The 57,671-nt window shown below is 27.4% G+C and carries 49 protein-coding genes, 2 pseudogenes and 1 riboswitch (1 of these 52 only partly in view); of the genes and pseudogenes, 41 read left to right on the top strand and 10 right to left on the bottom strand.

The window, feature by feature from the left end; genetic code table 11:
• A protein-coding gene (fusA, locus tag B5D11_RS08980; RefSeq protein WP_078682703.1) for an elongation factor G crosses the window boundary here: on the top strand, positions 1 to 1,821 show its 3' portion. 264 nt of this gene lie to the left of the window's left edge; only the last 1,821 of its 2,085 coding nucleotides appear in the window; the start codon falls outside the window, past its left edge; it ends in the stop codon at positions 1,819 to 1,821.
• A gap of 144 nt (positions 1,822 to 1,965) precedes the next feature.
• On the opposite strand, the gene rbr is transcribed toward fusA, so the two are convergent.
• Positions 1,966 to 2,553 carry a rubrerythrin gene (gene rbr, locus B5D11_RS08975; RefSeq protein WP_078682702.1) on the bottom strand — a complete coding sequence of 196 codons (588 nt, stop codon included), beginning with the start codon at positions 2,551 to 2,553 and terminating at the stop codon, positions 1,966 to 1,968.
• Positions 2,554 to 2,743: 190 nt separating this feature from the next.
• Between rbr and B5D11_RS08970 the strand changes: the two genes are divergently transcribed.
• A complete protein-coding gene (locus B5D11_RS08970; protein ID WP_078682701.1) occupies positions 2,744 to 2,998 on the top strand; it encodes a hypothetical protein in 255 nt (84 codons plus the stop codon).
• A gap of 123 nt (positions 2,999 to 3,121) precedes the next feature.
• Complete coding sequence (locus tag B5D11_RS08965; RefSeq protein ID WP_078682700.1) at positions 3,122 to 4,069, top strand: ROK family protein; 948 nt, start codon at positions 3,122 to 3,124, stop codon at positions 4,067 to 4,069.
• Between the two features lie 143 nt (positions 4,070 to 4,212).
• On the opposite strand, the gene B5D11_RS12980 is transcribed toward B5D11_RS08965, so the two are convergent.
• Positions 4,213 to 4,344 carry a hypothetical protein gene (locus tag B5D11_RS12980; RefSeq protein WP_278320347.1) on the bottom strand — a complete coding sequence of 44 codons (132 nt, stop codon included), beginning with the start codon at positions 4,342 to 4,344 and terminating at the stop codon, positions 4,213 to 4,215.
• Positions 4,345 to 4,541: 197 nt separating this feature from the next.
• On the opposite strand from B5D11_RS12980, the gene B5D11_RS08955 reads away from it, so the two are divergent.
• From B5D11_RS08955 to B5D11_RS08935, 5 genes are all read left to right on the top strand, one after another.
• Positions 4,542 to 5,693, top strand: a complete 1,152-nt coding sequence (locus B5D11_RS08955) for an amidohydrolase (RefSeq protein ID WP_078682699.1) — start codon at positions 4,542 to 4,544, stop codon at positions 5,691 to 5,693.
• A 130-nt stretch (positions 5,694 to 5,823) separates the two neighbouring features.
• Positions 5,824 to 5,935: riboswitch (SAM riboswitch) on the top strand.
• Between the two features lie 78 nt (positions 5,936 to 6,013).
• Positions 6,014 to 6,913 (top strand): methylenetetrahydrofolate reductase [NAD(P)H], encoded by a 900-nt coding sequence (metF, locus tag B5D11_RS08950; RefSeq protein ID WP_078682698.1) that lies wholly within the window; start codon positions 6,014 to 6,016, stop codon positions 6,911 to 6,913.
• A 19-nt stretch (positions 6,914 to 6,932) separates the two neighbouring features.
• Entirely contained in the window at positions 6,933 to 10,580 is a 3,648-nt protein-coding gene (metH, locus tag B5D11_RS08945) for a methionine synthase (protein WP_078682697.1), read from the top strand.
• 103 nt (positions 10,581 to 10,683) lie between these two features.
• Positions 10,684 to 11,676: an NADH:flavin oxidoreductase gene (locus B5D11_RS08940; protein ID WP_078682696.1), complete on the top strand. Its 993-nt coding sequence runs from the start codon at positions 10,684 to 10,686 to the stop codon at positions 11,674 to 11,676.
• Positions 11,677 to 11,848: 172 nt separating this feature from the next.
• Positions 11,849 to 13,168 (top strand): MFS transporter, encoded by a 1,320-nt coding sequence (locus tag B5D11_RS08935; RefSeq protein ID WP_078682695.1) that lies wholly within the window; start codon positions 11,849 to 11,851, stop codon positions 13,166 to 13,168.
• A gap of 118 nt (positions 13,169 to 13,286) precedes the next feature.
• On the opposite strand, the gene argC is transcribed toward B5D11_RS08935, so the two are convergent.
• Positions 13,287 to 14,324, bottom strand: coding sequence for an N-acetyl-gamma-glutamyl-phosphate reductase (argC, locus tag B5D11_RS08930; protein ID WP_078682694.1), 1,038 nt, complete (start codon positions 14,322 to 14,324; stop codon positions 13,287 to 13,289).
• A 139-nt stretch (positions 14,325 to 14,463) separates the two neighbouring features.
• On the opposite strand from argC, the gene argB reads away from it, so the two are divergent.
• The 13 genes and pseudogenes from argB (at position 14,464) to B5D11_RS08875 (ending at position 30,764) form a co-directional block, all read left to right on the top strand.
• Positions 14,464 to 15,357, top strand: coding sequence for an acetylglutamate kinase (gene argB, locus B5D11_RS08925; protein WP_078682693.1), 894 nt, complete (start codon positions 14,464 to 14,466; stop codon positions 15,355 to 15,357).
• Positions 15,339 to 16,508: an aspartate aminotransferase family protein gene (locus B5D11_RS08920; RefSeq protein ID WP_078682692.1), complete on the top strand. Its 1,170-nt coding sequence runs from the start codon at positions 15,339 to 15,341 to the stop codon at positions 16,506 to 16,508. Before argB ends, B5D11_RS08920 begins: the two co-directional genes overlap by 19 nt.
• Before the next feature lie 76 nt (positions 16,509 to 16,584).
• Complete coding sequence (locus B5D11_RS08915; protein ID WP_078682691.1) at positions 16,585 to 17,700, top strand: M20 metallopeptidase family protein; 1,116 nt, start codon at positions 16,585 to 16,587, stop codon at positions 17,698 to 17,700.
• 278 nt (positions 17,701 to 17,978) lie between these two features.
• Positions 17,979 to 19,193 carry an argininosuccinate synthase gene (locus B5D11_RS08910; RefSeq protein ID WP_078682690.1) on the top strand — a complete coding sequence of 405 codons (1,215 nt, stop codon included), beginning with the start codon at positions 17,979 to 17,981 and terminating at the stop codon, positions 19,191 to 19,193.
• A 48-nt stretch (positions 19,194 to 19,241) separates the two neighbouring features.
• The gene (gene argF / locus B5D11_RS08905; protein ID WP_078682689.1) at positions 19,242 to 20,240 is read left to right on the top strand and encodes an ornithine carbamoyltransferase; all 999 of its coding nucleotides are present in this window, start codon (positions 19,242 to 19,244) and stop codon (positions 20,238 to 20,240) included.
• Positions 20,241 to 20,281: 41 nt separating this feature from the next.
• A complete protein-coding gene (gene carA / locus B5D11_RS08900) occupies positions 20,282 to 21,355 on the top strand; it encodes a glutamine-hydrolyzing carbamoyl-phosphate synthase small subunit (RefSeq protein WP_078682688.1) in 1,074 nt (357 codons plus the stop codon).
• Positions 21,348 to 24,494 (top strand): annotated as a pseudogene (gene carB, locus B5D11_RS08895) (carbamoyl-phosphate synthase (glutamine-hydrolyzing) large subunit); the annotation flags it as partial. The gene carA and the pseudogene carB, both read left to right, overlap by 8 nt.
• Entirely contained in the window at positions 24,477 to 25,076 is a 600-nt protein-coding gene (locus B5D11_RS12975; RefSeq protein ID WP_278320348.1) for a GNAT family N-acetyltransferase, read from the top strand. The pseudogene carB and the gene B5D11_RS12975, both read left to right, overlap by 18 nt.
• Positions 25,077 to 25,522: 446 nt before the next feature.
• The gene (locus tag B5D11_RS12700; RefSeq protein ID WP_180376993.1) at positions 25,523 to 25,666 is read left to right on the top strand and encodes a hypothetical protein; all 144 of its coding nucleotides are present in this window, start codon (positions 25,523 to 25,525) and stop codon (positions 25,664 to 25,666) included.
• Between the two features lie 39 nt (positions 25,667 to 25,705).
• On the top strand, positions 25,706 to 27,799 hold the full coding sequence (locus B5D11_RS08890) for a hypothetical protein (RefSeq protein WP_078682686.1): 2,094 nt from the start codon (positions 25,706 to 25,708) through the stop codon (positions 27,797 to 27,799).
• A gap of 22 nt (positions 27,800 to 27,821) precedes the next feature.
• Complete coding sequence (locus tag B5D11_RS08885) at positions 27,822 to 28,259, top strand: ATP-binding cassette domain-containing protein (RefSeq protein ID WP_078682685.1); 438 nt, start codon at positions 27,822 to 27,824, stop codon at positions 28,257 to 28,259.
• Positions 28,256 to 28,909, top strand: coding sequence for a hypothetical protein (locus B5D11_RS08880; RefSeq protein ID WP_078682684.1), 654 nt, complete (start codon positions 28,256 to 28,258; stop codon positions 28,907 to 28,909). The genes B5D11_RS08885 and B5D11_RS08880 overlap by 4 nt, the downstream gene beginning before the upstream one ends.
• Positions 28,910 to 29,267: 358 nt before the next feature.
• Entirely contained in the window at positions 29,268 to 30,764 is a 1,497-nt protein-coding gene (locus B5D11_RS08875) for a L,D-transpeptidase family protein (protein WP_078682683.1), read from the top strand.
• 179 nt (positions 30,765 to 30,943) lie between these two features.
• Here B5D11_RS08875 and B5D11_RS08870 read toward each other — a convergent pair whose 3' ends face one another.
• Positions 30,944 to 32,224, bottom strand: coding sequence for a glycosyl hydrolase family 18 protein (locus B5D11_RS08870; RefSeq protein WP_078682682.1), 1,281 nt, complete (start codon positions 32,222 to 32,224; stop codon positions 30,944 to 30,946).
• 724 nt (positions 32,225 to 32,948) lie between these two features.
• On the opposite strand from B5D11_RS08870, the gene B5D11_RS08865 reads away from it, so the two are divergent.
• Both B5D11_RS08865 and B5D11_RS12835 read left to right on the top strand, forming a co-directional pair.
• The gene (locus B5D11_RS08865; protein ID WP_078682681.1) at positions 32,949 to 33,392 is read left to right on the top strand and encodes a cell wall hydrolase; all 444 of its coding nucleotides are present in this window, start codon (positions 32,949 to 32,951) and stop codon (positions 33,390 to 33,392) included.
• Positions 33,393 to 33,411: 19 nt separating this feature from the next.
• On the top strand, positions 33,412 to 33,879 hold the full coding sequence (locus B5D11_RS12835; protein ID WP_228201991.1) for a hypothetical protein: 468 nt from the start codon (positions 33,412 to 33,414) through the stop codon (positions 33,877 to 33,879).
• A gap of 97 nt (positions 33,880 to 33,976) precedes the next feature.
• Here B5D11_RS12835 and B5D11_RS08855 read toward each other — a convergent pair whose 3' ends face one another.
• Positions 33,977 to 34,453: a nitroreductase family protein gene (locus B5D11_RS08855; protein ID WP_078682680.1), complete on the bottom strand. Its 477-nt coding sequence runs from the start codon at positions 34,451 to 34,453 to the stop codon at positions 33,977 to 33,979.
• Between the two features lie 289 nt (positions 34,454 to 34,742).
• On the opposite strand from B5D11_RS08855, the gene B5D11_RS08850 reads away from it, so the two are divergent.
• Together B5D11_RS08850 and B5D11_RS08845 are read left to right on the top strand one after the other, a co-directional pair.
• Positions 34,743 to 35,033, top strand: coding sequence for a DUF503 domain-containing protein (locus tag B5D11_RS08850; protein WP_078682679.1), 291 nt, complete (start codon positions 34,743 to 34,745; stop codon positions 35,031 to 35,033).
• Between the two features lie 123 nt (positions 35,034 to 35,156).
• Positions 35,157 to 36,098 (top strand): CPBP family intramembrane glutamic endopeptidase, encoded by a 942-nt coding sequence (locus B5D11_RS08845; RefSeq protein WP_180376992.1) that lies wholly within the window; start codon positions 35,157 to 35,159, stop codon positions 36,096 to 36,098.
• Between the two features lie 413 nt (positions 36,099 to 36,511).
• Here B5D11_RS08845 and B5D11_RS08840 read toward each other — a convergent pair whose 3' ends face one another.
• Together B5D11_RS08840 and B5D11_RS08835 are read right to left on the bottom strand one after the other, a co-directional pair.
• Complete coding sequence (locus B5D11_RS08840; RefSeq protein ID WP_242942260.1) at positions 36,512 to 37,717, bottom strand: 3D domain-containing protein; 1,206 nt, start codon at positions 37,715 to 37,717, stop codon at positions 36,512 to 36,514.
• Between the two features lie 218 nt (positions 37,718 to 37,935).
• A complete protein-coding gene (locus B5D11_RS08835; RefSeq protein ID WP_078682677.1) occupies positions 37,936 to 38,850 on the bottom strand; it encodes a type II restriction endonuclease in 915 nt (304 codons plus the stop codon).
• 138 nt (positions 38,851 to 38,988) lie between these two features.
• Here B5D11_RS08835 and B5D11_RS08830 point away from each other — a divergent pair, with 138 nt between their 5' ends.
• From B5D11_RS08830 to msrA, 4 genes and pseudogenes are all read left to right on the top strand, one after another.
• Positions 38,989 to 39,705 (top strand): TRM11 family SAM-dependent methyltransferase, encoded by a 717-nt coding sequence (locus B5D11_RS08830; RefSeq protein ID WP_078682676.1) that lies wholly within the window; start codon positions 38,989 to 38,991, stop codon positions 39,703 to 39,705.
• A gap of 67 nt (positions 39,706 to 39,772) precedes the next feature.
• Positions 39,773 to 40,525 carry a DNA-methyltransferase gene (locus B5D11_RS08825; RefSeq protein WP_078682675.1) on the top strand — a complete coding sequence of 251 codons (753 nt, stop codon included), beginning with the start codon at positions 39,773 to 39,775 and terminating at the stop codon, positions 40,523 to 40,525.
• A gap of 12 nt (positions 40,526 to 40,537) precedes the next feature.
• The gene (locus B5D11_RS08820) at positions 40,538 to 41,461 is read left to right on the top strand and encodes a DNA adenine methylase (RefSeq protein WP_078682674.1); all 924 of its coding nucleotides are present in this window, start codon (positions 40,538 to 40,540) and stop codon (positions 41,459 to 41,461) included.
• A gap of 161 nt (positions 41,462 to 41,622) precedes the next feature.
• Positions 41,623 to 42,153 (top strand): annotated as a pseudogene (gene msrA / locus B5D11_RS08815) (peptide-methionine (S)-S-oxide reductase MsrA); the annotation flags it as partial.
• A gap of 201 nt (positions 42,154 to 42,354) precedes the next feature.
• On the opposite strand, the gene B5D11_RS08810 reads toward msrA, so the two are convergent.
• Entirely contained in the window at positions 42,355 to 44,268 is a 1,914-nt protein-coding gene (locus B5D11_RS08810) for a cell wall-binding repeat-containing protein (protein ID WP_078682672.1), read from the bottom strand.
• A gap of 244 nt (positions 44,269 to 44,512) precedes the next feature.
• On the opposite strand from B5D11_RS08810, the gene B5D11_RS08805 reads away from it, so the two are divergent.
• The 5 genes from B5D11_RS08805 (at position 44,513) to B5D11_RS08785 (ending at position 48,607) form a co-directional block, all read left to right on the top strand.
• The gene (locus B5D11_RS08805; protein WP_228201992.1) at positions 44,513 to 44,953 is read left to right on the top strand and encodes a putative ABC transporter permease; all 441 of its coding nucleotides are present in this window, start codon (positions 44,513 to 44,515) and stop codon (positions 44,951 to 44,953) included.
• Positions 44,954 to 45,088: 135 nt separating this feature from the next.
• Complete coding sequence (locus B5D11_RS08800) at positions 45,089 to 46,084, top strand: dipeptidase (RefSeq protein WP_078682670.1); 996 nt, start codon at positions 45,089 to 45,091, stop codon at positions 46,082 to 46,084.
• Between the two features lie 20 nt (positions 46,085 to 46,104).
• Positions 46,105 to 47,136: a threonine aldolase family protein gene (locus tag B5D11_RS08795; protein WP_078682669.1), complete on the top strand. Its 1,032-nt coding sequence runs from the start codon at positions 46,105 to 46,107 to the stop codon at positions 47,134 to 47,136.
• Between the two features lie 79 nt (positions 47,137 to 47,215).
• On the top strand, positions 47,216 to 47,791 hold the full coding sequence (locus B5D11_RS08790; RefSeq protein ID WP_078682668.1) for a LemA family protein: 576 nt from the start codon (positions 47,216 to 47,218) through the stop codon (positions 47,789 to 47,791).
• A 3-nt stretch (positions 47,792 to 47,794) separates the two neighbouring features.
• Complete coding sequence (locus B5D11_RS08785) at positions 47,795 to 48,607, top strand: TPM domain-containing protein (RefSeq protein ID WP_078682667.1); 813 nt, start codon at positions 47,795 to 47,797, stop codon at positions 48,605 to 48,607.
• A 57-nt stretch (positions 48,608 to 48,664) separates the two neighbouring features.
• Here B5D11_RS08785 and B5D11_RS08780 read toward each other — a convergent pair whose 3' ends face one another.
• Positions 48,665 to 49,615: a Na/Pi cotransporter family protein gene (locus B5D11_RS08780; RefSeq protein ID WP_078682666.1), complete on the bottom strand. Its 951-nt coding sequence runs from the start codon at positions 49,613 to 49,615 to the stop codon at positions 48,665 to 48,667.
• Positions 49,616 to 49,817: 202 nt separating this feature from the next.
• Between B5D11_RS08780 and B5D11_RS08775 the strand changes: the two genes are divergently transcribed.
• Together B5D11_RS08775 and B5D11_RS08770 are read left to right on the top strand one after the other, a co-directional pair.
• Positions 49,818 to 50,732, top strand: a complete 915-nt coding sequence (locus B5D11_RS08775) for an AEC family transporter (protein ID WP_078682665.1) — start codon at positions 49,818 to 49,820, stop codon at positions 50,730 to 50,732.
• Positions 50,733 to 50,849: 117 nt separating this feature from the next.
• Complete coding sequence (locus B5D11_RS08770) at positions 50,850 to 51,749, top strand: metallophosphoesterase (RefSeq protein ID WP_078682664.1); 900 nt, start codon at positions 50,850 to 50,852, stop codon at positions 51,747 to 51,749.
• A gap of 236 nt (positions 51,750 to 51,985) precedes the next feature.
• Here B5D11_RS08770 and B5D11_RS08765 read toward each other — a convergent pair whose 3' ends face one another.
• Positions 51,986 to 52,594, bottom strand: coding sequence for an NUDIX hydrolase (locus B5D11_RS08765; RefSeq protein WP_078682663.1), 609 nt, complete (start codon positions 52,592 to 52,594; stop codon positions 51,986 to 51,988).
• Positions 52,595 to 52,775: 181 nt separating this feature from the next.
• On the opposite strand from B5D11_RS08765, the gene B5D11_RS12695 reads away from it, so the two are divergent.
• The 5 genes from B5D11_RS12695 (at position 52,776) to aroA (ending at position 57,594) form a co-directional block, all read left to right on the top strand.
• Positions 52,776 to 52,916 (top strand): hypothetical protein, encoded by a 141-nt coding sequence (locus tag B5D11_RS12695; RefSeq protein WP_164850177.1) that lies wholly within the window; start codon positions 52,776 to 52,778, stop codon positions 52,914 to 52,916.
• A 446-nt stretch (positions 52,917 to 53,362) separates the two neighbouring features.
• Positions 53,363 to 54,376, top strand: coding sequence for a 3-deoxy-7-phosphoheptulonate synthase (gene aroF, locus B5D11_RS08760; protein ID WP_078682662.1), 1,014 nt, complete (start codon positions 53,363 to 53,365; stop codon positions 54,374 to 54,376).
• 8 nt (positions 54,377 to 54,384) lie between these two features.
• Complete coding sequence (locus tag B5D11_RS08755) at positions 54,385 to 55,248, top strand: prephenate dehydrogenase (RefSeq protein WP_347476866.1); 864 nt, start codon at positions 54,385 to 54,387, stop codon at positions 55,246 to 55,248.
• Between the two features lie 4 nt (positions 55,249 to 55,252).
• Complete coding sequence (aroB, locus tag B5D11_RS08750) at positions 55,253 to 56,320, top strand: 3-dehydroquinate synthase (protein ID WP_078682660.1); 1,068 nt, start codon at positions 55,253 to 55,255, stop codon at positions 56,318 to 56,320.
• Positions 56,321 to 56,334: 14 nt separating this feature from the next.
• A complete protein-coding gene (gene aroA, locus B5D11_RS08745) occupies positions 56,335 to 57,594 on the top strand; it encodes a 3-phosphoshikimate 1-carboxyvinyltransferase (RefSeq protein WP_078682659.1) in 1,260 nt (419 codons plus the stop codon).
• The last annotated feature ends 77 nt before the right edge of the window (positions 57,595 to 57,671 follow it).

Raw genomic sequence — 57,671 nt, 5'->3', positions numbered from 1 at the left:
GGAGAAATGATAGAAGGATTAAAAGCTGCAGATATAGCTTTAATTGCTGTATGTGGAGTATCTGGAATTCAAGTTGGGACTGAAAAAGCTTGGGATTATGTAAATAAGAATAAAATGCCTAGAGCATTTTTTATAAATAAATTAGATAGAGAAAATAGTAATTTTGAAAAAGTATTGGAGGATTTAAAAGAAAAGTTTGGTATATCTGTAGTACCTATTCAATATCCTATAGGGAGTGAAGAAAATTTCAAAGGTGTTGTAAACGTTATTTCAAGAAAAGCAAGAATATTTAATTCAAAAACTAACAAAATGTTAGAAGAAGATATTCCTTATGAAATTTTAGATAAAGTGGACCAATGTAAAAATATGATAATGGAAGCTGTAGCAGAAACAGATGAAGTTTTACTTGAAAAATATTTTAATGAAGGTGAGTTAAGCGATGAAGAAATTTATAAAGGTCTTATAAATGGTGCCTCAAAAGGAGAAATTGCACCAGTTATGTGTGGCAGTGCGTTAAAGGGAATAGGAATAGAAACTCTTTTAGAAGATATAGTTGAATGTTTTCCATCACCTAATAATATAGAATTGTTAAAAGCTAAAAATATAAAAAATAATAATGAAGTTGAAATTAAGATAGATGAGGCTGCTCCATTTTCAGCTTTTGTATTTAAAACTATAGCCGATCCATTTGTTGGGAAAATGTCTTTATTTAGAGTTATGAGTGGTAAAGCTAAAACTGATTCTATTGTATATAATTCTACAAAAGACAAGCAAGAAAAAATTGGAAGTATGTATTTTTTAAGAGGTAAATCACAGATACCTACTTCAGAAATAATAGCAGGTGATATAGGTGCTGTTGCTAAACTGCAATATACAAATACTGGAGATACTTTATGTGAAATGGCCTTACCTATTGCTTTTGAAAAAATTAATTTTCCAGAGCCTTCTATATCTATGGCTGTTATGCCTAAATCTAAAGGGGATGAAGATAAGCTTTCTTCAGGGCTTTTTAAACTTTTAGAAGAAGATCCTACTTTTAAAATTTCAAGAGATGTTGAAAATGCTGAAATGATAGTATCGGGTATTGGAGAAACCCATCTTGATATAATAGCAAGTAAATTAAAAAATAAATTTGGGGTAGATGTTATCCTTGAAAATCCTAAAATACCATATAGAGAAACTATAAAAAAGGCTGTGGATGTCCAAGGAAAGCATAAAAAGCAGTCTGGAGGACATGGACAATATGGAGATGTATGGATTAAATTTGAGCCAAGGGAAGATGAAGAAGATGACTTGCAATTTGTTGATGAAGTAGTAGGGGGAGTTGTACCTAGACAATATATACCTGCCGTTGAAAAAGGATTAAGAGAGTGTATTCAACATGGTGTTTTAGCTGGATATCCAGTTATTAGACTAAAAGCTACTCTTCATGATGGTTCTTTTCATCCTGTAGATTCATCTGAAATGGCATTTAAGGTAGCTGCTTCTCTTGCATACAAAAAAGGTCTTGCAGCGGCAAACCCTATATTACTTGAACCTATAATGCATGTGGAAGTACTTATACCGGATGAGTATATGGGAGATGTTATGGGAGATATAAATAAAAAAAGAGGAAGAGTGCTTGGTATGGAACCACAAAATGGATATCAAAAAATTATTGCTGAAGTTCCTATGGCAGAAATGATTAAATATGCTACTGACCTTAAATCTATGACTCAAGCAAGAGGAAGTTTTAAAATGAAATTTGAAAGATATGAAGAAGTTCCAGCTAATGAAGCTTTGAAAATAATAGAAAATGCTAAAAAGGACAAGGAAGAATAATAATATATTAAAACAATAAATTTTTAAGTGGACATATAAATATATTTAGATAAATTAAAAAACCATGCATATATTAGAAAAAATCTTTTTATGCATGGTTTTTATTTATAAAATTAAAGAAATATTAGATTTAAATTGTTGTTTTTAGAAATTATCAGCTAATAATTCAAAGTAACCTTGTGGATGTAAGCAAGCAGGACAAACTTTTGGAGCTTCTTCTCCTTCAAATATGTAACCGCAATTGCCGCATTTCCATAAAGTAGAAGTTTCTTTTTTAAATACTTTATCATTTTCTACATTAGATAATAACTTTCTATATCTATCTTCATGATGTTTTTCAACTTCTGCAATTTTTCTAAAAGCAATAGCTATTGTATCAAATCCTTCTTCTTCAGCAACATCAGCAAATTTTGGATATAAATCAGACCATTCTTCATTTTCTCCATTTGCAGCTGCAAGTAAATTTGTTTTTGTATCTCCAAGTGCAACAGGGAAATTAGCGGTAATTTCTACTGTATCCCCTGCAAGTCCATTTTCATTTAAAAATTTAAAAAATCTTTTTGCGTGTTCTTTTTCATTGTTAGCTGTTTCTGTAAATATATTAGATATTTGTACAAATCCTTCTTTTTTTGCTACAGAAGCATAAAAAGTATATCTATTTCTTGCTTGAGATTCTCCTGCAAAGGCTTTCATTAAATTTTCTGCTGTTTTAGTTCCCTTTAGTGAATTCATAAAAATCCCTCCATTTAGTAAAAATTACATTATGTTCATAATATATATTTTTTTACTTAAATTATATCATAAATTTTCGCTGTATAGTAAAAATTTATGTTAAAAAATAATGAATATTTTATAATATAATACAAAAAATAATCATGGCGTTATTTAAGGAGAAAATATTGTAAGCTAAAGGAGAGATTTTATGTCAGAATACCGTTTAGAAATCAATGGGCCTATAGGATTAAGTGATTATAGTAATATTAATGATTATATGAATATAATTGGAGAAAATGATAAAGTTATTATTTCAATCGGCCCTGGAGATGCACATAATGTAGATATAATAACAAATATATTACATCATAATGGACTTGAAGTAGCAATGAAGGGCGGACATGATGATGACGGAAGATATTTTATAACTGCTTATAGAAGAGGAGATGAATTTAAAGGATAAATATAATGGGACTGTTATAATAAATTTTTTATAGCAGTCCCATTATATTTGTTTTCCTATATAAAAATGCTTTGTTTTTTGATATAATAATGTTTGAAAATTAAAAAAATATGGAGGCAAGTCATGGATAAAAAATATGTAATAGGAATTGATTTAGGTGGTACTAAAATAAGTGGTGCTCTTGCAGATTTAAATGGGAATGTGCTAAGTAAGCATACTATACCTACAAAAGCTTCTGAAGGTGAAAATGCTGTACTTAATAGAATATTTGAAGTAATTGAAAAGGTTATGGAGATAGCTAATAAAACTTCCAGTGAAATTAAAACAATAGGAATAGGTTCTCCGGGGCCTTTAAATGCTAAGACTGGAGTTATAATAACTACGCCAAATCTTCCTTTTAAAAATTTTCAGCTTGTAAAACCATTGGTAGAAAAATTTAATATACCTACATATCTTGATAACGATGCAAATGTTGCAGCTATAGGAGAATATATGCTTGGAGCAGGAAAAGGGACAAACAATATGGTTTATGTAACAGTAAGCACTGGAATAGGTGGAGGTGCTATATTAAACGGTAAAATATATAGAGGAAGTACATCCAATGCATTAGAAATTGGACATACAACTCTGCTTCCTAATGGTCCAAGATGTAATTGTGGTAATTATGGCTGTGCAGAGGCATTAGCTTCAGGTACTGCAATAGGAAGGCAAGGAAGGGAAGCTGTAGAAAGTGGAGAGGAAACTTCACTTAAAAATTATGAAAACATTACTTCATATGAAGTTTTTAAAGAAGCTGAAAAAGGAGATAAAGTATCTAAAGACATATTAGATAAAAGTTTAAACTATTTAGGTATAGCTGTTGCAAATATTATAACCAGTTTTGATCCAGATATGGTTGTAATAGGTGGAGGAGTTGCACAGGCTGGTAAAATAGTTTTTGATAAAGTTCAAGAAGTAGTGGATAAAAGATGTTTTAAAGCTATGTCTGAATATTGCAAAATTGTTCCAGCAGCTTTAGGAAAAGATGCTGGAGTTATAGGAGCTGTAGCTTTAGCTTTATTAGAGGGATAAAAATTAATACATAATCTTGTTACAGTTTTTATTTGTATGTTGGGTTGAAACAGTAGAGCAAATACCTATAAATGTTAAATATACTAATCCATGAATAAGTTTTGGTATATATATGTAGGCATAGAAAAAGAAGAACTTATAGCCTAAAACACAGATGTTTCAATAGGAGTAGACATAGGACTAAAAGATTTAACAATAGTTTCAAATATAGATAAATCATTTAAAAACATTAATAAAACTAAAGAAGTTAAAAAGAAAGCAGAAATAAGTTTCAAGGAAATATGAAGATGGAAAAGTTCAAATAGGAAAGGAAGGTGAAAACCGTTATAAATTTACTAAAACTAATAACATTAAAAATCAAGGATTTAAGCCTTTGGAACAACATATCAAACTGGAGTAGTCTTATGACAAAACAGGTTGCATTGAATAAGGAATAAATCTCTAAATAGTAGATTTTATGTAACGGCTTAAAATGTTATTAATTAAAAATGGAACAATTCTTACTATGGCTAGTGATATTATTGAAAATGGAGAAGTCTTAATTGATAAAGGGAAAATCATAAAAGTAGGGCAAAATATAAATGTATCTTCAAATTGTGAAATATTTGATGCTGAAGGCGGTTTTGTTATGCCTGGTATAATCGATGCTCATTGTCATATAGGAATGTGGGAAGATGGTCTTGGCTTTGAAGGTGATGATGGGAATGAAATTACGGATCCTGTTACTCCACAGCTTAGGGCTATTGATGCAATTAATCCTATGGATAGAGCTTTTAAAGAAGCTTATGAAAATGGTATAACATGTGTATGTACAGGACCTGGAAGTGCTAATGTTATAGGAGGACAATTTGCAACAATTAAAACTAAAGGTAAAAGAATAGATGATATGATAGTTCAGGAACCAGCAGCAATGAAAGTTGCTTTTGGTGAAAATCCTAAAAGATGCTATAATTCAAAAAAACAAACACCATCAACTCGAATGGCAACAGCATCTATATTAAGAGAATATCTTTTTAAGACTAAAAATTATATAAAAAACAAAGATAAAAATGAAAATTTTGATATGAAACTTGAAAGCTTAATACCAGTTGTAAATGGAGAACTAAATGTAAAAGCTCATGCTCATAGAGCAGACGATATTTTTACTGCTATTCGTATTGCTAATGAGTTTGGTCTTAAAATGACTATAGAGCATTGTACAGAAGGACATTTAATTGCAGATGAACTTGCTAAAGAAGGATATGCTGCAATAGTTGGACCATCACTTACAACTAGAAGTAAAGTTGAGTTAAAAGAATTGAGTTTTGAAACTCCTAAAGCTTTATATAAAGCAGGTGTAAAAATAGCTTTAATGACAGATCATCCTGTAATACCAGTACATTATCTTCCTATGTGTGCTGCATTAGCAGTAAAAGCAGGATTAGATGAGGAAGCTGCACTTAAAGCAATAACTATAAATCCAGCAGAAATACTTGGTATTTCTCATAGAGTAGGATCTATTGAAATAGGTAAAGATGCAGACATTGTGGTATTTAACAAACATCCTTTTGATATTTATGCTAAAACTAAATTAGTTTTAATAGATGGAGAAATTGCATTTATAGATACTAAGCATAAAAATTAAAAATAATTTAGTAAAATAATAATTTTATTAAAAATATATTTTATGATTAAATTTTATATGAATAAAAATAAATTCATTGACATTTTTGCTGTATTAATTTAAAATAAACATAAAATTTAATATTATTCTTTTCTTATCAAGAGAGGCGGAGGGACTGGCCCTAAGAAGCCCGACAACCTATGTCATTTTAAGACAAAAGGTGTCAATTCCAGCAGAGATGTATTATTTCTGAGAGATAAGGGAAATAGTAAAATAAGAAATTAACGCTATTTTTCTTTCCGAAAGTAGCGTTTATTTTTATATAAAAAGGGGGCACTAAAATGCAAATAAAAAATATTTATAAAAAGAAAAAACCTATTATTTCTTTTGAGATTTTTCCTCCTAAAAAGGAAAGTCCTGTAGACACTATATATGATACAATAGAATCTTTAAAAGACTTAAAACCAGATTTTATAAGTGTAACCTATGGGGCAGGTGGAAGCACTAGAGATAAAACTATAGAAATTGCATCATTAATAAAGAATAAATATTATATTGAGACTTTAGCACATTTAACTTGTATATCATTAACAGAAGAAAAACTTCAAAAATTTATAGAAGAATTAAAAGAAAATAATATTCAAAACATTATGGCTCTTAGAGGAGATTTACCTCAAAATTTTAATGAAGAGTTATTTCAAAAAAGCCAGTATAAATATGCAAGTGATTTAATAAAGTCCATAAAAAAAGATGATGAAATATGTATAGGTGGGGCATGTTATCCTGAAGGGCATTTCGAGTGTAGCAGTTTAGAAAAAGATATTGAAAATTTAAAAATAAAAGTGGATTCAGGAGCAGATTTTCTTATAACTCAGCTTTTTTTTGATAATGAAAGTTTTTATAGATTTATTGATTTAGCTTATAAAAAAGGAATTAATGTGCCAATTTCTGCTGGAATAATGCCTGTTACAAATAAAAAACAAATTGAACGTATGATCTCTTTAAGTGGAGCATCTTTACCAGCTAAATTTTCAAGAATTATGGCTAAATATGAGAATAACCCTCAAGCATTAAAAGAAGCAGGTATTGTTTATGCTACTGAACAAATTATTGATTTGCTCTCTTGGGGAATAGATGGAATTCATTTATATACTATGAATCGTCCAGAAACAGTAAGAAGAATTATTCAAAATATATCTAATATAAGAGAAGCTTTAGAATATAAGGATAATATTAACTAAAACACAAGGGGGCTTTTAAGTGAAACTAAATATAGAAGATTGCTTAAAAAAAAGAATATTAATTTTAGATGGAGCTATGGGAACTGTTATACAAAAACTAAATTTAAGTGAAGAAGATTTTAGAGGAAATTTAACTGTTAAAATTAACCAAAAAGGTAATAATGATATATTAAATTTAACTCAGCCTGATGTTATAAGAGATATTCATAAATCTTATTTAGAAGCAGGAGCGGATATAATAGAAACTAATACATTTAATTCTAATAGAATATCTCAATCAGATTATGGGTTAGAAGATAAAATTTATGATTTAAACTATTATGGTGCAAAAATAGCAAGAGAAATGGCAGATTTTTATAGTTTAAAAGATAGCTTAAAGCCTCGATTTGTAGCAGGATCTATAGGTCCTACAAATAAATCAGCGTCCATATCTTCTGATGTAGAAAATCCAGGTTTTAGAGCTGTAAGTTTTGATGAACTTTTAGAGTCTTATGAAGAGCAAATAGAAGGTCTTGTAGATGGAGGAGTAGATATACTTTTAATTGAAACTATATATGATACATTAAATGCCAGAGCAGCAATTATTGCAGCAGATAATGTTCTTTCAAGAAAAAAAATAGATTTAAATATTATGATATCTGGAACTATTGCAGATAAAAGTGGAAGAATATTATCAGGGCAGACATTAGAAGCTTTTGCAGAAAGTTTAAAGCATGAGAGGATAATAAGCATAGGTTTGAATTGTTCGTTTGGTGCAAAAGATTTGCTTCCATTTATAAGAAAACTTTCAAAAACTCAAGGGCTTTATATAAGTTTTCATCCTAATGCTGGACTTCCTAATTCACTAGGTGAATATGATGAAATACCAGAAGTTACAGCTTCTTATATAAAAGAAATAGCTTTAGAAGGTCATTTAAATATAGTAGGAGGGTGCTGCGGAACAACACCATCTCATATAAAGGCTATATATGAAGCTGTTAAGGACATTAAACCTAGGATTATTCCTAATTTAACTAGAGAAACTGTATATTGTGGACTTGATATTGTTAAAATAAATAAAGAAAATAACTTTATAAATATAGGAGAAAGAACAAATGTGGCAGGCTCTGCTAAATTTTCAAGGCTTATAAGAGAAAAAAAATATGAAGAAGCTTTATCCATAGCAAAAAATCAAGTAGAAAATGGGGCACAGATTATTGATATAAATTTTGATGATGCTCTTTTAGATGCTCAAAAGGAAATGGATATATTTTTAAAACTTTTAGCCAGTGAGCCTGAAATAGCAAAAGTGCCTGTTATGATTGACTCTTCTAAGTTTGAAGTTTTAGAGACAGGATTAAAAGCAATTCAAGGAAAAGCTATAGTAAATTCAATTTCTTTAAAATCTGGAGAGAAGGAATTTTTAAGGCAGGCAGGTATAATAAAAAAATACGGTGCTGGTGTAGTTGTTATGGCTTTTGATGAAAAAGGTCAGGCAGATACATTTGAAAGAAAAATTGAAATATGCAAAAGGGCCTATGAATTATTAGTTAATAAAGTTAAATTTCCACCTGAAAATATAATATTTGATCCTAATATATTAGCTATTGCAACGGGTATTGAAGAACATAATAATTATGCTGTAGATTTTATTAAAGCAGTAAAGTGGATAAAAGAAAATCTTCCTTATGCAAAGGTAAGTGGAGGAGTAAGTAATCTATCTTTTGCTTTTAGAGGTAATAATGTTATAAGAGAGGCTATGCACTCGGTATTTTTATATCATGCAATAAATGCAGGTTTAGATATGGGAATAGTTAATCCAGGTATGATACAAATTTATGACGAAATTGATAAAGACCTCCTTTTGAAAGTAGAGGCTGTTATTCTTAATAAGCATAAAAATGCACAAGAAGAACTTTTAGAGTTTGCAGAAAAAGTTAAAGGAACTGAAAATATTCAAAATGAGAATAAGCTTTCTTGGAGAAGCTTAGATGTTAATGAAAGATTAAAACATGCTCTTATTAAAGGTATAATGGAATATCTTGAAGAAGATATAAATATTGCCATAACTAAATTTGATAGAGCACTTGAAGTTATTGAAGGACCATTAATGGATGGAATGAAAGCTGTTGGGGAGCTTTTTGGAGAAGGAAAAATGTTTTTACCTCAAGTGGTAAAATCTGCAAGAGTTATGAAAAAAGCAGTAAGTTTTTTACTCCCATATATCGAAGAAGAGAAGGATGGCAATAAAAGCAGTGCTGGTAAAATAGTATTTGCAACTGTAAAAGGAGATGTTCATGATATAGGCAAAAATATAGTATCTGTTGTACTTGCATGTAATAATTTTGAAGTTATAGATTTGGGAGTAATGGTAAGCTCAGAAACTATACTTGAAACTGCTAAAAAGGAAAAAGCTGATATAATAGCATTAAGCGGACTTATAACTCCTTCATTAGAAGAGATGGCACAAGTTGCAGAAGAAATGGAAAGACAGGGATTTAATATTCCTCTTATGGTAGGAGGAGCAACTACATCTAAAGTTCATACAGCTTTAAAGATTGCACCTAAATATTCTAAAGGTGTTGTTCATACAACTGATGCATCTAAAGCTGTAGAGGCAGCAAGAAAATTAGTAGATAAAGATAATAAAGATAAATATTTAGAAGAAATAAATAAAGAATATGAAAAAATAAGAGAAAATTATTTAGGATTATCAAGAAAATTAATTTCAATTAAAGAAGCTAGAGAAAAGGAATATAAAATTAATTGGGAAAATGCATACATTAAAACACCTAATTTTTTAGGTATTAAAAAATTAGAGAAATTTCCTATAAGTGAGATTAGAAAATATATAGATTGGACATTTTTTTATACAGCATGGGATATGGGAATGGTTTATCCTAAGATACTTAAAGATGAAAAATATGGGAATGAGGCTAAAAAACTTTTTGAAGATGCAAATAAAATGCTGGATATAATTGAAAAGGAGAATATATTAACTGCCAATGCTGTATTTGGTATTTTCCCTGCAAATTCAAATGGTGATGATATAGAAATTTATAATATTAAAGATAAAAGCGAAGTTCTTGAAACTTTTAATATGTTAAGGCAGCAAGAAGTAAATAATAGCAATATATATAGATGTCTTTCAGATTATATAGCTCCAAAAGATAGTAAAATAACAGATTATATTGGAGGATTTATTGTAAATTGCGGCACTGGAGTAAAAGAATACGAAGAAATTTTTAAGTCTAAAGGAGACGATTATAAAGCAATAATGATAAGACTTCTTGCAGATAGGCTTGCAGAAGCTTTTGCAGAACTTCTTCATGAAAATGTTAGAAAAACTTACTGGGGTTATGCAGAAGATGAAAATTTATCAATAGATGATTTGCTTAAAGGTAAATATCAAGGCATACGTCCTGCATTTGGTTATCCTTGTTTAAGAGATCATAGTGAAAAAGAAAAATTATTTAATATTTTAAATGGGGAAAGTATAGGAGTATCTTTAACTGAAAATTATATGATGGAACCATCATCTAGTGTATGTGGACTTTATTTTGCATCAAAGGAAGCTAAATATTTTGATATTTATAAAATAGGAAAAGATCAATTAGAAGATTATACTAAACGAAATAAAAAAAATATAAAAGATGTAGAAAAACTATTAGGAGTTTTAATTTATTAAAAACTATAAATTTTTGGATTAATTTTCAAAAAAATAAATGAAAAATCCTAATAAGATGTATAATAAAATTATAAATTTTTAATAATAAAGGAGGATTTTTCATATGGCTTGTTTGCTTAATCCATTACAAGTTGGGACAGTTACATTAAAAAATAGATTGGTTATGCCCCCTATGGCTACATCCAAATCTGAATTAGATGGAAGTATAAGTCAAGATATTCTTGATTATTATAATGAAAAGTCTAAAGGAGGATATATAGGACTTATAATAATTGAACATAGTTTTATAAGACAAGACGGAAAGGCAAGTAAAGGTCAGCTTTCAGTAGCTGATGATAGAAACATAGATGGGCTTAAAAAATTAGCTGAAATTATTCATAAAAATGGATCTAAAACTGTTATGCAGATTAATCATGCAGGAAGTGCAACAAATAAAGAAATTACAGGATTAGATGTTTTAGCACCATCTCCTATACCTCATCCAAAGCAGGGAATAATACCAAAGGAGCTTAGTAAAACCGAAATTAAAAGTATTATTAAAGCTTTTACTGATGCAGCTTTAAGGGTAAAAAAAGCTGGTTTTGATGGGGTAGAAATTCATTCAGCTCATGGATATTTATTAAATCAATTTTTTTCACCACTAACTAATAAACGTACAGATGAATATGGAGGAGATGTATATAATAGAATTAGAATTCATATTGAAATTATAAATTCTATACGTGAAGCGGTGGGAGAGGATTTTCTAATTTTATTAAGATTAGGAGCTTCAGATTTTAAAGAAGGGGGAACCACTATAGAAGATAGCAAAATTGCAGCTTGTGAATTTGAAAAAGCGGGAATAAACATACTTGATATTTCTGGAGGTTTTTCAGGATATAATGTTCAGGGTTTAAGCGGGCAAGGATATTTTTCAAAGCTTACTGAAGAAATTAAAAAAGTTGTTTCAATTCCATTAATTTTAACAGGAGGTATAACACAAGCAAAGGCAGCTGAAAATCTTTTAATGAATGGAAAAGCAGATCTTATAGGAGTAGGAAGAGCTATACTTAATGATTCAAATTGGGCTAAAAATGCAATAGAAAGTTTTAAATAATAAAAGTAAAATTTAATAAAAATAAATTTGTGAAATAATACAAAAAAATCAGCAAAAAATATCAATTTTTTGCTGATTTTTTATTACTAAAAACTATAGTCATAAGCTATAAAACTTGATACAATTATGTGAGATTATTTAATATGAGTATTATAAAAAGAGGTATTATATTATGAATAATAACGGCAATATTGTTTTAAGTCTTATACATAATAAAATTATAAATAAAGCAAAGACCTCCTTAAAAAAAGATAGAAATATGTTTTTATTTGCTTATGAGGGTATACTTATTGCTCTTGTAAATAATTTCATTAATAATAATAATAATTTATTTGCAACAAGGCTTGGAGCAAGTGATTTCCAACTTAGTTTAGTTACAGCACTACCTCAATTTGTAGGAATGTTAGTGCTTATTCCAGGTGGAATTTTAACAGATAGAATGTCTAGTAAAAAGAAAATGGTTATAATGTCTCTTTTAAGTCTTGCAGTATTTTATTTTTTAATTGGTTTTGTACCTATTATGAAAAAACATAGATTTACAGCCTTTTTAATACTTATTTCATTATCTATTGGACCTATGACTTTATATAATGCTTCTTGGCAGGCTTATTTTTCGGACGTAATACCTATAAAAGAAAGAAATAAAGTATTTACTTTAAGAACAAAGTGGACATTTTTAGTTAATATTGCAGCCCCGCTTTTAACAGGAACTCTTTTAGCATCTGCTTCTACTAATTCAGGCAAATTAAAGTTCCATCAAAGCTTTTTTTGGGCAGCGTGTTTGTTTATATTGTTACAAATATTTATTTTAAAAAAGATAGAATCAGAAAATGAGAAAAAGATTCAAAATAAAGTTACTTTTAAAGATTTAAAAAATGTTGCAATAGATTTAATGCATAATAAAAATTTTCTTGGATTTTTAGGAGTAGCTTTATTTTTTTATATGAGCTGGCAAATGGATTGGACTTTATATTATATAGGACAAATTAAGTATTTAAAACTTAATGAAGCTTGGATTGGATATTTAAATGTTTGCAGTGCATCAATACAATTTTTAACAATAGGATTTTGGAGTCGTATAAATGAAAAAAAAGGTATAAGATTTTCTATAATAATGGGAGGATTGGGACTTTGCTTTGGTCCAATTGCTATGATTTTTTCAACTAGCGTACCTTTAAATATTGGGCGGCAATTATTTCTTATTCTTAACAGTATTGCCAATTTGGCTTTCGCAACAGTTATGCTTAATATTTTACAGTGTTTGCTTCAGGTAATACCTGAAAAAAATAAGACTTTGAGCATTTCTATATATACTTTATTTATATGTTTTTCTAATGCTGTAATGCCAATTGTAGGAGTTAAAATTTATACAAGCTTAGGATCTAATTTAAATGCTCTTCACATTACATTTTTAATAATATTATTTTTAAGAATTATAGCAACTTTGCTTTGGACATTACGTTGGTGGCTTCTTAGAAATGAACCTAAATAATAGATATCTAGTAAGAAAAATTAGTCTAGTAAAATAATAATCTAAGAGAGAAATCTCTAAATAAAAAAGGTTATTATTTTACTAGACTTTTAATTTTAGATATATAGGGATAATAATACTATGGAGCCATTGATATAAATTCTAATCCTTCTGTTTCTTTTAATCCGAACATAATGTTCATGTTTTGAACAGCCTGACCAGCAGCACCTTTAATTAAATTATCTATAGCAGATATTACAATTACTCTGTTTGTACGAGTATCTGATTTTATGCCTATATGGCAAAGATTTGAACCTTTTACCCATTTGGTTTCAGGAAGAGTATTTAATATTTTTATGAAATACTCATCTTTATAAAAATCTTTATATAAGTTTAAAAGTTCTTCTGTATTTATATTTGTATTTAAATTTGCATAACAGGTAGAAAGTATTCCTCTATTCATTGGAACTAAATGAGGAGTAAAAGATACCTTTAAATCTTCTAAAGCAAGCTTTGAAAGTTCTTGTTCAATTTCTGGAGTATGTCTATGTGTTGGAATTCCATAGGCTTTTATTGATTCATTGCATTCTGTAAAAAGAGAAGTTACATTAGCTGATCTTCCTGCTCCAGAAACTCCAGATTTTGCATCTATAATTATGCTTTTTGTATCTATTAATTTATTTTTTAAAAGAGGTGCTAAAGCTAATATAGTTGCAGTAGGATAACATCCTGGATTTGCTAAAAGATTGCATTTTTTAATTTTTTCTCTATTTAGTTCTGTAAGTCCGTAAACTGCTTCTTCTAAAAGTGAAGGTAATTCATGTTTTATTTTATACCATTCTTCGTAAACTTCCTTAGAATTTAATCTGAAATCTGCTCCTAAGTCAATTACTTTTACACCTAGATTTAAAGCTTTTTTTGTTATATCAAAAGTTTTCCCATTTGGCAGTGCAATAAATAAAACATCTATATATTTTAATTGATTTTCAGCTTCATCCATATTAATGCATTTATCTTCAATAAAACCATAATAATTTACATATATTTCATTTAAAAAATCTCCTGCATAATTATGAGAACTATAAAATTGAACATTTACATTTGGATGATTATTAAGTATCCACACAAGCTGCTGCCCTGCATAGCCGGTTGCTCCTATAATTCCTGCGTTTATCATGATTTCACCTCAATTTTTAAAATTTATATGATAAAAATAATTATGGGACATATTAATAAAAAAGTCAATGTTTTTATTGAATAATTATATATAAGGTTGTATAATTATTCTTAAAAATATACCAAACTGGAGGAAGGAAATGAATAATCAATCTACTGACTTAGATAAAAACAATTTTTTACAACTTAATAAGTTTAAAGAAAAGACTTTTGTAATAAAATATGGTGGAAGCATAATGAATGATGAAAAAGCTCAAGAGGCTTTTATTGATGATTTATTGTTACTTACAAGCAAAGGAATAAAAGTAGTTATTATACATGGAGGCGGTCCTGAAATATCTAAATGGTTGAAAAAAACGGGTATAGAAACTAAATTTATAAAAGGCTTAAGAGTTACAGATAAATCTACAATGGAGATTGTAGAGATGGTTTTGTCAGGAAATGTAAACAAAAAATTATCCTCACGTTTAAGTATAAAAGGTCTTACAGCTATTGGTTTAAGTGGTAAAGATTCTAAATTAATTAAGGCAAAGAAAAAATATGTATATGATGGGAACAATAAATTAGATATAGGCTTTGTTGGAGAAGTTGAATGTGTAAATGAAAAGTTACTTTTAAAACTTTTAGAAAACAATATAATTCCTGTAATATCTCCAGTTGGGTGCGATGATAATGGGAACAGTTATAATATAAATGCAGATTATGCAGCATCTTTTATAAGTGGAGCATTAAAAGCTGAAAAATTATTGATTATGACTGATATAGATGGAGTATATATAGATATTAATGATCCATCAAGTATTTTAAAATCTATTACTATTGATGAGATAAAAGAATATATAGATTCTGGTATTATTACTGGAGGAATGATTCCAAAACTTGAATGCTGCATTGATGCTCTTAATAAAGGAACTAATAGTGTTCAATTAATTGATGGAAGAAAAGAACATAATTTATTACTTAATATAACAACTGATAGTGGAACTAAAATAATAGCAAAGAGGAGAGATAATTTATGTCAAAAAATAGTTTAATGAATACATATGAAAGATTTGATGTTATTTTTGAAAAAGGTATAGGAAGCAGACTTTATGATGTAAATGGTAAAGAATATATAGATTTTGTATCAGGAGTTGCAGTAAATTGCTTAGGACATAGCCATCCTGCAATAATTAATGCTATAACTGAACAGAGCAAAAAAGTTATTCATATATCAAATTATTATTGGAATACAAAACATATAGAACTTGCAAATAAATTAATAGAAAATTGCGATCATAGCAAAGTATTTTTTTGCAATAGTGGCACAGAAGCAGTAGAGGGAGCCCTAAAGGCAGCAAGAAAATATGGCAAGTTAAAAGGCAAAGAGGATAAAAATATTATATTATATATGACTAATTCCTTTCATGGCAGGAGTATGGGAGCTTTATCAGTTACAGGACAATCAAAATATCAAAAGAATTTTATGCCTTTAATTGGTGGAGTAAAAGAAGTTGAATTTAATAATATTGAAGATTTAAAAAGAAATTTTAATGAAAATGTATGTGGAGTTATAATAGAGCCTATACAAGGAGAAGGAGGAATTATAGAGGCTAGTAGTGAATTTTTAAAAGAAGTTAGAGAGCAATGCGATAAATATGATGCTTTATTAATTTTTGATGAAATACAGTGTGGAATGGGTAGACTTGGAAGCCTTTTTGCTTATAAAAAATTTGGAGTTATACCAGATATAATTACTATTGCAAAAGCTTTAGGGGGTGGATTTCCAATAGGAGCTTTTATAGTAAATGAAAAAGCTGAAGGAACATTAGTACCTGGAGATCATGGAAGTACTTTTGGAGGAAATCCTCTTGCCTGTTCAGTTGGATGTGCTATATTAAATGAATTAGTAGATGGCGGGGTGATTGAATCTGTTGAAGAAAAAAGCAAATATTTAAAAGAAAAATTATTAACATTACAAAACAAATATGGAGTTATAAAAGAAATAAGAGGAACTGGGCTGCTTATAGGTATTAAAGTTGATGATCCAAAATCTTTTATGAAAACCTGCTTTAGTAAGGGACTTTTGGTAATTACTGCTGGGAAAGATATTATAAGGCTTCTTCCTCCTCTTAATGTAGAAAAAGAGGATATGGATGCTGCATTAAATATATTAGAAGGAATTATGCAGGAATTGTCTGCATAGATATATTGTAATTAACCTGTTGAAATAAATATGTTCAACAGGTTAATTACAATTATTTATTAAAGGCGGTGTTAACTTGGATATCAAAAAGGTAATTGAAGAAAATATTGAGTATATAAAAAAACTTAGGATTGAACTTAATAACAATGCTGAGCTTTCTTTTAATGAATTTAAAACTCAGAAGATTATATTAAATTTTTTAAAAGATTTAAATATACCTTCTAAAATTTTAGCTAAAACTGGAGTAGCTGCTACTTTAAATAGTGGAGAAGAATGTATAGCTATTAGAGCTGATATGGATGCACTTCCAGTAAATGGAGTATCTCATGTTTGCGGACATGATTATCATATGGCTATAGTTATGGGAACTTGCTTAATTCTTAAAAAAATAGGTTTTGATAAATGTGTAAAATTTATATTTCAACCTGCGGAGGAAGATGACGGCGGAGCTTTGCCTATGATTAAAGAAGGTGTACTTGAAAACCCTAAAGTTAAAAATATGATAGGATTTCATGTATGGCCCAATGTTAATGTTGGAACTATAGAGGTTTCACCAGGACCTTCTATGGCATCAGTAGATGATTTTAAAATAATATTTAAAGGTAATGGTGGTCATGCAGCTATGCCTTATCTTTGCAAAAATCCTATATATCCTGCAATGGATTTTATTCAGACTATGAATTTTAAAACAAAAATGGAAATTAATCCACTTGATTCACATATTATAACTTTTACTTCAATTCAATGCGATACTGCACCAAATGTAATAGCAGATGAATGTGTGGTTTTAGGAACTGTAAGAACTTTTGATAATGATTTAAGAAATAAAATTTATGAAGATATAAAAAGAATTTCTTATCTAAGTGCAGAAAAATATAATTGTACTACAGAATTAAAATATAATTTTCAATACCCTCCATTAATAAATGATGAGGATTTTACTAACAAATTTATAAATATTACAAAATCTCTTATTGGGGAAAACAATGTTATTCCCCTTGAAAAAACTTTTGCTGCTGAAGATTTTTCATTTTTTGCACAAAAAATACCATCTGTACATTTTAGACTGGGAATAGCAGATGGTAATAAAGGCTTATATCCACTACATTCTCCTTACTTTAATGCTTCAGATGATGCTCTTTTTCATGGGATTAATATTATAACTAATTTTATACTTTCACTAAATTTATAGATGTAAATTTTTTAATTATAAAAGGGGCTGCCTTAAAATAGGAGTTAATTTCAAACTAACTCCTATTTTGAGGCAGCCTTATTTTTTATAAAAAATATAAAATAAATACAAAAAAGGTATTGCATATTTATAAAAAAAGTTGCATAATTATAAATATAATTTATGAACTTAAAAGAAAAACTGATATTTGAGTTTATAAAAAATGTATAAGTATTATTACTAATTAAGATAAGGGATATCTAAATTATATAAATAGTAAAGAAAGGGGAATTTTTAAAATGAAAGAAAAAGTTATATTAGCATATTCAGGAGGATTAGATACTTCTATAATAGTACATTGGCTTAAAGAGAATTATAATTTTGATGTTATTGCAGTGTGTGCAGATGTTGGACAAGAAGATGATATGGAAGAAATAAAAGAAAGAGCAATAATGACTGGAGCATCAAAAGTTTATGTAGAAGATTTAAAAGAGGAATTTGTAGTTGATTATTTATACAAAGCTATAAAATCAGGAGCAGTTTATGAAGAAAAATATTTATTAGGTACATCATATGCAAGACCATTAATTGCAAAGAGACTTGTTGAAATTGCTCATAAAGAAGGAGCTAAATATATATGCCACGGATGCACTGGAAAGGGTAATGATCAAGTACGTTTTGAATTAGGTATTACTTCAATAGATCCTGAAATTAAAATAATAGCTCCTTGGAGGATATGGAATATTAAATCAAGGGAAGATGCTATAGATTATGCAAATGAAAAAGGAATAAAAATTACTGTAACTAAAGAAAAAATATATTCTATGGATAGGAATTTATGGCATGTAAGCCATGAAGGTGGAGATTTAGAAGAATTAACAAATGAACATAAAACAGAAATGTATCTTATGGTAACTCCTCCTGAAAAAGCTAAGGATGAACCTACTTATGTTGAAATTTACTTTGAACAAGGAGTTCCTAAGAAAGTTAATGGAAAAGAGCTTGCACCAGTAGAACTTATAAAAACATTAAATACTATTGCAGGTGAAAATGGAGTTGGAATTGCAGATATTATTGAAAACAGACTTGTAGGTATGAAGTCAAGAGGAGTATACGAAACACCAGCTGGAACTTTACTTTTAGCTGCTCATCGTGAAATAGAACAAGCAATTTTAGATAAACAGACATATCATTTTAAACAGATTGTGGCTCAAAAATATGCTGAAATTGTTTATGATGGAGTATGGTTTAGTACTATAAGAGAAGCTTTAGATGCTTTTATTGATAAAACTCAAGAAAATGTAACTGGAACAGTAAAATTAAAGCTTTATAAAGGTAATATTATTCCTGCTGGAGTAGATACAATTTATGCATTATATGATAAAGGAATATCTTCTTTTGGAGAAAGTGAATTATACAGTCATAAAGATTCTGAAGGATTTATTAATTTATTTGGTCTTCCTTATAGAATTAAAGCTATGAATGAAAAAAAGATTAACAATAAATGCAAATAACAGGTAATTAGATAATATGAACTTTTTAAGTATCAAAGGAGTGATGTCATGAACAATTTAAAAAACAGAAGTTTTTTAACTCTTATGGACTATTCTCCAGATGAAATAAAATTTTTACTTGATTTATCATCGGAACTAAAAAAAGCAAAATATGGCGGGTATGAAAAACAAAAATTAAAAGGCAAAAATATAGCACTATTATTTGAAAAAGATTCTACAAGAACTCGCTGTGCCTTTGAAGTAGCTGCATATGATCAAGGGGCCCATGTAACTTATATTGGGCCTTTAGGCAGCCAAATGGCTAAAAAAGAATCTATAAAAGATACTGCAAGAGTACTTGGAAGAATGTACGACGGAATAGAATATAGAGGATTTTCACAAAATATAGTTGAAGATTTAGCAAAATACTCAGGAGTACCAGTTTGGAATGGACTTACTGATGCTGATCATCCAACTCAAGTGCTTGCGGATTTTTTAACAGCATACGAACACCTAAAAAAGCCATATAATGAGATGACTTGGACATATGTAGGTGATGGAAGGAATAATGTTTCCAATGCACTTATGATTGGTGCTGCTAAAATGGGAATGGATTTTAGAATAGTGGCACCTAAAAAATTATTTCCATCTCAAAACCTTATGTCTAAATGTTTAAAAATTGCAAATGAAACTGGAGGCAGTATTACCTGTACAGATAATATTGCAGAAGGAGTTAAAGGAGCAGATGTAATTTATACTGATGTTTGGGTATCTATGGGAGAGTCAGAATCCATCTGGGAGGAAAGAATAAATTTATTAAAACCCTTTCAAGTTAATATGGACATGATAAAGTTAACAGGTAATCCAAATGTATTATTTGAACACTGTCTGCCAGCCTTCCATGACTTAAATACAACAATTGGTATGAAAATTTTTGATAAATTTGGATTAAAAGAAATGGAAGTTACAGATGAAGTATTTGAAAGTAAGCACTCTGTTGTATTTGATGAAGCGGAAAATAGAATGCATACTATAAAAGCTGTTATGGTTGCTACACTTGGTGAATAATTATTAAAATTGATAGATTTTGATTTTAAAGGAGGAGGCATATGAAAGCAAAACTTGTATTAGAAGATGGAACAGCTTTCATTGGAAACTCTTTTGGTGCTGAAGGAGAAGCATTAGGAGAAGTAGTTTTTAATACATCTATGACTGGTTATGAAGAAATTTTAACAGATCCTTCTTATAAAGGTCAGATGGTAACCATGACTTATCCGCTAATAGGTAATTATGGTTTTAATAATATAGATAAAGAATCTTTTAAGCCTCATGTTAATGGATTTATTGTAAAAGAAATATGCGATGCTTCAAGTAACTGGAGAGGTAATATTTCTCCAGAGGAATATTTTAAAGAATATAATATTGTAGGAATAAAGGACATTGATACAAGAAAACTTACAAAACATATAAGAAATTTTGGAAGTATGAATGGCATTATTTCTACTAAAGATGAAAGTATAGAAGAACTTTTAAATAAAATAAAAGAAAATAAACTTTTGAAAATAAATCTTGTTAAAGAAGTAAGCACTACTGAAAAATATCATATTGAAGGTAAAGGTAAAAAAATAGCTGTATTAGATTTTGGAGTAAAGCAAAGCATCTTAAGGATTTTACAAAATAAAGGCTGTGATATATATGTATTTCCTTATAATTCTACTACAGAAGAGTTATTAGAAATTAATCCAGATGGAATTTTACTTTCAAACGGTCCAGGAGATCCAGAAGATTTACCTGAGGTTTATGAAAATATAAAAAAACTTTTAGGGAAAAAACCTATAATGGGAATATGTTTAGGTCATCAATTATTAGGTATAGCTCTTGGAGGTAAAACCTACAAATTAAAATTTGGACATCATGGAGCTAATCATCCTGTAAAAGACTTTATTACAGGTAAAATTTATATAACATCACAAAACCATAATTATGCTTTAAAAAATAATTTTAACAGTGATGTAATTATTACACATATTAATGTAAATGATGGTACCGTAGAAGGATTTAAACATAAATTTTTACCAATTATAAGTGTTCAATATCACCCAGAAGCAGCTCCAGGGCCACAGGATTCAAACTATATATTTGATGATTTTATAAAAATGGCAGGAGGGAATGCTAATGCCTAAAAGAGAAGATATAAAAAAGGTAATGGTAATAGGTTCAGGCCCTATAGTTATTGGTCAGGCAGCAGAGTTTGATTATTCAGGAACACAAGCATGCAAAGCTCTTAAAGAAGAAGGTATAGAAGTTATACTTATTAATAGTAATCCTGCTACTATTATGACTGATATGGATATTGCCGATAAGGTATATATAGAGCCAATTACCTTAGAATTTATAAAAAAAATAATATATAAAGAAAGACCTCAAGGTATTCTCCCTTCATTAGGCGGTCAGACTGCTCTTAATATGGCAGTAGAATTAGCTAAAGATGGTATATTAGAAGAATTAGGCATTGAACTTCTTGGAACTTCTTTAGAATCTATTGAAAAAGCTGAAGATAGAGAATTATTTAAAAAAATGATGGAAGAAATAGGCGAAAAAGTAGCTCACAGTACTATTGTTACTACATTAGAAGATGCTGTTGCTTTTGTAGAGAAGGTTGGATTTCCTATAATTATTCGTCCTGCTTACACATTAGGTGGAACAGGAGGCGGTATTGCAAATAATATGGAAGAATTTAAGTATATTGTAGGCCGCGGATTAAAGCTTAGTATGATTCATCAAGTTTTACTTGAGCAAAGTGTTGCTGGATGGAAAGAGATTGAATATGAAGTTATGAGGGATCAGGCAGATAACTGCATAATAATTTGTAATATGGAAAATTTCGATCCAGTAGGAGTTCATACAGGAGATAGTATAGTAGTAGCGCCAAGCCAAACATTATCTGATAAAGAGTATCAAATGCTTCGTTCTGCTTCTATAAAAATTATTCGTGCTCTTAAAATTAATGGAGGCTGCAATATACAGTTTGCTTTAAATCCCAATAGTTTTGAGTATGTTGTAATAGAAGTTAATCCTAGAGTAAGCCGATCTAGTGCATTAGCATCAAAAGCTACAGGATATCCTATTGCAAGGGTAACAGCTAAAATAGCAATTGGTATGAATTTGGATGAAATAAAAAACTCTATTACTAAAAATACTTATGCTTGTTTTGAACCATCATTAGATTATGTAGTTACAAAGGTTCCAAGATGGCCTTTTGATAAATTTACAACTGCAAATCGTTCCCTTGGAACACAAATGAAAGCCACTGGTGAAGTTATGGCAATAGGAAGAACTTTTGAAGAATCTTTATTAAAGGCAATAGATTCTTTAGATATAAAATTAGACTATCAATTAGGGCTAAAGCAATTTGAAGATAGAACTTTAGAGCAGTTAAAAGAAATTATTAGTGTTCCTAGCGATGAAAGAATTTTTGCAATATGTAAGGCATTACAAAAGGGTATTTCTGTAAAAGAGATTATAGATATAACTAAAATAGATTATTTCTTTATGAAAAAATTAGAAAAAATAGTTCTTTTGGGTGAAAAAATAAAAAATACAAATATTGAAGATATTAGCTATGATTTGATGTATGAAGCTAAAAAAATAGGCTTTGGAGATACTTATATAGCTAATTTGTTAAATACTTCTTTAAAGAAAGTAATAGATAAGAGAAGAGAATATGGTATAAATCCTGTATATAAAATAGTTGATACCTGTGCTGGTGAATTTGAAGCTGTTACTCCTTATTATTATTCAACTTATGAAGAGGAAGATGATGTAGTAGTAAGTGATAGGAAAAAAGTAGTTGTTATAGGGTCTGGACCTATAAGAATAGGGCAAGGTATTGAATTTGATTATTGCAGTGTTCATTCAGTACAGACACTTAAAGAACTTGGATATGAATCTATTATTATAAATAATAATCCTGAAACTGTAAGTACTGATTTTGATACTTCAGATAAACTTTATTTTGAACCGCTTACTAAAGAATGTGTTTTAGATATTGTTGAAAAAGAAAAACCTGAAGGAGTAATTGTTCAATTTGGAGGACAAACAGCTATTAATCTTGCAGCTCCTTTAAATAAGGCTGGAGTTAAAATATTAGGAACTGCTGTAGATAGTATAGATATTGCAGAGGATAGAGAAAGATTTCTTAGACTTTTAGAAAAACTTAATATACCACTTCCTCCAGGAAGTACTGCTTTTAATATAGAACATGCTTTAGAGATTGCACAAAAAATAGGATATCCCGTTTTGGTAAGACCTTCTTATGTACTTGGTGGAAGAGCAATGGAAATTGTATATAATGATAAAGAATTAAAGCAATATATGCAGCTTGCAGTAGATATTTCTATAGAACATCCTGTACTTATAGATAAATATATTTCAGGAAAAGAAGTAGAAGTTGATGGAATATCAGACGGCATAGATGTTTTAATTCCTGGAATTATGGAACATATAGAAAGGGCTGGTATCCATTCAGGAGATAGCATAGCTGTATATCCACCTCAAAGTATTAATGAAAATGTCAAAAATACTATTGTTAATTATGCAATAAGCCTTGCAAAAGCTTTAAATATAAAAGGTCTTTTCAATATACAATTTGTAATTGATGAAAATAATAAAGTGTATGTAATTGAAGTAAATCCACGTGCAAGCAGAACAGTACCTATACTTAGCAAAGTTACAGGTATACCTATGATAAATTTAGCTACAAAAATTATTATGGGTAAATATTTAAAAGATTTAGGATATAATACAGGATTAGTAAAAGAAACAGATTTTGTTGCTGTAAAAGCACCAGTATTTTCTTTTTCAAAACTTTCAATGGTAGATACATTTCTAGGACCAGAGATGAAATCTACTGGTGAAGTTATGGGAATTGATAAAGATTATCATAAAGCTTTAAGAAAGGCTCTTGAAGCTTCTGGACTTATTATTCCAAAGGATGGTAATGTGCTTTTATCTATAGCAGAAAGAAATAGAGAAGAAAGTTTAAGTATTGCTCAAAAGCTTTGTGATTTAGGATATAAATTATATGCTACAGATAATACTTACACTTATTTTAAGGATAAAGGTATTAATGTTTTACTAGTACCTATGGAAGAAGTACAGCAATATATAAAAACAGATAAGATTGATTTTATAATAAATACTCCTACTAATGGGAAAATAGTTAATAAAAATGGATTCTCTTTAAGGCGTACAGCAATGGAATATAATATACCATGTATTACATCTTTAGATACTGTTAATGCTATACTTGAAACAATTAAAAAAGATAAAGAAAATAATATAATAAACATATATCCTTTAAATGAGTATTCATCACGTAAATTTAAGGATATAAAAAATAAAAATTTAGAAGTTAGAAAAGCTAAATTTGAAGATATTGAAGAAATATATAAAATAACAAAAGAGGCTTTTAAACAATACAAAAAATATGTTCCAGAATCTAATGATTTAGAGGCACTTACAGAAACATATGATGATATAAAAAAAGATATTGAAACAAAAGAAGTGTTTGTAGCTTTATTTAATGATGTAGTTGTAGGAAGTGTAAGGGTTGAAATATTACCTGATAAAACTGCATATCTAAGCAGATTTTCAGTATCTCCTGAACTCCAAAGACATGGAGTAGGTAGTGCTTTATTAGATGCAGTAGATGAGGCTATGAAGAAAGCTTCTGTAAGTAAGTTATTTCTTCACACTTCAACAAAAGCTTCTTATCTTATACACTGCTATTATAAACATGATTTCTATATTGAATCTACTACAAAAGACAAAGGATATATAAGGGCATTATTAATTAAAGACTATATTTATGATGAAGAAAGTAACAATAAAAATGTCAACTAAAATTAAATAACAAAAATTTAATTTTTGTTATTTAATGCCGGAAAAAATTTACAAGAGAATTATTGACATATTTGTAATAGAGGACTAAAATCAAGACTGTGAACAAGCTTGTTCACAGTCTTGATTTTTTAATTAACTTGGTTAAACTTTTAACTAAAGTTAAAATGTATATTATATGAATGGTGTGATGTTAATATGTTAAAAAAGACAATTTCTACGTTAGTATTATCTATGGTTATTTTAGGGACAAGTGCTTATATGCATCTGGAACAGTAAGTATAGCTATTTATAAGGATAAAACAGTAGCTGACAGTATTTCTCAATATTGCAGTAGCTTTGTAGATGGTTATGGATTTAATGACAAAAGTTCCGAGCGTGCACTTTGGTATGAAATATACAGATCAGTAACTGGACCAGACCAAAGAGTAGATTATCTTTGTAGTAAAATGGCACCTAGTACAGGAACTAATACAAAATTTAAACAAGTAATAAATCAAGAAAAAGTAAGTGCAGGTAACTATTATGTTCATTTGGATCCAGATGGAGCTCTTACAAAAGGCTGTTGGGGTGCAGATAATCTTGTAGATTAATGCTCACGTGCGTATCAATTACTGAAAGGGGAATATAATTTGAAAAATAAAACAGCTAATAATCATGTAACTAAAAAATTATTAAATTGTATTAAAATACAAAATAGATTTACTTTTAAATCATATTGGTTTTACTTGGTAATGGCTTTATGGATAGGGATATTATTAATGCAAGTACTAATTATAATGCCAGAAAACCAAGAAATTGGAACGTCATTAACATTATCAGCATATTGGGTACAAATATTAATATTTTTAGGTTTATTTATAGGATATTATTATGGTAAAAATGAATTTTATAATAATTGTGATGAAATAATAGCCTCACTGCCTAATGCTTATGTATTAAAACAAATATCTAAGATAATTAATATTATAATTATAGGTTTAATTATATTCATAACATCAACTGTTGCAATTATGTCATATTTTTTTGTTAATAAAGTAAATGCGATTTACTATTTTTCTTCTATTAAATATATTTTTCTTTATTGGTTTCTGACATTTATTATAAGTGGGATTTTGGGGATTATTATAGGGAATGTTTTTTATTCTAAGGCAGTATATTTTATTATTATTTTTGTTGGACTTTTAGTTGGTCCTATTTGTATGGATATAATTGATCCATTATTAGATCAATTTCATATAATATTACACCCATATTTTATGGCAATAAATTTAGGACAGTTAGATCCTCATAAAGGTATGAATTCTTTATTTGGATATGAAATGCAAAAAGAGTTATGGATTATAAGATTAATTTTAATTTTATGTTTATGTACAGTGTTAATAATATTATTTTATCTTCATGAGGAAAATAAAATAAAGAAAAAAATTAATACTGCTTGCACTATACTTATATTAATTATGCTTACGACAAGTTATATAATATCATTTAAATATGTTAAACAACATTATTATAAATATGTTATGGATGATATTGAGCAAAAATATGGTATTCAAAATAATATAAAAAAAGATGAGAAAAAATTTGAAATAATAAGTTCAAATATTGTAATGAATACAAAAGGTAAAATATCAATGATTGTTAAAATGAATATAAAGCCTAATAAAGATGCAGATAAATTAAATTTTATATTATATCAAGGTTTTAAAATAGACTCAATAAAAATAAATGGGAATAATGTATCTTTTATAAGGAAGGATGACGATATAACTATTAATCAAAAATTTACAAAAAATGAAAAATTCGATGTAGAGATGGAATATAAAGGGCTTCCATTAAATTATTTATATCAAGATACAAATGCATGGATGCTTCCTGTTAACTTTGCATGGATGCCATTTATTGGATCAGGACCTGCCGTAATAAGGAATTCAAATGATATATATGATTTATCATTTAATTATATCCAGCAGGAAACTCCTGTTAATTATGAGATTATATATATAGGATCAGGTAATCCAATATGTAATTTAGAGCTTGTTGGTAAGAATCATTGGAAGGGAACATCAAAATCAGGAATTTCAATGGTTAATGGCTGGATTAAAGAAGGAAATACAGATGATGGTAAAAGATTTTATTACCCTATATCTTATAAAAAATATGATGAATATGTTCCTAAGATGATTAAAGAATTCGAAAAAAATCAAAAGATAATATATAATGATTTTAATATAAATAAAAATGATACAAGCAATGTAAAAACCTATTTATTTTTGCCTAATGTGTATCTTAAAAATGATGGTATATACAATTTTGATGATCATTTAATTTTATCTATAAATGAAGCATATTCAGACGGTGAATTTCTTATTTATCCTGATGTTACAATGAATTGGGTATTACAATCAACTATTTATGATAAGTATTGGAATGATAATCAATTATCTATGCAAGAATATTTTACTAATTCATATATAACTTGGTATATTAAAAGATTTAAGGATAACTATTCAAATAGCATGCCAATTACCAATATGTTAAAATACAAAGAAGGTGTTTATGAAAAAATTGGAGATAAAGAGTCGGCAGATTTATGTAGAAAGCTAAATGATTTTATAATGAATAACAGTGACGATAAAATTAAAATGTTTTTTATAAATTGGCTTAATATGGCTAATAGTAGTTCTGAAATAACTTTTAATAGTCTTGAAAAATTAATGAACTAATTAACTTATAAGGTGGGATATTATGACACTAAATATAAATAATATTGTTAAATACTTTGGTAAAAATAAAGCATTAGACGGCATAAATATTTCTTTAGAACCAGGTATTTATGGATTATTAGGCCCTAATGGTGCAGGGAAAACAACATTAATGCGTATTTTAACTACAATTATTAATGAAGATTCGGGTACAATAACATACGGTGATTTAAATTGGAATAATAAAAATGATGTAAGAAAAATAATAGGATATTTACCTCAAAGATTTTCTTTGTATAAAAATTTAACTGTTGTACAAGCTTTAGAACATATTGCTATTTTAAAAGGTATAGAAAATAATATAAATAGCCAAGTAGTTGATGTTATAGAAAAAGTAAATCTTATTGAGCAAAAGGATAAAAAAATTGGTCATTATTTAGAAGAAATATATTTAAGCTTAATTGGGAGAGAGTTAAATTGAAAATAAAAAATATACTTATAAATGAATGGAAATCATTAGGCATAAGTGCTTATATACCATTTTTAGTGTATATTTTGTTACTTTTTTATTGCAGATTATTTCGTGATGATCAAAGAATTATTATATTAGCATTACAAGCTGTGCTGCCAGTAATGTCTTCATGGTGGGTTGTCCTATCTTTTTATAATTTAGTAGAGGAAGAAGGAAAGGAGGTTTTTTTCTCATATCCTATGAATCGTTGGTGGATAGGAATAGGTAGATGTTTAGCATTTTATATATTACATATGATTATTACTTATATATTAATCATATTTTGTAGTGTAAATAGTGCTAACATAATAAATGTTTTTATTCAGCTTGCCATACAAAGTTTTTTCTTTACTGGATTGAGCTTTATGCTGGTTTTATTGACACAAAACACGTCAGTTAGTATAGCAATTCCATTTGGATATTGTACTTTTGAGTTATTAAGCGAAGGCAAAATATTAAGTTTTATTAATATCTATAATTTTAAAGTGCAATTTCAATTAGCAGAGATCTCAATGAATAGTAATATAATATATATACTGTTACTATCTTTATTATTTATGTCAATAGGGCAAGCTTTGATATTAAATAAATTTGGTATTTATATAGAGGGAAAAAGGTAGCTAAAGATTTAAAATGAACATTGACATAATAAAACAATTTAAAAATAAATCCAGTAGAAAGCATTTACGGCTATCTACTGGATTATTTTATAAAATAAAAATTTATAAGTGAGTTATGGAAAATTTTGAAGTTTACTTATAAGATAATCACTATAAAATTATCCTTTAATTTGTTAAAAATTTATCTAATATAAATAAAAATTTTTTCAATAGCAATTTATTAAATAAAGTTATATAATAAAAACAGTGTTAATTATTAAATTAAATACATAAAATGGAATATATAAGTTCTTTTATATATAATTTATCATTAAACTTTGTTTTTAAAATATCAAGGGCTTTTAAAGGGGTGGGCACTATGGAAATTGTGGTAAAAAAATTAAAAAAATTAAAAGTAGGGCCAGTAAAAAATTTAATAAAAAAACTAAAAGAAACTTTAACAAAAGAAAATATAAAAAAAGTTATAAAAAAATTAAAAGAAAAACTAAAAGAACATAAAAAATTAGCATTAACTATAAGTATTTTACTCGGGGGGTTAATTTTTATATATTTTAGTTTATCAATATATTTCATAAATCATTTTTATTTTGGCTCTAAAATTAATGGTATTAATGTATCTGGGAAATCAGTAAATAAAGTAAATGAAATAATAAAAGCTGAAATTAATAAATATGTTTTAAATTTAAAAGAGATGGATGGCAAAGAAGAACAAATTAAGTCCAGTGAAATTGGATTAATATGTAATCCAAATGAAGATTTTAAAAAGCTTAAAAACATACAAAGTCCTTTAAAATGGGGAGTGGATATTTTTAATAAGGAAAAACGTGAAATAGAGATAAATTTAGATTATGATAAAAAATTATTAGAAGATAGAATAAATAAATTAAATTGCTTAAACGATAATATAATTGAACCTAAAAATGCAAGCTTTAAATATGAAAATAATAAATATGTTATTGTAAAAGAGATAATAGGGAATAAAATAGATAAAAATGTATTATATAAAAATATAGAAAAAGCTATAATTAAAGGGAAAACTGTAATAGATTTAGAAAATACAAATTGCTATATAAAACCACAGTATACTTCAAATTCACAAAAGGTTATAGAAGCTAGAGATATTCTTAATAAATATGTATCTTCAAATATTACATATTTATTTGGAGAACAAAAGGAAGTTATAGATTGTAATATAATAAATAAATGGCTTGTGGTTGATGAAAATTTTGAAGTAAAAATTAATGAAAAAGAATTAAAAAAATATATAGATATGCTTTCAAACAAATATAATACAGTTGGTAAAAAAAGAGATTTTTTAACATCGTCAGGTAAGACAATTAAAATTGGCGGTGGTGATTATGGATGGGCAATTAATAAGTCTAAAGAAATTGAAGATTTGATTAAAATTATAAAGGATGGACAAACAGTAACAAAGAAACCAACATATAAACAAACAGCTGCAGTTTATGGACCAAATGATATAGGAAATACTTATGTTGAAATAGATCTTACAAAACAGCATTTATGGTTTTATAAAAATGGATCATTAGTAGTAGATGGAGATGTTGTTACAGGTAATGTAAGAAAAAAGAATACAACACCACCAGGAATTTATAGATTAAAATATAAACAAAGAAATGCTACTTTAAAAGGAGAAGACTATGTAACTCCTGTTGATTTTTGGATGCCTTTTAATGGAGGTATAGGAATTCATGATGCAAAATGGAGAAGCAAATTTGGAGGGGAGATATATAAAACCAATGGTTCTCATGGATGTATAAATTCACCATATTATTTAGCAAAGACAATATATGAAAATATTCAAGTAGGAACTCCTGTTGTTTGTTATAATTAAATTTATAGTTTCCTATAAGAGTGCTATATTTTGTTTAAATATAAAAATATGTAGTTGTGTTAATTCTCAATAAAAATACCTTTTGCATGATAATCATATTGTATAAATAAAATATAATTTGGTAATAAGCGTCAAATAACTATTAATTAAAAGCTATTTGACGCTTATTGTATTTATAATTAAATTACCTTTTTTATATCATAAAGTGAACTTAAAACAAGCCAGTTTTGAGGGAAATATTGACCTATAGTCCAATAACTTACACCTCCGAGGCTAAATTCATTAACTAATTTAAGCTTTGCATTTATGCTTCTAGCATCTTCAAACCATACTATATGCTCTCTGCCGTTGCTGTCATAATAATTAAAATATGGAGATTGAGAAATGTTATCATATTGTATTACTGCTCCAACCTTGGCTGCAAGATTAACTGCACCTACATTAGAAAGAGTGGTTGCACTAGTACCTTGTTTATAAGGTAGAGTCCAATCATATCCATAGTTTGGTATACCCATTAATATTTTATTTTTAGGTATAGCTGTAACTGCATAATCTAAAACCCTTCTAACAGCATTAAGAGGTGCTACTGCCATTGGAGGCCCAAATGTATAACCCCATTCATAAGTCATAAGTATAACATGAGAAACTAATTTTCCGTGGAAAGAATAATCATGAGCTTCATATAAAACACCTTTTTGATTTTCAGATACTTTAGGAGCTAATGCTGTTGTTACAAAATATCCTAAAGGATTTAACTTATTTACGGCTTTTTCGATAAAATTATTATATAGTTCTTTATCTTTAGGATAGATATATTCAAAATCAATATCAAGACCATAATAATTTTTGTCTTTAAGAGTTTGAATAACATTATTAAGCAGTGTGTTTTGTAAGTTTTCATTTGATAAAATAGTATGGGCTAAATCACTACTAAAGCCTTTGCCTTCTAGAAGATTAGTAATAACTAAAAGCGGTGCAACATTTGCTTTTCTTGCTTCTTCAATAAGAGGAGTATCATTAATAGGCCTTAAAGAGCCATTTTCTTTTACTTCGTGACTAAATATACTTAAGTAGGTTAAATATGGGAGGGTTTTTTTTAAAACCGTCATATCTATATTAGGGAAAGCATATCCATTTACTTCAATGGTTCCAAGTTTTTTTGTTTTTGATGGTATATTAATTATTTGGCCTGGATATATCCAAGATGGATTAGCTATGTGAGGATTTGCAGCTATGAGTTCATCAATTGTTAATCCATAAATTGAAGCAATAGTATAAAAACTTTGATTAGGAGTAATAACATGTTTTCTTACTCCTTCAATAATAACTAAAGTTTGCCCTATAACTAATCTATTTGGATCTTTAAGTTCATTATAAGATGCAATTTTATCAAGAGGGACATTATATAAACGAGAAATAGAATAAAGAGATTCCCCTGGTTTTACAACATGAATAATCAAAAAATTTCCCACCTTTTTACATAGTCTAATTTAATATATGATTTGATGTAAAAAATTGATACAAAATATAAAAATTTTTAATATATTAAAACCATTGGCATATAAAGCAGAATATATCATGTAGATTTAATTGAATTAAATACCAATTGGTACCATTCCATACCCAGCAAATGACAGTATTTTTTAATATTGAAATAGGTTTTGCCCAAAATGCAGCTTCATTATTTAACCAAATATAAGTAAGTCTATATAAGCATGGAAGAATAGTTGAAGGTAAAACTAAATTAATTCCAGGGGTTTTTTCAAATCCAAGTGCATGAGCTTTATTTTTATCAGGTATAAAATTAGGGGGTGGAAATTTAGGCGGATTTGAATTTAATGTAATATCCCAGCCTACAGGCTGAGGTGCACACCCTCAGCTTCTATAAAAACTATATTTATACATATTATACACCTCCTGTAAATATATTCATAAAATGTGTAATTTTAAATTTATACAAAAGTTAATTAATAAAAGTGTTATTTTTTAATTTTTAACATTAGTTTTATATTGGTTTTAAATATAAATTTATACAAAAGTTAATCATTAAATCTTTTATTCTTTCATAGATATAATATGAGTTATATATAAAATTTGCTAATAAATTTATTAAAACTATGCACCATTTTTTATGCTCATTAATAAAATATTAATATGAGTTAAATTTATGAGGTGATAGTTAAAGTGGCATATGATAATAGAGAATTATTAGCAAGAATAATTAGGTGTGAAGCTGGTGGAGAGGGAGAAAATGGTATGAAGGCAGTTGCCACTGTAATTATGAATAGAGTAAATGTAAGTGGTGGCGAATATTTAAGAGTATGCCAAGGTGATTTAAGAAAAGTAATTTATCAAAAAGGACAATTTGATTGTGTCCGTTCTGTTATTAATGGTCAGCCAAATCCTCAAACTATATGGTCTAATCCTCCAGAGGATATACATTATAAAATAGCAGATTGGGCATTGGCAGGAAATAAATTATTTACTGTAGGTGCTTCTCTTTGGTATTTTAATCCTTTTAAACCATCTTGCCCTTATATGTTTCCATACAATGGATCAGGAAGTTTTCAAGTAAGAGTAGTGCAGCATTGTTTTTATAATCCAACAGCATTATATTTTGAAACTTAATAAAAGGAGGTTTTTTATAATGAGTGAATTTAATGAAGATTGCCCTTTTAGAGAGCAAATGGAAGGAGTATCTATGATGCCTGGATACATACCAATGCCTATATCGGCTCAGCAAATGTATCCACAGTATCAAGGTATACCGGGATTTATACCTGGGATGCCATATTTTATGACAGATGGGACTACTGCAGTACCACCATATCCAACACCTCAAACTCTTCAAGGTATAGCAGATTCAAATTTTGAAACAGCACCTGGTTCACCTGTTCAGCAGGATATAAATTACACACAAGGATATTTAAGAACACAAATTGGCAAAAGAGTTCTTATAAGTTTTTTAATTGGAACTAATACTTATCAAGATAGAACAGGAGTTTTAGAAAAAGTAGGAATTAGCTATGTTATTTTAAGAGAACCAGAGGGAACAGAATTACTTTGTGATATTTATTCAATTAAATTTGTTAGAGTTTTTAGTGAAACAAAATAAATAATAAATATTAAAATTTTGTAATTAACCTTAAAAAATAAGAGAGTAATTAGTTTTATATAAAATCAAATATAATTACTCTCTTATTTTTTATAATTTATTCTATTATACTAACAAGCTCTTCTATAGATTTTTTATCTTTTTCTTCAGGAGTTTCATCACCATAACCTATAGGAACAAGTATACAAGGTTCCATTCCATCTGGTATGTTTAATATTTTACTTACTACATCTCTTTCAAACCAACCTATATAGCAAGTTGCTAAACCTTCATTAGTAGCTGCAAGTACCATATTTTCTACAGCAATAGCTGTATCAAAATTTTTTCCTTTTTCGCAGCATGCTATCATAAGTATTGGAGCGTCATATAAGAAATCTTGATGACAAGCTTTTGAAACAATTTCTTTTCTTTTTTCTGTATCTTTTACAAATAAAAATTTATAAGGCTGACGATTATTACCTGAAGGAGCAAGTTTTATAGCTTCATAAAGTTTTTGAAGCTTTTCATCAGGAACTTCCTTTTTTTTATACTTACGAATAGCTCTTCTTTTTTTAATAACTTCATTAAAATCCATTTTATTACCTCACTTTCTTTAAATAATATTTTACCACAATATAGTATCTACTAGTAAATAAAAATAATTATTAATAATATAAAAACTAAATAGTTTAGTAAAATAATAATTTTTATTAAAACATATATTTAATTAGAAAAATTAATTGTTCTATCAAACAAATAACTAAATAGTTATTTGTTTGATAGTTTTTTTATATTTAAAATTTTTAATATAAAAAATCTTTTGATAAAAAAATATTATATGAGATAATTGTAATATAACATCTAGATGAAATGGAGGAGCATTTATGAAAATTTTAATTATGAAAGTTACACTTAGAGCATGTTGGGTACATTCACTAAAGGAAAAGAGAATGGTTGTAAAAAGTATTACTCAAAAGCTTATAAATAAATTTAATATATCAGTAGCAGAAGTAGATAAGCAAGATATTCATCAAATAATAGTAATTGGTATAGCAGGAATATGCGGAACTTCACCTCAAGTGGATTCTACAATGGAAAATATTATTAGATTTATAGAAAATAATACAGATGCTGAAATAATTGATATTCATAGAGAAGATATTATAGACTTATAGATTATATATCATTAAGATTATATATTATTATAAATTTAAATATTTTATTAATTTATTATTGATATTGTTAAATTTATATAGTATTATTAAAATATGGTAAATTTTACTAGAGAGGGGACAAAAATGGGGAAAATATTTAAAAATAATAAAAATCAAGTAAGAGCTGGATGGGAAATTTTATTTGTTATGGTATCTTATATGTTTTTTTCAGTTGTAATTTCTGCAATAACAGGTATGATATCAGTAATATTTATAGCTAAAAATGTACCAATAGAGCAAATACCAAATACAATAAATAATTTTATGCAAGCAAATCCATTAGGAATTTTATTAACTCAAGTTATGGATTTTATAGCATTAATTATTGTGCTTACAATAACTATAAAAGCCATAAATAAAAAGAAGTTTAGTGATTTTGGTTTTGCATCTATTAGAAAAAATTATAAAAATTTGCTTTTAGGTCTTTTACTTGGAGCAATTTCTATGACTATTATATTTTTTATACTTCTATTTACTAAAAATATAAAACTTGAAGGAAGTTTAGGAAAACCTAAATTTTCATCTTATACTTTTTATGGATTAATATTATTTATAATTGTAGGAATTAAAGAAGAGCTCCTTTCAAGAGGATATTGTATAACTTTATTAAATAATCATATGAAAAAACCATGGCTTTCAATTATTATATCCTCAATTATTTTTTCAGCAATGCATTTTTTTAATCCTAATGTAAAAATTTTAGGATTATTTAACATAGTTTTAGTAGGAATATTATTTGGTTACATGTTTGTTAAAACAAAAAATCTATGGATGCCTATTGGATATCATATAACATGGAATTACTTTCAAGGAAATATATTTGGATTTCCAGTAAGTGGTACAGATCCTCATGGTATATATACTATTAAAGAAGTAAATGATAACATATTAACTGGTGGAGCTTTTGGACCTGAAGCAGGAATAATTACAACTATAATTATAATTACAGGAATGATAGTTGTATATAAATTTTCAGATATTAAAGAAATGCCTGCAACAAATTATGTGCCATTAGAAAAATTATAAAATAATTTTTAATAAGCTGTATAAAAATATATTTATTTTTATACAGCTTATTTATATACCTTTTAAAATGATTTTTAAACAAAATGTTAAATTTTAGAAAAGATTTCTTTTATTGAAGGAATATTCAGAAAAATACAGAAATATATATTTAAAGGAACTTAATATAACTTACTATATAAAATTAAGGAGGGTACTAATATGCCAGATAAAGGAAAGAGCAAAAGCGGCTCAACTAAAAAAGGAGATAAGAAAAAAGAAAAAAAAGATAATAAAAAGAAATAGTATTATGTAAATTTTTGCCTTTAAATTAAAGTTATAATTAAGCTTTGCAAAAACTTTCAATATACATAGAATTTGCAAAGCTTAATTATTGATTTGTTAAATAAAAATATATAACATATGTTTTTTGAGCTTTACCATTCTCCTGGGTAAGCAACTATATGTAAAGTTACTGGTCTTCTACCCCAATTTATACATTCTTCTTCTGAGTTCATATAAAGATCTATAATATTACCCTTAATAGCACTTCCTGTATCTGAAGCAATAGCATAACCATATCCAGGTATATAAACCTTTGAACCTAATGGTATAAATGAAGGATCTACTGCTATAGTACTTAAGCTATTAGGATTTCTTACAGGCTTTAATCCCATAGCCGTTAATGTACCTCCAGTATAAGCTGTAGCAGTCATAGCATATGTAGCTTTATAACTACCTGTATTCCCTCTTGAAAGTGAAACATTTTGGCTTATTGTAACTGAGGCTTTTTCAGCTTCAGCTTTCTTTTTAGCTTCTTCTAACATAGAATTTAATTTTTTATTTCCTAAAGATATATAACTTTGAGCCTTATTTTTTACAGAAATAGTACTTATTTGAGGAATTAAACTATTTAAAGTATAAATAGCATTTTTTATATCATCAATACTAGAAGAACTAGAATCAATAATATTTATAGCATGTGATATAAGTTTTTCTTCATTCTCTTTTATTAGTTGTGCTGCAGAAGCTTTTTCCTTTTCATACTTTAAAACCAACTCTTCAAGTTTAACTTTATCTTCATTTATTTTATTGAGATTTTCTTCATTAGATTTTTTTAATTTTTCTAATTCTTGTTTTTTTGCATTAAGATTTTCTATAGCTTTATTTAAAACTTTCTTTTTTTCTTCTAATTCATTTAATATTTTTTTATCAAGTAATATAATTCTTTTTACAGATTCTATTCTATCTAAAAGGTCTGCAAAATTTTCTGATGACATAAGAAGGGTAAAAAAGCTTTCACTATAACTGTTTATATACATAGCCCTAAGTCTTTTATTTGCAATTTCTTGAGTTTCATGGACCTCTTTTTCTAAACTTTCCATATTCTTTTTTTGGGCTTCTATAAGTTTATTATTTTTTTCTATATTTTCATTATTATTTTTAATTTCTTTTTTTAGGTTATCTATTTTGGAATTAAGTAGAGATATTTCTCTATTAGTATTCATTATGTCATTATTAATTTGCTGAAATCTTACCTTGCTTTGAACCAATGAATTTTTAGGATTGTCAGCAAGTACATTAACAGGGCTTGTACTAAATAAAATTATAGTTACTATAAATATAGATAATAATTTTTTCACAATTTATACCTCCTTCTATAGTTTATATTATAACATATAATATAATTGTTATATTTAAATTATAATTTTAGTAGGTAAATATAGTATTAATTACTATGAAAAATAAAGGAGATACAAAAGGTACCTCCCATATACATAATTTTTTCATCTTTCAAAATTAGAATATGAATTTTATGTTACATAGAACAAGATGATGTCTATCTATGTAGCAAGTTTTCTTATTTAACATTTTTATTTAATATATCTTCTAGAATGCCTAGTTCTATCATTTTTAAATTTAAAATATACCTATTATGATTAAATGTCTCTTCTAGTGGGCGTTTTGCAGTTAGCCAACCCTTACCGTCAGTTATCCAAATAAATTCATGTCCATCTTGTTCTATTAAATCAAATAATGTTTTATATTCACCAGCTGTTGCTTTAAGTTTAGAACCAGCACCATTATAGTAATTAGTTTCTACTAAAAATAGTTTATAACCTGTATTAATTGCAAAATCAAATCTTCTTTCTGATTTATCTACAGTAACATTGAAGTCCCATTTTTCTCTTATTTTTGTTGCAGTAGCTTGTTTTATATATTGATAGTTATATTTAGTACAAATTTTTTCGATAAAGTGTTCAACTATATTTTCCATAGCAGTACCAGAACGGTTTTTTCTACCATTACTATCTAAACCAACTTCCACACCAAATACATAGTCTACTAAATTTTTTATGGTATTATCTTTAAATATATTTATTAATTTGGTATTTTCTATAAAAGTTATGATATTTTCAATATCGTTGCTATTTAAATGTTTTTTATTAAAATCAAAAATTTTATAATCAAATTTGTCATTTTCATTTAAAGATAAAATTTCAAATTTATTTTCTCTACTCGCCAATAAATAAGGAAATGCTTTAATTACTTCAGGATGTTTATTTAAAAGATATTTAAGCTCTTCTTTTATATTTTCTTTACCGATTAAATAGTTTAAAGTATTAAGTTCAATTTCTATGTCCTTAATGTTATTTTTTACTTTACTCCAATCAATAAAATAATCCCAATTTTTAATAGAATCTTTTAGAGAATCAATTAAAAATGAAAAAGTATTTTTAGATTTATCATAAAGAAAATGATTTGTATTTTTCATATAAAGCCTCCTAAAAGTATCAATTATATATTATTTTATTCGACAAATTAATTTATTTCCCTTTTAAATGCTGATTTTATGTTTAATAATTATAAGTTTGGATAAACTTTCAATAGATTTTTAAGGGAGAGAGTTAATATGAGTGAAAAATTTAAACTAGAAACAACTACGATTTGGAGTTTTAAGGATAGAGGGAATTATTCTACACATAAAGGAGACTATCCAGGTAATTGGAGCCCATATGTACCTAGAAATATAATACTTAGGTACTCAAATAAAAATGATGTTGTACTTGACCAATTTGTTGGTAGTGGTACTACTTTAATTGAATGTAGATTGCTTAATAGAATAGGTATAGGCTGTGATATAAATGAAAATGCACTTAAAAAATCATTAGAAAGAACGAAAAATATAGAAGCAAATAACAAAACAATATTGTTAAAAAGAGATGCAAGAAATTTATTTGGCATTAAAGATAATTCTATAGATTTAATATGTACACATCCTCCATATAGTAATATTATTAGATATAGCAAAGCAATTGATGAAGATTTATCTTTGCTTGAGTATGATAATTTTTTAATTGAGATGGTAAAAGTGGCAAGAGAATGCTACAGAGTATTAAAGAAAGGTAAATACTGTGCAATATTGATTGCAGATATAAGGAAAAATGGATATATTAAGCCCTTAGGATATGAGGTAATGAATATATTTATAAATCAGAGATTTAAGCTTAAGGAAATAATAATAAAAGAGCAACACAATTGTAGTAAAACAGATTATTGGAGGGAAATTAGTGTAAAAAGAAATTTTTATCTCATCGCTCATGAGTATTTATTTATATTTCAAAAATAGTCATTTTTATAACAAAACATTTATGATAAAATTAAAGGAGTATATTCAATATAAAGGGTGTTAGTATATGCAGTTTTATAAAGATAAAAATATTGAGTTAATATTAGGCGATTGTATAAAAATATTAAAGAATTTAGAAGAAAAAAGTATTGATATGATATTTGCAGACCCACCATATAGACTAAGTAATGATGGAATAACATGTAAGTCAGGGAAAATTGCATGTGTTAATAAGGGTGGATGGGATCGCTCAAATGGATTTGAAAGCGATTATAATTTTAATAAAAAATGGTTAGAGGCATGTGATAAAGTATTAAAAGATAATGGTTCTATATGGATATCAGGAACATATCATATTATTCATTCAATAGCATTTGCATTAATGGAGATAGGTTATCATATTATTAATGAAATAGTTTGGTTTAAGCCCAATGCAGCTCCAAATATGAGTTGCAGATGTTTTACTGCAAGCCATGAAGTTTTGATTTGGGCAAAGAAATCAAAAAATGCAAAGCATAAGTTTAACTATGATTTTATTAAAGAATTAAACGGTGGAAAACAAATGAGAAGTGTTTGGGAAATACCAACTACTCCTAAAAGAGAAAAAAATTTTGGTATACATCCAACACAAAAACCATATCAGTTGCTATATAGATGTATAATGGCATGTACTGATGAAGGAGATATTGTATTAGATCCGTTTTGCGGTTCGGGAACAACTGGCGTTGTTGCAGTAGAAAATAAAAGAAATTTTATAGGAATAGATACTGAAGAAGAATATTTGGAATTAACAAAGAAACGAATACTACAGATGTACTAGGAGGAATAGAATTTGTCAGATTTAAATGCAAGACCATTTTTAAAATGGGCAGGGGGGAAAAATCAGCTATTAGCTCAATTTCAAAATTATTATCCACAAAAATTATTACAAGGTAAAGTAAAAAGATATATTGAGCCTTTTTTAGGTGGTGGAGCAGTTTTTTTCTTTTTGCAATCTCAATATAATTTTGAAGAAATAATTTTAAATGATATAAATGAAGAGCTTATATTAACATATTATGTTGCTCAAAATAATGTCAATGAGCTGATTGAGCAACTAGAAATATTAGAAAACAGATATTTAGAAGGAGATATGATTAAAAAAGAAGAAATATTCTATGAGCAAAGAGAATTGTTTAATATAGAAAAGAAAACATTAAATTACAATATGTTTTCAAATGAATGGATTGACCATGCATCCAAAATGATATTTTTAAATAAAACATGTTTTAATGGATTATATAGGCAAAATAAAAAAGGAGAATATAATGTTCCATTTGGGAAAAGGAAAAAGGTAACTATATGTGATAAAGATAATTTAATAGCAGTTAATAGTGCTCTGAAAAAAGTAAATTTATTAATAGGGGATTTTGAAAATGTAACTAATTTTATAGATGAAAATTCTTTTTTATATATAGATCCGCCATATAGACCATTGAATGAAACATCAAGTTTTAATGATTATTCAAAAATACCTTTTGATGATGAAAGTCAAAAGAGGCTTGCAGATTGGGTAAGAATAGTAGTTGATAAAAAAGGTGCTTGTTTTATGTTAAGTAATTCAGATCCTAAAAATGTAAATGGAAATGATAACTTTTTTGAGGATATTTATAAAGGATATAATATAGTGAGAGTAAAAGCAACAAGAAACATCAATAGTAAGGGAAGTGGCAGAGGAGAAATAAATGAGTTGCTTATCTATAATTACGATTTATAAAAAATTATAGATTTATTGTATAGTATTTTTAAAATCATAATCAATACCTTATTTTTATACTACAAATTAAAGTATTAATTGTTATATTACGATTGATATTAATTTAATAAAAATATATAATTATTATTAAATAATTTTTTTTATTTAGAAGGTGATACATTATGGATAATAAATATAAAAAATATGAAACAGCAATATTTGCAGGGGGATGTTTTTGGTGCATGGTTTCACCATTTGATATTTTAGATGGAATAATTGAAGTTGTTTCAGGATATACAGGGGGATATCTTGAAAATCCAACATACAAAGATGTTAAATCTCAAAATTCAGGTCATTATGAAGCCGTAAAAATAACCTACGATCCAGAAGTTATAACTTACGATAAACTTCTTCAAGCTTATTGGCGTCAAATCGATCCAACTGATGATGGAGGTCAATTTCAAGATAGAGGTTCATCTTATAGGACAGCTATATTTTATACAACAGAAGAACAAAGAATAAAAGCAGAAACTTCAAAAGAAAATTTGGATAAATCAAAAAGATTTCCTAAACCTATAGTAACACAAATACTTCCAGCATCTAAATTTTATGAGGCTGAAGATTATCATCAGGATTTTTACAAAAAAAGTCCTACAGAATATAAGAGCGATAGAAAAATATCAGGAAGAGATGAATTTATACAAAAGTATTGGGGAGAAGAATACTATGATATTTACAATGATTAATAATAACTAATAGTAGATATTTTAATATAAATTATTATTAAATATTATTAATTAATTATATTTACTATATATAATTTCAATATATTAAAAGCCATGCAAAATAGCATGGCTTTTAATATTAATACTATATATTTTTAAGCTGTAAATAAAGTATAAAAGTATATAAATTTATTTATTTAGTTTATTTTTTATGCTTGTCCAATAATCTTCATCTTCAAGTCCGAGCCTCCAAAATGCTATACCTAAAAGATCTTTATTATTTACAATATCAAGTTTATAATTAATACTTTGTGCATTTTCAAACCAAACAGTATGTCCAAGAGAAGAGCTGTCTTTATAGGTAAAATAAGGACTTTTTGAAGTATTATCCCATTGAATAGAAGCTCCATACTTTTTAGCTATATTATATGTGTATGAAATTCCATAGGCTTTAGCTAAATCATCATTTGAAGGCCAATCATAACTGTACGCGGCAAGACCAAGAAGAATTTTTTCTTTAGGAATAACAGTAAGAGAATAATCTATTACCTTTTGAACCCATCCAATTGAAGCTATTGGACCTGGTGAACCTCCAGACCAATGTTCATCATAAGTCATAAGTACAATCTGATCAGCGTATTTTGCAATTTGAGCATAGTCATAAGCTCCAGTCCAAGAATTTTTTAAATTATCATAAGTCTTAGCGGGAAGAGCGACGGTAACTTTATAACCTAATGGCTTTAAAGCTGAATAAAGCTCTTTCATAAACAATGTAAAATGGCTTCTATTATAATAATATAAAGATTCAAAGTCAATGTTAACACCATTGTAACCATATGTTTTTAAAGCATTTAATATATTATTAATCAAAAATTTTCTTTTGTCTTCGTTTTCAAGTACAGCTTTTCCTAAATCTGCATTAAAATCATTATGTACCATAGCATAAGCTTTAATTTTATTATTATTTGCGTAGCTTATTTGATTTTTGGGAACATTTCCAAATATATTTCCATTACTATCTATTTTAAATGTGTCTGTAGCTATTGAATCAATTAAAGAAGCATGGTTAATTAATGAATTATAAGATAAATTGTCATTAGAGTTATAATAAGTAGTGTATGCTAAAACAACCTTTGATTTAAAATTTTTATCTATAAAGTTTTGCACTGTATTATCAGAAATAACTGATGTACCACCTAATATTTTTAAAATAGTTAAATTGGTTAAATTATCAATACCAGATAGTTCATTAGAAACACTGTTATTTGTTAATATTATAGCTGTTGAATTTTTAGCAGCTGCAACAGCACCACTTAGGGCATCAGCGAAATCTTCTCCGTAAGCAAAATATATTTGATTTAAATTAAGTTCTTTTGAAAATTTTTTTAATACAGATAAATTAGTAAGATATCTGTTAGTTCCGCTTAATCTTTCATAATTGCTTAAAAATTTTAAAGAAGAATCACTGATTACTCCACTTCCTCCAATAACGTAATATTTTGAAGAAGGATTCGTTTTTATAAAATTTTTAATATTATTAGGTATATAGTTTTTAGTAGTTAGCAAAATAGGCATTTGTTTTTGTGCAGCTATAGGAGCAATTGATAAGGCATCTGGAAAGTTTTCTCCTGAAGCAATTACAGTTCCCTTAGAAGTACCAATAATTTTAGCTACTTCAAGGCTTGTAGCATAACGATCAATGCCTGCAACACGGGTAAAAGTTATGTTTAAACTTTTAAGCTGATTTTCAATATTAGGAGATAATACTCCTGTTCCCCCTACTAAAAAGGCTTTTTTAACTTTTAATCTTTTTAACTCTGAAATTGTGTTGGTAGTCATAGTGTTTTCATAAGTAAGAATTAAAGGGGCATTATATTTTGCTGCTAAAGGAGATGCACTTAAGGCATCCGGAAAGTTTTCCCCAGAAGCTATAACTACATAATCTGATTGATTCCAAGAGTCTTGAGAGATTTTTATAGACGTTTCATACCGGTCAGCTCCACCAAGTCTTAACATATTAGGAGCAGCTAAAGTTGAATGAGGCTTTAAAGTTAATGCAACTAAAAATACTGCAGGTAATAAAATTTTTCTTAAGTTTATCATAAATCCTCCTTGTATAATATTTAGTAATATAACATTATTATAACGTATAATTTATATTTTTTTAATGCTAATAAATAAAAAATAACTTTATTTGAAAATATATTTTCCGATTATATTCTTATTTTAATAGATTATGTTTACTTCTCATATTGGATATTTATACCTAAAATGAATTAACTTTATTTTTAAAGGAAATACTAAAGTTAAAATTTAGTGATAAAACATAAATATGGGAGAGAGTGAAATGAAAAAGTTTATTATAATATGGTTTATTATGGGAATGGCTTATTTTACATTTGAAGGATTTATAAGAGGATGGACCAATATTTCTATGCTCTTTGTTGGAGGACTTTGCGGAGGACTTATTGGGCTTTTAGACGAATTTCCAAAAGTCTATAAATTTAAAATTTGGCAGCAATGCATATTGGGAACTATGATAATTCTTATTATTGAATTTATTTCAGGATTAATTTTAAATATGTGGTTTAAGCTTAATATATGGGATTATTCACAAAGATGGGGGGATTTTAAAGGCCAAATATGCATACCATTTGCTATAGTATGGTTTTTATTAACTCCTATTGCAATTTATCTTGATGACTGGATTAGATGGAAATTCTTTGGTGAAGAAAAACCCATATATAATGTAAAAGAAATATATATAAATTTAGTAAAATTAAAATAGCTGTTTAATAGTAATCATATATAGCTATATATTTTGATTATTAATTTTTAATTAAAATAGAAAATGAATTAAAATATTGTGGTAAAATAATAAAATTAGGGTATTTAATATATTTTAATAAAGGGGATATTAAAAGTGAAAGTTGTAGATATGCATTGTGATACTATTAGTGTTATATTAAATAAAAAAAGAGAAGGGGAAAATATTGAATTAAGGGAAAATAATTTAAATGTGGACATTTTAAAGATGAAAAAAGGGGATTATTTACTTCAAAATTTTGCTATGTTTGTAAATTTACAAAATGTAAAAAATCCTTTAGAAGAATGTTTAAGTTTAATTGATTGTTTTTACACAGAAATAGAAAAAAATAAGGATATGATATCATTAGCATTAAGTTATGATGATATAATTAAAAATAAAAACGAAGGTAAAATGTCAGCCTTATTAACTGTTGAAGAAGGTGGAACTACTTGCTCTTCATTATCAAATTTAAGAATACTTTACCGTTTAGGAGTAAGAATGATTACGCTTACATGGAATTACCCTAATGGAATAGGCTGGCCTAATATAGATTTATCCAATAAAAAAGGACAAGATTTTCATATACCTAACACAAAAGATGGACTTACAAATTTTGGGATTGAATTTGTGCAAGAAATGGAAAGACTAGGAATAATTATTGATGTTTCTCATTTAAGCGATGCTGGTTTTGAAGATGTATTAAGATATACAACAAAACCATTTGTAGCAAGTCATTCTAATTCTAGAAGTGTAACAAATAATGTTAGAAATCTTACAGATGATATGATTTTAAAAATTGCTCAAAGAGGGGGTGTTATAGGAATTAATTTTGCAGGAGATTTTTTAGAAGAACCAAAGACAGGTAAAAGATCACGTTCAAAAATTAGTAATATGATAAAACATATTAAGCATATTGTAAATTTAGCAGGAATTGATTGTGTAGGATTAGGTAGTGATTTTGATGGTATATATCAAGATTTAGAATTAGATAATGCAAGTAAAATGCCAGAATTAGAAAAAGCTTTAAAATTAGCAGGATTTAGTTATAATGATATTGAGAAGATTTTTTATAAAAATGTTTTGCGTGTTTATAAAGAAATACTTAAATAAAATAATTAGGAGGGCTATAAGTGTATAGTTTTAAAAATGATTACAGCGAAGGAGCACACCCAAGAATTTTAAATACTTTATTAGAAACTAATATGGAACAGCTTGAAGGATATGAGGAAGATATATATACTAAAAAAGCTATTAACTTACTTAAGGAAAAAATTAAAAGAGAAGATATAGATATTCATTTAATACCTGGTGGTACCCAAACAAATTTAATTGCTATTTCAGCTTTTTTAAGACCTTATGAAGCTGCCATTGCAGTAGATACAGGGCATATTTTTGTTCATGAAACTGGAGCTATTGAAGCTACAGGTCATAAAGTAATACCTGTAAAAGGCGTAGAAGGAAAGATTACTATATCTGCTATTAAAAAAGTATTAGATGTACATACAGACGAGCATATGGTAAAACCTAAATTAGTTTATATATCAAATTCTACAGAAATTGGAACTATATATACAAAGAATGAGTTAAAGGAAATAAGTAATTTTTGTAAAGAAAACAATCTTATTTTATATATTGATGGTGCAAGACTTGGTTCAGCTTTGACTTCAGAAGAAAATAATTTAACTCTTTCTGATTTAGCTAATTTTTCAGATGCTTTTTATATAGGTGGGACAAAAAATGGAGCATTAATAGGTGAAGCACTTGTAATTTGTAAAGATTCTCTTAAAGAAGACTTTAGATTTCATATAAAACAAAAAGGAGCAATGCTTGCTAAAGGAAGGATTCTTGGAATACAGTTCTTAGAGCTTTTTAAAGATAATTTATTTTTTGATTTAGCAAAGCATGCTAATAATATGGCTAAAATTTTAAAAAACGGAATATATGAATCTGGATATTTATTTTTAACAAATTCATCATCAAATCAGCTGTTTCCGATTTTCCCTAATGAATTAATCAAAAAACTTGAAGAAAAATATTCATTCTCTATATGGGAAAAAATAGATGAAGAAAATTCAGCTATTAGACTTGTAACATCTTGGGCTACTAAAGAAGAAAATGTACTTGAATTTATTAAAGATATTAAAAATTTTAAAAATAAGTAATTTTACATATAAATTATATTAAATTCATACGATATAATATTATAAAAATATAAATTATAATTTAAGGGAGGTATTTAAAGTGAAGAAAAAAACTTTAACGACACTTGCTATTATAGCAGGTATACTAATAGTTTTAATAGCATCTATAGCAGGAAGCTACAATAAATTGGTAGATCTTGAGCAGGCTGTAAAAACAGCAGAAGCTGATATAGATACAGATTTACAAAGAAGAAATGATTTAATTCCTAATTTAGTTGAGACAGTAAAAGGCTTTGCAGCACAAGAAAAAGATATATTAAATGAAATTGCAAATGCTAGGAGCAGATTAGTTAATGCAGGTAATGTAACTGAAATGGCTGAGGCAGATAATCAGCTGTCCAATGCATTATCTAGGCTTTTAGTAGTTGTAGAAAGATATCCAGAACTAAAATCAAATCAAAACTTTAGAGATTTAATGGTAGCTTTAGAAGGTACTGAAAATAGAATTGCTATAAAAAGACAAGACTATAATAAGGCAGTAGATAACTATAACACTACTATTAGAAAATTTCCAACTTCAATAATAGCAAATATATTCAGGTTTACTGAGAAACCATATTATAAAGCATCTGCAGGAGCAAAAGAAGTTCCTAAAGTAGATTTTAATGTTAAATAATATATGAAAAAGTTAGCTTATAAATTTAAATTATTAACAATAATTCTAATATTGGTGTTTTTTATACTGCCTATTTGTAAAGTTCAAGCAGTTAATAAATTTCCTAATCCTACTGAATTAAAATATGTAAATGATTATGTTGGGATATTAAAAGATGAAGATAAAAATTATTTAGTTTCTGTAGGTAAAGAGCTGGAGGATAAAACAGGAGCACAACAAGTAGTAGTTATAATAAATTCATTAGAAGGAAGAGATATAGAATCCTATTCAAATGAGTTATTTAGATCATGGGGAATTGGGCAAAAAGATAAAGATAATGGGCTTTTAATACTTGTATCCATAAAAGATAGAAAATGGAGAGTTGAAGTTGGAAGAGGACTTGAAGGAGTTATAACTGATATATACTCTCATAGAATTATGGAAGATTATGCAGTATCTGACTTTAAAAATGAAGACTATGGAAAGGGAATAAAGGATGCTTATTCAATATTTGCTGATAAAATTGCTTCAGAATATAATGTCACTTTAGAAAAAAATATTAAACAAAATATTAATAAAAAAGGTGTTTCTAATGAAGAAGAATCTTCTAATGGTTTAATTTTTATAGTTGGATTTTTGCTTGTTGACTTCATATTTTTCAGAGGCAAAATAATAAGATTTTTACTTAAATTATTCTTTTGGAATTCATTCTTTGGAGGAAGAAATGATGACTGGCACGATGATAATTGGCATAATAATGATTCAGGAGGCTTCGGAGGCTTTGGAGGCTTCGGAGGCGGCTCATCTGGAGGTGGAGGTTCTTCAGGTGATTGGTAAAAAGTAACTTAATAAAAAAGTATTGTCGCAAAATATAATTTATTTTGCGACATTTTTTTACACTATCCATTCAATAAACTTTACATAATATTTATGTATTGGAAGGAATATAACGGCACTTAGTACATTAAAAATAGTATGAGAATTAGCAATTTGTATGCTTATATCTGCATTAGGCTGAAAATATTCTGTTATATATTTTACTAAGAATACAAAATAAGGGAGAAAAAGAGTAACTATAATAACTCCTATAACATTATAAATAGTGTGAGCCCAAGCTGTTCTTTTAGCATTTTTGCTACCAGTAAGGCTTGCAATTTGGGCAGTAAAACAGGTGCCTATGTTATCTCCAAGCATTATACATATAGCTGAAGTTAGATCGATAAGACCTGCCTGTCCAAGAATTATAACAAGTCCAACAGTAGCACTACTGCTTTGGACAAGACCTGTTGCAACAATTCCAAGTATTATTCCTATTATAGGAATTGAAGCATAATTTTTAAAGAAGTATTTTAAAGTTTCGCTTTCTTTTAAAAAAGGCACACCGGAATTTAAAAATTTTAGTCCTAAAAACATGAAACCAAATCCCATTATAGATTGACCTATGTATTTAAAAGTATCATTTTTAGAAATATATGTAACAATAAACCCAATTCCAATAGCAGGAAGAGCATAATCCGTTATATTAAATTCAAGACTGAAAGCCATAAGTTGTGCTGTAATTGTAGTGCCAATATTAGCACCAAAAATTATTCCTACTGCTTGTGAAAGATTCATAAGACCAGCATTTACAAAACCAACTGTAAGCACAGTAATGGCTGTACTGCTTTGAACTATGGCCGTAAAAATAGTACCGCAAAGAAAAGCAGTAAATACATTTCCGGCTAATATAGAAAGAAGTTTATTCATAAATTTTCCAGAAGCTTTTTCTAATCCTTTGCTCATCATATCTACACCATACATTAAAAGTGCAGTTCCACCTATAATCCCAAAAACAAATTCTTTCATTTATGTACCCCCAGATTGTATAGTATCAATCTTTATATTATATAAATTTTGAAATGATATAATTACTGTTTTATTATTTTAAATTATAAAAATTATAAATATGATTAATAAATTTGCATATTAAATGCCTTTTATATAAAATAATTCTTATAGATTTATATTTATACAATATAAAGTAATATTATAAAAATGGGGGAAGGAAATGATTAATAATTCAGCAGTAATAAAAGAAGTAATCTCAGTATTTTTAATAATACTCGTAGGATTTATAGCTAGTAAAAAAAGGATAATAAGTGATGAAATAAATAAAGGATTAACAGAAATACTTTTAAAAATAACGCTTCCGCTTTTAATAGTATCTTCTTTTAATTTTAGCTATAGCCAAGACATTAAAGCTAATATTTTAAAATGTTTTTTTTATAGCTTTATAGTTTTTATAGTAACTCCTATTATTTCATATATTTGTTTATTACCAGTTAAAGTAAATAAAAGAAAAATACTTCAGTTTGCAAATGTGTTTTCTAATTGTGGATTTATAGGCTTTGCTGTAATGGATAGTATTTATGGTGGAGAAGGAGTAGCGTATGCAGCAATATTTAATATGTTTTTTTCTTTATTTGTTTGGACTTATGGAATTGCACTTTTTTCAGATAAATTATCTTTAAAAGATGTAAAAAAAGTATTATTAAATCCCGGAATTGTTGCAGTATACATAGGTGTAGCTATAATGGTTTTTAATATAAAACTTCCTATAGTTTTAACTAAAAGTATAAAAAGTGTAGGTTCTATGACTACACCGCTTTCAATGATTATAGTTGGAGTTATTTTATCAAAAACAGATGTTAAGAGCCTTTTAAAAGATTGGACTATATATTATGGTACGTTTTTAAAGCTTATTTTAATACCTATATTTTTTTATATTATATCTGTAATTATAAAAGATAATTCAAAAGTTATGAATACAATGATAATTTTACAAGCTATGCCTGCAGGGGCGACTTTGTCATTATATGCAGAAAGCTTTAATAAAGAAAAACAATATTCAGCGGGAATAGTTTTTTTTACAACTCTTTTATGTATTTTAACTTTCCCTGTTATATTAAAATTAGTTTCATAAAATAAAAAAAGAAGATTTAAGAAAATATTAATAAGAAATATTTTAATATATACTGTTCCTTACATCTTAAACATTGAATATAGTATAGTATAATTCAATGTTTTGTGGGGGACTAAAATGAACACATTAAAATGTGTATCTAAAGTTTTTAAATCAGCTGATGAAATTATTTTTGATGATTCATCAAAAATTGTTTTAATGAGTGATTGTCATAGAGGAGATGGCAGTTTTGCAGATGACTTTGCAAGAAATCAAAATATATACTTTTCTGCATTAAATTATTATTATAACGAAAATTACACATATATAGAAATAGGTGATGGAGATGAACTTTGGGAAAATAGTAAAATTGATTCTATTATAAATGAGCATAGTCATGTATTTTGGCTTTTATCTAATTTCTATAGAAAAGGAAGACTTTATTTTATTTTTGGAAATCATGATATGGTAAAGAAAAACAAAAAATTTGTAAAAAAAAATTTATATAAACATTTTAGTGAGAGAGAAAATATTTATATTCCTTTATTTGACAATATAAAGGTGCATGAAGGTTTGGTATTAAAGCATAAAGATACGGGGAATAAAATTCTTTTAATCCATGGCCATCAAGTAGACCGTTTTAATAGTGATTTTTGGCTTTTGTCTAGATTTTTAGTAAGATTTTTATGGAAACCACTTAATCTTTTAGGTGTAAATGATCCAACTCGTGCAGCAAAAAATTATACAAAGAAAAAAGATATGGCTAAAAAACTCACTGAATGGGTAATAAAAGAAAAGCATATGATTATTGCTGGACATAACCATAAGCCATTTTTCCCCAAAATAGGAGAACCACCTTATTTTAATGATGGAAGCTGTGTACATCCAAGATGTATAACAGCAATTGAAATTACAGATGGAAATATAGCCCTTGTAAAATGGAGTGTTAAAACTAAAAATGATGGAACATTATTTGTTGGGAAAGATATTTTAGAAGGACCAAGAAAATTGCAGGATTATTATATGAAAAATATGTAAAATAATGTTAAAACTAATATAATGATTGTAAAACTAAAAAAATTGCAGTTGGAAAGGGGGAAAACCAACTGCGATTTTTTATTTATATTTAAGGGGATTTAAATTAGGGGATTTAACTTCCTCTGTAATTACATATTAATCTAAAAATATGAAAATTTTATGTCAATATTGAATATTGTTTGTTAATTATATATAAATTTTACAAATATGAAAATTGAAAGATTAAAATTATAAGCCTAGTAAAATAAATCTTCACCTAAAGATGCAAATACTTGAAGTGTCATCCATGCTTTTATGTCCATATTTATATTTTGCTTTAAAAGCTCTTTAGCTTTTTCTTGAGATACTAAAATAGTTTCTATATCTTCATCATCCTCTAAATATTTATTTGAAATCTCTCCTTCGCAAGTACAGTAAACCATAGCTACAGATTCATCTGTCATTCCAACGGATACATAAACTTTATTTTTGCTTTTTTCATTATTTATTTTAATAAGATTTAAACCTGTTTCTTCTTTTAATTCTCTTTTAACGGCCTGTTCAATAGTTTCATTTCCATCTAAAAGTCCTGCAGGTATTTCATACACATAATCATTTAAAGGTACTCTAAATTGCTTTATTAAAACAAGGCTTTTGCTCTCTTTATGAAGTGCAGCAATTATAACAGCATCAATATTTTGTTCCCTGCCTTTAAAAAATTTTTCTTTTAAAGTATTAAAATCTTTTCTAGATGCAATAGTCCAATGCTTTTTAATACCTTTTTTATTTATATATTCAGCATCATAAAGGCTTAAATATTTTGTTTGTGCAAGTACAGTTAAATTTTTTATTCTGTTATTATCCATATAATATCATCTCCTAAATTTTTTAGTAAATTTTTCAGGTAAATATATTCTTTGAAGTTAAATTTAAACAAATTAATTATATAAAAGTAAAAGAATTTAAACAAGTTTTTTATAAAATATAAATATTAAAGAATATTTATATTTTTACTGGAAATTCTATTTTTAGAAAGGAGAATGTGACATGAAAAATAAACCTAAATTTACAAATAAACAAAAAACTGCAATGGGAATTAAAATGAATGATAATGGAGAAATAGCACATTATAATGATAAGGTAGAAATAAGCAGGAAAAATGATAATGTAAAACCCAATGAGTTTTAAAAATATTGAGTTTTAAGAAAAATTAAGGTTCAAAAAAATACAATTCTATAAATAAATTTACAGTTATTAAAAATATTTTATGAATTTTTTTGAAAAAGTACTTGCAAATAATAAAAAAAAATTGCATAATATATATAAATAATTCTGAAAATAAATACAACTAATTGGAGGCAAACGATATGGAAAACTCAATTAGAAAAAATTTTGTAAGACAATTTTACTTTAGCTTTTATCTTTACTGGGGCTTTTACTTTAGCGCTGGTTATTTGTCTTACAAAAAAATAAAGAAGTTTCCTTTTCTAATGAGTTTAGGAAAGTATGCTGTTTGCATATAATAGATTTATATAATTTGCCTTTAATGTATATAAGCCTATAAGTAAGGAAGACTCATTGGAGTCTTCTTTTTTTATTATATTTTATTATAAATAATTGAAGGAGGAAAAGTTATGATTATTATTATGAAACCAAATACAGAAAAAGAGGCAATTGAAAAATTAAAATTAAAAGTAGAAAGTTTGGGGGTTAAGGTTAACATGTCTGAAGGTGAAAATTGTTGTGTATTAGGATTAATAGGTGATACAAGGAAAATTGATCCAAATCAATTTTTAACAGATGAAAATGTAGATAAAGTTTTGCGTGTTCAAGAACCTTTTAAATTAGCTAATAGAAAATTTCATCCTCAAGATAGTGTAATTAAAGTAGGGGAAAATAGCATAGGTGGTGATAAAATAGCGGTAATGGCAGGTCCTTGTTCTGTTGAAAGTGAAGAACAAATTATAAGCATTGCAAAGCAGGTAAAGGAATCTGGAGCAACATTTTTAAGAGGCGGTGCTTTCAAACCAAGAACATCACCATATAGTTTCCAAGGATTAAAGGAAGACGGTCTTGAACTTTTAAAATTAGCTAAACAAGAAACTGGATTGCCTATTGTAACAGAAGTTATGGCTGTAAATCAAATTGAAAAAGTTATGGAATCTGCAGATATACTTCAAATAGGTGCAAGAAATATGCAAAACTATGATTTGTTAAAAGAAGTTGGCAAAACAGATAAACCTATTCTTTTAAAAAGAGGTTTTTCCGCTACTATTGAAGAATTTATTATGTCTGCTGAATATATAATGGCTGAAGGAAATCAAAATGTTATATTTTGTGAAAGAGGTATTAGAACATTTGAAACTTACACAAGAAATACTTTAGATTTAAGTGCTATACCTGCACTTAAAAAACTAACTCATTTGCCAGTTATTGTAGACCCAAGTCATGCTACAGGATTATGGTGGATGGTAGAGCCTCTTGCAAAAGCAGCTATAGCAGTTGGAGCAGATGGTTTAATAATAGAAGTTCATAATGATCCTGCAAATGCAAAATGTGATGGTGAGCAATCTATTAAACCTGAAAGATTTGATGCGCTTATGAAATCTTTAAAAGAAATAGCCAAGATAAATGGCAGAACTTTATAATCAATGGGGTGATAATATTGGAGGATTTAGACTTTAATATCACTATAGTTGGACTGGGACTTATGGGTGGTTCTTATGCAATGGCTTTAAAAGAGTTAAATCCCAAAAATTTATGGGCAGTTGATATAAATGAAGATACTTTAAAAACTGCTGAAGAAATGGGAATAATAAATAAAGGATATACAAAACCAGAGGTACCCTTAAAAGATTCAGATATAGTTATTATTGCATTGTACCCTAAGTCAGCTTTAAGATTTGTAAAAGATTATATTAACAGTTTTAAATCTGGGGCTATTATTACTGATATAGGTGGTATTAAAGAAGAAATAGTTAATGAAATTAATTCTTTCCTTCCTGATGATTTAGAGTTTATTGGTGGGCATCCTATGGCAGGAAAAGAAAAACAAGGATTAAAATATGCTTCAAAAGATATATTTACAGGAGCAAGTTATATATTTACTCCAGTAGAAAGAAACAAAGAAAAGAATATTCAACTTTTAGAAAATATTGCAAGAAAAATTGGATGCAAAAATACTGTTAGAGTTAATCCAAAGCAGCATGATGAGATTATTGCCCTTACAAGTCATCTTCCTCATGTTATAGCAGTAAGTTTAATAAATAGTAGTGATATATTAAATTTAGAAACTTCTTTATTTGTTGGAGGAAGTTTTAAAGATGGCACAAGAGTAGCTGAAATAAATTCTTCTCTATGGGTAGAATTATTAATTTCAAATAAAAAGAATATACTAAATACATTAGATATTTTTGAAAACAACATTAAAATGATAAAAAATGCCATAATGGAAAATAATTGTGATTTTATTAAATCTGAATTTGAAAAAGCTAGCTTAAAAAGAAAGGAGCTTGGTTAGTATAATGCGCACAGTTACAGTAAATCTTCCTAATAAGACTTATTCTATATATATAGATAAAGGAATTATTAATAATATTGGTAAGGAAATAAAAAAAATATATAATAATAAAAAAATTGCCATAATAACTGATTCAAATATTGAAAAGTTATATGGCGAAAAAATTGAAAATAGTTTAATAAGAGAAAATTTTATAACCCAGAAAATTATAATAGAACCTGGAGAAAAAAGCAAATGTTTTGAAGTACTTGAAAGAGTTTGTGATGAGCTTTTAGAATTTGGATTAACTAGAGGGGATTTAATCATTACTTTTGGGGGCGGTGTAGTTGGAGACTTAGGAGGATTTGCTGCATCTATATTATTTAGAGGTATTCCATTTATACAAATTCCAACTTCTTTACTTGCTCAAATTGACAGTAGTATAGGAGGAAAAGTTGCTGTCAATACAAAACATGGGAAAAATCTTATAGGAAGTTTTTATCAGCCTATAGCTGTTTATATAGATTCAGATTTATTAAAGACTTTAGAAGATAGAGTTTTGTATGATGGTATGGCAGAGGCTATAAAATATGGAGCTATAAAAGATGAAGAACTTTTTTATAATTTATTAAAATATAAATCAAAAGAAGAATTGCTCGAAAATATAGATGAAGTTATATATACTTGCTGCAGCATAAAAAAAGATGTTGTTGAAAAAGATGAAAAAGATACAGGTGAAAGAATGCTGCTTAATTTTGGGCATACTATAGGTCATGGGATTGAAAAATATTTTAAATATGAAAAATTTACTCATGGAGAAGCAGTAGCTATGGGTATGATTGCAATTACTCAAAGCAGCGAAGAACTTGGAATTACAGAAAAAGGTACTTCAGATTTATTAAAAAAAATTATAGCTAAGTATAACCTTCCATATAAACTTCCACCTATGGATAAGAAGGATATAATAAATGCCATAAGTTTAGATAAAAAAAATACAGGCAAAAATATGAATATTATTCTTCTAAAAAAAATAGGACAAAGTTTTATAAAAAAAATAAAACCTGAAGATATAGAAAAATATATTAAATTTTAAAGGGGAGTTTAGTTTTGAATTGTGTTCGTATTATACCATCAAAGCTTAAAGGTTCTATTAAAATTCCACCATCAAAAAGTCTTTGTCATAGAGCTATTATAGCTGCTGGTCTTGCTCAAGGTATAAGTAATATAGAAAATGTAATATTTTCTGATGATATTACTGCAACTTGCAACGGAATGAAGGCACTAGGAGTTAAAATAGAAAATAAATGTAACAATTTAATAATAAATGGAGCTAATCCTTTACGACTAATAAATAGAGAAATTGACTGCATTGAATCAGGATCAACTTTGAGATTTCTTATACCTATTGCTCTTTTAACTGGGGATGAAGTTACTTTTAATGGACGGGGGAGGTTAAAAAACCGTCCTCTCAATCCTTTCTATAAAATATTTAAAAAACAAAATATTAGTTATAGTAATGAAAATGGGTTACCTTTAACATTACAAGGTAAACTTAATTCTGGAGAATATGAAATAGAAGGGAATATAAGTTCCCAATTTATTACTGGACTTTTATTTTCTCTTCCTTTATTAGAGGGAGATTCTAAAATTTTTATTACAACAGAGTTAGAATCTAAAGGATATGTAGATTTAACATTAGATATTTTAAAAAAGTTTTCTATAAATGTTGAAAATCATTCTTATAAAGAGTTTTATATTCCAGGTAATCAAGTATATAAAGCCAATAATTATAAAGTTGAAGGGGATTTTTCTCAAGCAGCATTCTATCTTGTGGCAGGAGTATTTGGAGAAGAAATAGAATGTATTGATTTAGATATTAATTCACTTCAAGGAGATAAAGTTATAATAGATATTATAAAAGAAATGGGAGGCAATATATCTTTAGAAGAAGATAAAATTATTGCAAAAGCTTCACATACAAAAGGAACTGTAATTGATGCATCACAATGCCCTGATATTGTACCTATATTAGCAGTATTAGGAGCATTGAGCGAAGGTACTACTAAAATTATAAATGCAGGAAGACTTAGAATAAAAGAGTCTGACCGATTAAAAGCAATTAGTACTGAATTAAATAAATTAGGTGCAGATATAAAGGAAGAGAGAGAAGGATTGTTAATTCATGGTAAAAAGAGACTTAAAGGAGGAACAGTAGACAGCTGGAATGATCATCGTATAGCAATGGCTCTTTCTATTGCTTCTATAAAATGTGATGAACCTGTAATTATTACAAACAGTGACTCTGTAAAAAAATCTTATCCTGAATTTTTTAAAGATTTCTCAATGTTAGGTGGGAAAATATCCTAAAAATACTTTATAAGCAGATTAGAAAGGGAAAAATAACAGGTTAAGTTTTCTATAGATTTAACAAATAAATTTAAGGA

The organism is Clostridium sp. USBA 49 (genome assembly GCF_900167505.1).
GTDB lineage: Bacteria > Bacillota > Clostridia > Clostridiales > Clostridiaceae > Clostridium_AT > Clostridium_AT prolinivorans.
Note: the sequence above shows the minus strand (reverse complement) of the source record. Positions and strands in the feature narration are given on the sequence as shown.

Bases quoted from the DNA above. Each gene is read 5' to 3' on its own strand.
- rbr (WP_078682702.1), bottom strand. From the start codon at position 2,553: ATGAATTCACTAAAGGGAACTAAAACAGCAGAAAATTTAATGAAAGCC.
- B5D11_RS08970 (WP_078682701.1), top strand. From the start codon at position 2,744: ATGTCAGAATACCGTTTAGAAATCAATGGGCCTATAGGATTAAGTGAT.
- B5D11_RS08965 (WP_078682700.1), top strand. From the start codon at position 3,122: ATGGATAAAAAATATGTAATAGGAATTGATTTAGGTGGTACTAAAATA.
- B5D11_RS08955 (WP_078682699.1), top strand. From the start codon at position 4,542: ATGTTATTAATTAAAAATGGAACAATTCTTACTATGGCTAGTGATATT.
- metF (WP_078682698.1), top strand. From the start codon at position 6,014: ATGCAAATAAAAAATATTTATAAAAAGAAAAAACCTATTATTTCTTTT.
- B5D11_RS08940 (WP_078682696.1), top strand. From the start codon at position 10,684: ATGGCTTGTTTGCTTAATCCATTACAAGTTGGGACAGTTACATTAAAA.
- B5D11_RS08935 (WP_078682695.1), top strand. From the start codon at position 11,849: ATGAATAATAACGGCAATATTGTTTTAAGTCTTATACATAATAAAATT.
- argC (WP_078682694.1), bottom strand. From the start codon at position 14,324: ATGATAAACGCAGGAATTATAGGAGCAACCGGCTATGCAGGGCAGCAG.
- argB (WP_078682693.1), top strand. From the start codon at position 14,464: ATGAATAATCAATCTACTGACTTAGATAAAAACAATTTTTTACAACTT.
- B5D11_RS08920 (WP_078682692.1), top strand. From the start codon at position 15,339: ATGTCAAAAAATAGTTTAATGAATACATATGAAAGATTTGATGTTATT.
- B5D11_RS08910 (WP_078682690.1), top strand. From the start codon at position 17,979: ATGAAAGAAAAAGTTATATTAGCATATTCAGGAGGATTAGATACTTCT.
- argF (WP_078682689.1), top strand. From the start codon at position 19,242: ATGAACAATTTAAAAAACAGAAGTTTTTTAACTCTTATGGACTATTCT.
- carA (WP_078682688.1), top strand. From the start codon at position 20,282: ATGAAAGCAAAACTTGTATTAGAAGATGGAACAGCTTTCATTGGAAAC.
- B5D11_RS12700 (WP_180376993.1), top strand. From the start codon at position 25,523: ATGGCACCTAGTACAGGAACTAATACAAAATTTAAACAAGTAATAAAT.
- B5D11_RS08885 (WP_078682685.1), top strand. From the start codon at position 27,822: ATGACACTAAATATAAATAATATTGTTAAATACTTTGGTAAAAATAAA.
- B5D11_RS08875 (WP_078682683.1), top strand. From the start codon at position 29,268: ATGGAAATTGTGGTAAAAAAATTAAAAAAATTAAAAGTAGGGCCAGTA.
- B5D11_RS12835 (WP_228201991.1), top strand. From the start codon at position 33,412: ATGAGTGAATTTAATGAAGATTGCCCTTTTAGAGAGCAAATGGAAGGA.
- B5D11_RS08855 (WP_078682680.1), bottom strand. From the start codon at position 34,453: ATGGATTTTAATGAAGTTATTAAAAAAAGAAGAGCTATTCGTAAGTAT.
- B5D11_RS08850 (WP_078682679.1), top strand. From the start codon at position 34,743: ATGAAAATTTTAATTATGAAAGTTACACTTAGAGCATGTTGGGTACAT.
- B5D11_RS08845 (WP_180376992.1), top strand. From the start codon at position 35,157: ATGGGGAAAATATTTAAAAATAATAAAAATCAAGTAAGAGCTGGATGG.
- B5D11_RS08835 (WP_078682677.1), bottom strand. From the start codon at position 38,850: ATGAAAAATACAAATCATTTTCTTTATGATAAATCTAAAAATACTTTT.
- B5D11_RS08830 (WP_078682676.1), top strand. From the start codon at position 38,989: ATGAGTGAAAAATTTAAACTAGAAACAACTACGATTTGGAGTTTTAAG.
- B5D11_RS08825 (WP_078682675.1), top strand. From the start codon at position 39,773: ATGCAGTTTTATAAAGATAAAAATATTGAGTTAATATTAGGCGATTGT.
- B5D11_RS08810 (WP_078682672.1), bottom strand. From the start codon at position 44,268: ATGATAAACTTAAGAAAAATTTTATTACCTGCAGTATTTTTAGTTGCA.
- B5D11_RS08805 (WP_228201992.1), top strand. From the start codon at position 44,513: ATGAAAAAGTTTATTATAATATGGTTTATTATGGGAATGGCTTATTTT.
- B5D11_RS08785 (WP_078682667.1), top strand. From the start codon at position 47,795: ATGAAAAAGTTAGCTTATAAATTTAAATTATTAACAATAATTCTAATA.
- B5D11_RS08780 (WP_078682666.1), bottom strand. From the start codon at position 49,615: ATGAAAGAATTTGTTTTTGGGATTATAGGTGGAACTGCACTTTTAATG.
- B5D11_RS08775 (WP_078682665.1), top strand. From the start codon at position 49,818: ATGATTAATAATTCAGCAGTAATAAAAGAAGTAATCTCAGTATTTTTA.
- B5D11_RS08770 (WP_078682664.1), top strand. From the start codon at position 50,850: ATGAACACATTAAAATGTGTATCTAAAGTTTTTAAATCAGCTGATGAA.
- B5D11_RS08765 (WP_078682663.1), bottom strand. From the start codon at position 52,594: ATGGATAATAACAGAATAAAAAATTTAACTGTACTTGCACAAACAAAA.
- B5D11_RS12695 (WP_164850177.1), top strand. From the start codon at position 52,776: ATGAAAAATAAACCTAAATTTACAAATAAACAAAAAACTGCAATGGGA.
- aroF (WP_078682662.1), top strand. From the start codon at position 53,363: ATGATTATTATTATGAAACCAAATACAGAAAAAGAGGCAATTGAAAAA.
- aroB (WP_078682660.1), top strand. From the start codon at position 55,253: ATGCGCACAGTTACAGTAAATCTTCCTAATAAGACTTATTCTATATAT.